The following is a 45,719-nucleotide window of genomic DNA, read 5'->3' as shown; positions in this document are numbered from 1 at the left end:
TGATGTTGACGGTCGAGATCTTCACACCGTTGGTCCTGGCATCGTCGAGCAGGTTCACTCCGTCCTGGGTCAGGCCCTCCGGCATGACCGGGAGCGTGAAGGACACGTCCAGTCCCGGGTGTCGCTGCTGCAGCTTGGCGATGGCCTGGGCGCGGCGGGTGTTCGCGGCCGCGTTCGGCAGCGCGCCGCCCTCGACGTCGAAGTCGACCTTGGTGAGTTTGTACGCGTCCACGACCTTCCCGTACGCCGCCGCCAGCGTGTCCGCCGAGGAGCAGGTCGTGGCCAGTTCCGAGCCGGATGCGCCGCCGAAGGAGACCCGGACGTCGCCGCCCTTGGCGCGCAGGGCGCCGATCTGTGCGGCCACCGCGTCGTTGCCCAGGTCGGAGACGCCGCCCCACTTGGGGGTGCAGCCGCCACCGTCGGTCACGAACGCCAGGTTGTAGTTCTTCACACCGGTCGCGTCAGCCGCGGCGGCCAGGTCGAAGGCCGGGTAGAGGGAGGTGTCGACGTACGGGGAGAAGCCGGCGCTCGTGGTGGATCCGGTGCCGGTGCCGCCCCCGGTGGTCTGCGTGGCGGTGGGCGACGGCGTGGCGGTCGAGGGCGGGGTGGGCGCCGGGGTAGGGGACTGGGTCGGGCGGCCGCTGGGCTGCGGGGTCGTGCCGTCGTCGGCGGAACACTTCGCGCCGTCGATGAGACAGCCCGTCGGATCGCCGGAGCCGCTGACCACGAAGCCGACGGTCACCGACTCGCCCGCCGCGAGACCGTCCTTGTCCCAGGACGGCGGCTTCACGGTGACGTGCTGTCCGCTCACCGCCGACGTGCCGTCCCACAGCGAGCTGAGCTTCGCACCCGGGGGAAGGTCGAACTGCAGCGTCCAGTCGGCCTTGGCCTGGCCGCTGTCGTTCGTGATCACGTACTGCGCGGTGTAGCCCGTCGACCAGGTGCTGGTCTTCGTGTACGCCGCGCCGACGTCGGCGGCGTGCGCCGTGCCGGTGACGACGAGGGCGCCACCGCCGACCACGACGGCGGCGACCGTGCCGCCGATCGCCTTGTTTCTGCCGCTGATCCCGCGCCGGTGCGCCTTGCTCATCGCGTGCCTGCCTTCGCTGTTACGAGGGGTGGATGCGGCAGCACGCTAGCGAGCCGATAGGGGACAAAACGCCTGATCCGGGCGGGCGTTGAGGATCTTAGGGTGCGCTTAAGGAAGGGATCGGGGGCGGTTAAAGGTAGAGACCAATATGCGGCGGCGTCTTCGGCGTACGCGGTGGCCGCGCCGTGTCGGGGCCCGTCCGTCCAGCTGGAACCAGAGCCGCACCTCCGTACCGCCCAGCACCGAGGAGCCGATCCGTACGTCGCCGCCGGTCGACTCGGCGAGCCTGCGCACGATGTCCAGGCCGAGGCCCGTCGAGCCGTCGCTGCCCGAGCCGCGACCGCGGGCCATCGCCACCTGCGGGTCCGGTATGCCGGGCCCGGCGTCGGACACCAGCACGATCACCGCGTCCTCGGCGTTGTGCACGTCGACCGCGAACGCCGTGCCCTCCGGGGTGTGCCGGAAGACGTTCCCGAGCAGGGCGTCCAGCGCGGCGGCGAGGTCGGACCGCGCGACGGGTATGCGGACCGGACGGTCGGCCCCGGCCACCCGCCACTTGCGGCCCTCGTCCTCGGCGAGCGCCGACCAGAACGCCATCCGCTCGCGCACCACCTCCGCCGCGTCGCACCCGGCGCCCGGTCCGGCCGCCGCCGTCTGCGGCTTGGCCTCGCGGGCCGTACGGATGATCGTGTCCACCTCGCGCTCCAACTGCGCCACCGCCTGACGGGTCTGCTCGGCGGCCGGCCCTTCGCCGAGCGAGGCCGCGTTCAGCCGCAGCACGGTCAGCGGGGTCCGCAGGCGGTGGGACAGGTCGGCCGCCAGCTCCCGTTCGTTCGCGAGGAGTTGTACGACCTGGTCGGCCATCGAGTTGAACGCGACCGCCGCCGCGCGCAGTTCGGCCGGCCCGTCCTCGGGCACACGTGCCCCGAGCTGCCCCTCCCCCAGGTCGTGCGCCCCCTCGGCCAGGCGCCGCGCGGGCCGCACCATCCGCACGCCGAGCCGGTCGGCGACCGCCACCGAGCCGATGATCAGCGCGACGCCGACCGCGGCGAGCACCGCCCAGGCCGTGCCGACGCCGTGCGTCACCTCGGACTCGGGCACGTAGACCTCGATCACGGCGATCGTCCCGGAGCTGAGCGCGGTGGGCTGGAGCAGCGTGGAACCGCCCGGGACCTCGGTGGTGGAGGCACGTCCGAGCCGGCGGGTGGCCGCGATGTCCTTGGCGGCGGCGCGCCGACGGCCGATGTCGACCGCTTTCGTGCCGCCCCCCGCGGGGATGTGCACCGCTATCCCGTCGCCGGAGCCCGCCGAGGCGACGACCCGCTCCAACTGGTCCCGGTCGGAGGTGATGGACAGCGCGGGCGCGATCGCGGCGGCCTGGCGCTCAGCGCCGGCGAAGGCCCGGTCGCGTGCCATCTCCTTGACGACCAGCCCGAGCGGGACCGCGAAGGCGACCACCACCATCGTGGTCACCGCCAGACACACCTTGACCAGTGCCCACCTCATGGCAGCGGCTCCGTCCGAGGCGGCTCCAGCTTCACGCCGACTCCGCGCAGGGTGTGCAGATAGCGCGGCCTGGCGGCCGTCTCACCCAACTTCCGCCTGAGCCAGGAGAGGTGGACGTCGATGGTCTGGTCGTCGCCGTACGACTGTCGCCAGACCTCCGCGAGCAGCTCCCGGCGCGGTACGACGACGCCGGGCCGGCCGGCGAGGAAGGCGAGCAGATCGAACTCACGGCGTGTCAGGTCCATGGGCACGCCGTCCAGTTCCGCGTGGCGGCGCAACGGGTCGATGGCGAGTCCGCCGACCCGGATGACGGTCGGGGGCCCGGCGTCGGCGGCGGGCGTGCGGACGCGGCGCAGCACCGCCGCGATCCGAGCCGAGAGGTGCTCGACCGAGAACGGCTTGGTCAGATAGTCGTCCGCGCCCGCGTTGAGCAGGCGGACGATCTCCGCCTCGTCGTCGCGTGCCGTGGCGATGATGACCGGGACGTCCGTGATGCCGCGCAGCATCTTCAGCGCCTCGGAGCCGTCCAGGTCGGGCAGCCCGAGGTCGAGGATGACGACGTCGAAGGGGACGTGCGCGACCTCGCGCAGCGCCTCCAGCGCGGTGCCGACGCTGCGCACGGTGTGTCCGGCCTCCGTCAGATGCCTGATGAGCGCCGAGCGTACGAACTGGTCGTCCTCGACCACGAGCACACTTGCCATGGGCGGCACCGTACGCCATGCGGGCAGGGCCGTTCGGGGCCTGTGGACAACTCCCCGCGCCGCAACGGGAGAAACGGAACTGTGTGCGACCCGTGAGACACCCGTGGGGCTGGTGAGGCAGTATGGCCGGGATGTCGAGAGGTCTCCTGCACGTACTGGCGTGGACGCTGGCCACCGGAGCGGCGGCCACGCTGTCGTGGTGGGGTGTCCACACCGTGCTGGCGGGCACCGCATACGACCCGCCGCGCGCCCTGCCCGTCACGGCGGGCGGCGCCACGACGCAGGAGTCGAGGCCACCGGCTCCCCCGACGCAGCGTCCGGTCCCGTCGAAGAGCCCGTCGCCGACGCCGGGCACGACGAGCCCGCGGCCGACGCCCTCCAAGTCCCGGGCCACGAAGCCCGGCCCGTCCACCACCGTCTCCGGCCAGGTCAAGAGCTACGACACCGCCGGCGGTCGCGTGGTCTTCGACCTGGGCACCACCTCGGCGACGCTCGTGTCGGCCACCCCCGGCACCGGCTGGTCCATGCAGGTCTGGAAGACGGAGACCTGGATCCGCGTGGAGTTCGCGTCCGGCGCCGACCGGGTGTCGGTGTTCTGCACCTGGCACGACGGTCCGCCCCACGTGGAGATCGGGAACTACTAGCCGCCACTCGGAGTCGGCGGGGTCGGCCTGTTCAGCGGAAGACCGAGGGCGGGGGTGCCGGGGACGCCACCGCCGCCGCGTCCGTGACGGCCGCCGCGCCGCCCGTGAAGTCGGTCAGCGCCTTGCCGTGCTCCACGCGCGCGGGATGCGGGTCCGAGGCGGCTCGGCGGGTCAGTTCGGCGATCGGAAGCGGGTGGCCGCAGGCAACCAGGATCGCGTTGCCGAAGCGCTTGCCACGCAGGACGGCCGGCTCGGCGATCAGTGCGAGCTCGGGGAAGACGGCCGCCGCCGTGGAGATCTGGCCGCGCAGATGGGCGAGCGGAGGGCCGTCGGCGAGATTGGCCGCGTACACACCGCCGTCCTTCAGCGCCCGGCGGACCTCGGTGAGGAACTCGACCGACGTCAGGTGCGCCGGAGTGCGCGCCCCGCTGAACACGTCCACGACGACCAGGTCGGCCCAGCCGTCCGGCACCTTGGCGAGCCCTTCCCGGGCATCCGTGGAGCGCACCCGGATCCGGGCGTTCGGGTCCAACGGCAGGGCTCGGCGCACGAGTTGGACGAGCGCCGCGTCACGCTCCACGATCTGCTGGGTGGAGCGGGGGCGGGTGGCGGCGGTGTAGCGGGCGAGGGTGAACGCGCCGCCGCCGAGGTGCACGGCGTGCACGGGACGGCCGGGCGGGGCGGCCAGGTCGATGACGTGGCCGAGCCGGCGCTGGTACTCGAAGGACAGGTGCCGCGGGTCGTCGAGGTCGACATGCGACTGCGGGGCGCCGTCGATGAGGAGGGTCCAGGCGCGCGCCCGGTCCCGGTCGGGTATCAGCTGGGCGAGTCCGCCGTCGACCGCCTCGACGACGGCCTCGGCTCCCTGCCCGCGCCGCGCGTTCCGTGACCTGCCCATCTCGCCATTATCCGGGGCGGCGCGGAGGGCGGCTCACCGAGGTCGGGCCCTGCTCGGCAACCCGGTCGGCTCACGCCCCCACCCGGCCGGACCGCGTTCGATCCGAGGTGTGGGCGGAGGCTCACCGACGGTTGCCGGCGCGGTCCCGGCCAGGCGGGCGGCTCATCGACAGTTGTCGGCGGCCTCGATCATGCGGGCCGCCTCCCCGAGGGCCGCGCGCAGGACCGCCGGGTCCGTGGCCGGCTCCGCCTCGCCGGGCGGCAGGAGCCAGCCCGTGCCCTCGACCGGGGGCAGCGGGGCGACCAGACTCATGCCGCGCCCGTCGGTCTTCGTGCACGTGCTGCCGGGGACGTCCCACGCGTCCGCCGTGCCGGGCGGTACCAGGAAGCCGAGGGTGTCGCAGTCGTCGTCGTGCAGCACGGCCCCGACGCAGTCGCCCGCGCCGCGGCGGAGGATGTCGACCGCCTCCAGCCCCTGCCGGGCGGGCACGGTCACGAGGTCGGGGGCCCGGAGCGGCGGTGCGGCGCACTCGGGGGCCGACACGGTCTGGGCGGCCTGCGGCCGTGTACGGAACTCGGTGCTGTGCGGGGTCTGCGTCCCGGCATCCACAACGGAACCCTCCTCGACGGTGAGTTGGGTCGGGAGTTCGGGCGGCTCCCGGTCCACAGGGTTCAACGCGCGGGAGCGTCAACGGCAACGGCGCAACACTGCCGCAAAGGATGGCAGTTCATGGCAGATCTCGCATGAGATATCCGGTTTGTAGCCAAACCTCGCATGACCACACCTGCGAGGAAGGTACGTTCTTGCACCGCCGGACGCAGGGAACCAACTGGCACCACGCGGACAAGCCACCCCAATCCGGCATGGTTCGACGGTTCGCACGAGAGGGCCCGGCCATGACCTCGTCCCAGACCCCCCGGCCACCACGGCCGAATCTCGCCTTCCGGCAGCTGCGCGGATCACGCTCGCCGGGCGAGTTCGCCGCGGCGGTACGGCGTGCCGCCCGCGAGATCGGCGAGCGGGTCAGCTGTGACGCGCGGTACATCGGACGCGTCGAGGCCGGCGAGATCCGTTGCCCCAACTACGCCTACGAACGAGTGTTCCTGCACATGTTCCCCGGGCGCACGCTCACGGACCTGGGGTTCGCGCCCCGCTCGGCGGTGCGCGGACGAGGGGCGCGCACCGCAGACGAGGCGCCCCCCGTACACACCAACCGCCGTCCGTATGCCCCCGATGAGCACCGGAAGGCATACGAGACGTATGACCCATCAGCCACCTACGAGTCGCACGAGTCGTACGGCACGCACGCGTACGACGCACAGAACCACGAGGAGAGCGACGTGCAGCGTCGCGCATTCATGACCGGCGGCACCGTGACGGTGGCCGCCGCCTCCCTGGGCCCCTTCGGGCTCACCCCCGGCGGCCCCGCAGCGGCCGCCGAACGCCCCGTCCACCGTGCGGGCTCGTCCGAGGCGAGCGCGCTCGAGGAGGCCGTACGAAAGATCCGCCTGCTCGACGACCGGCACGGCGCGGACGGCCTGTACCGGCGCGCGGCGGCCCCGCTGCGCGCCGCGTACGCGCTGCTCGACGCGGGTACGACCCGGCAGACGGTCGCCGACCGGCTGTACTCGGGCGCGGGCGAACTGGCCATCTCGGTGGGATGGCTGGCGCACGACTCCGGGCGTTACGACGACGCCCGCTCGCACTACGCGGAGGCGCTGGCGACAGCCCGGATGTCGGGGGATCCGGGCCTCGAGGCACACGCGTTCTGCAACACGGCGTTCCTGGCCCGTGACGCGGGCAGGCCGCGCGAGGCCGTACGGGCGGCACAGGCGGCCCAGCGTGTCGCGCGCCCGCTCGGCTCGCACCGGCTCATGTCGCTGCTCGCCCTCAGGGAGGCGGGCGGCTGGGCGGGACTCGCGGACCGGGCGGGCTGTGAACAGGCGCTCGCACGGGCGCAGGCGCTCTTCGAACGGGGGCCGTCGGACTCGGACCCCGAGTGGATGACCTTCTACGGCGAGGCCGAACTGGAGGGCCTTGAGGCGCAGTGCTGGTCGACGCTGGGCGACTGGGCGCGGGCGGCCCGGCACGCACGGAGCGCGGCGCAGCTCCAGGACCCGCACTTCACCCGGAACATCGCCCTGTACACGGCCGAACTGGCCGACGACCTGGCGCGCGGGGGTCGTCCGGACGAGGCGGCCCAGGCCGGTCACCGCGTGCTGGACCTTCTGGACCAGGTCCAGTCCTCCCGCGTCCTGACGATGCTTGCGGGCACGGCGAGGGTACTGCTGCCGCACCGGCGGGCGTCGGGGGTCTCGGCGTTCCTGGACCGGCACGCTTCGCTGCCGCGCAGTGCGTGAGCGGCCGTGGCTGCGGGCGCCGGGGGAGGTCGCGCGACCCGGCGCTACGGGGTGCCTCCCCCAAGCTCGTCGAGCAGGGACGACCCCCATCGCCCAGCGGCACGACTGCCCGCAGCCACGGCTGTCACCTACCCGGCCAAGTGGCCCAAGTCGTTCCAGGACTCGATCGCCGGCTCCCCGTAAGCCCACCCGAGCACCGAGAGCGACGTCGGATTCAGCCGTATCCGCGCCGCGAACTCCAGCGGCAGCCCCAGCCACCGCGCCCCGATCGACCGCAGGATGTGCCCGTGTGCGAACACCAGCACGTCCCGGTCCTCCGACCGCGCCCAGGCCACGACCTCGTCCGCGCGCGCGGAGACCTCCGCCAGGGTCTCCCCGCCGGGCACGCCGTCGCGCCAGATGAACCAGCCCGGCCGGATGTCCTGGATCTCGGCCGGCGTCCTCCCCTCGTACGCCCCGTAGTCCCACTCCATGAGCGTGTCCCAGACGCTCGCCCGCTCGCCGAAGCCGGCGAGTTCGCAGGTCTCACGCGCGCGTGCCAGCGGACTGGTGCGCACCTCCACTCCGGGAAGCCCGTCGAACGGCGCCCGGTGCAGCCGCTCACCGAGCAGCTTGGCGCCCCGCCGGCCCTCCTCCAGCAGCGGCACATCGGTCCTGCCGGTGTGCTTGCCGGACAGCGACCATTCCGTCTGTCCGTGCCGGGCCAGCAGGATGCGCGGTGCCATGAGAGACCTTTCCGGGAGTACTGAGCAACGACGTCACTCCATCATCGCCCACCCCGTCCCGGGGCAACCCGGGGGGCGCTCTCTGCGTCTTTGAGGTCCGGGGCGCCCCACGAACGCCAGCGCCCACACCGTAAGGTGGCACGACCGGACCGCCGGGAGCCGCGACCAGGAGCAGAAGGGGGAGGGCGAATCGGATGCCGCAGGCCGAGACACCAGGCATCGGGGTGGGCCCGCTGACCCGGCTGCGCTGGTGGACCGAACTGCCCCTGATCCTGGTGGTGTACGCCTCGTACTCCGCGGGCCGGCTGCTCGCGCGCGGCGATGTCAGCGGCGCCGTCGACCACGGTCTGGCGATACTGCGCCTGGAGAAGCTGCTCCACATCAACGCCGAGCATCCGCTGAACCGTCTCTTCACCCGCGAGGCGTGGCTCGGCGTGCCCGCCGACTTCTGGTACGCGTCGCTGCACTACCTGGTCACCCCGGCGATCCTGGTGTGGATCTTCAGACGCCGCGCGGAGCACTACCGGGCCGCCCGCACCTGGCTGATGACGTCCACGTTCATCGGTCTGATCGGCTTCTCCCTGATGCCCACCTGTCCGCCGCGACTGCTCTCCGCGGGCCACGGGTTCGTCGACACGATGGCGCACTACAGCTCCTACGGCTGGTGGGGCGCCGAGGCGAGCGCGCCGCGGGGCCTGGGCGGCATGACGAACCAGTACGCGGCGATGCCGAGCCTGCACGTGGGCTGGGCGTTGTGGTGCGGGGTGCTGCTGTGGCGGCACGGCCGCTCGCGCTGGGCCAGGGCGGCGGCGGTCGTGTACCCGCTGGGGACCACGTTCGTCGTGATGGGCACAGCGAACCACTACCTCCTCGACGCGGTCGCCGGGGTCGCCGTCATGGGCGTGGGCTTCCTGCTGAGCCGGCCGGTGATGCGGGCGGCGGACGCGGTCAGCGCCCGGCTGCGGGCGCGCTTCGCACCGGTCGCGGAGCCCTCGTCAGCCGCTGGTTCCCCCATTGTCAGTGCCGGATGCCAGACTTCGGCGGGTGAACGAATTCCCCGACAGCCCCTCTCCCGCCCCGGGCCGGGAGCCGGGCCGGGTGCCGCTCCCGCGGACGCGGGGGACGGCGCTGCGGCAGCGGCTCGCTGAGCTGCGCGGGCCGTCCGTACCGCCCAGGGCGCTGGACGCGCGCGCCCTCGCCGCGCTCGCCGCGAACCCCGGATGCCGGCGGCGCGCGCTGCTGGACGGCGCCGGTGTGGACAAGGCGGCGCTGGCGGGCGCGCTGGGCGCGCCGTCGGCGTTCGGCCAGTCGCAGTTCGCCTTCATGCGGGGCAACGCGTTCGAGGCCCGGGTCAAGGCGGACGGCGGTGCGGAGCTGCTGCGTCTGGTGCGCGAGAAGCTGGACCCGACCGCCGACGCCCCGGAGGGGGCCCTCGTTCCGGACCTGGCCGCGGCCGGCCCGGAGGGGCGCGCGGCGCGTACGGCACTGGCGTTGCGCGCGGCCACCGAGGCGCGCGGCTGGGCGCTGCTCGACCACCCCATGCTCGCCCTCGACGTGGCGGGATCGCCCGCGTTCCTGGAGCCGGACGCGGTGGTGGTGCACCCGGACGGCAGTTGGACGGTCGTCGAGATCAAGTCCTTCCCCCTGCTCGACGGTTCGGCGGACCCGGCGAAGGTGGGGGCGGCCGCGCGGCAGTCCGCGGTGTACGTACTGGCGCTGGAGGAGGTCGCCGAGCGCCTCACCCCGGCACCCGTCGTACGCCACAGGATCCTGCTGGTGTGCCCGAAGGACTTCTCGAACCTGCCCACCGCCTCGCCCGTCGACGTCCGCAAGCAGCGCGCGGTCACCCGGCGCCAGCTGGCCCGTCTCACCCGCATCGACGAGATCGCCGACGCCCTTCCCGAGGGCACGTGCTTCGCGCCGGACCTTCCACAGGAGGAGCTTCAGGCCGCGGTGGAGTCGGTCCCTGCGACGTACGCGCCGGAGTGCCTGGCCGCCTGCGAGCTGGCCTTCCACTGCCGTGACCGCGCCCGGGAGCAGGGCGCCGTGGCGGCCCTGGGCCGGTCGCTGCGGGCCGAGCTGGGCGGCCTGACCACGGTGGACGACATCCTGGCCGCCGCCCACGGCACGGCCGGGCACCCGGACGACCCGGCGGTGGCGGCCCTGCGCCGGGCGGCGCGGCTGCGGGCGGAGGCGCTCGCCGGACGGGAGGGCGCCGTATGTCCCTGATCACCACCCTCGCCCGCCTGGAGGCCGTGCGCACCGGCCGCGCCCAGCCCGCCGCCACCGTCCGGCACCGTCACCTGTCCGAGCGCCCCCTCGTCCTCGTCCCGCTCATCACCGCGGGCGAGGCCGGAGCGCCGCTCGGCGCGCTCGTCGGCACCGACCGGGACGGCCCCCGGCTGCTCGTCGTGCCGCAGCCCCGCGACCCCGACCTCAGGTTCGCGTTCCTCGCCGAACTCGCCGACGTCGTCCTGCCCCACATCGACGCCCACGCGGACACCGTGGAGCCCGCCGAGCGCACCGAGACCGACCCGGAGACCGGCAAGCGCGTCAAGGTGGAGGTCGAGCTGTGTGCCGACGCCCCGCAGCTGATCGTGCCGAGCCGGGCGGGCATCGACTTCGTACGGCTGCTGGGCCGCTCCATGCGGTTCCGCCGCACCGCCGAGCAGGACCCGGAGACCCCTCACCCGGCGCCCCCGCGCGTCCCGCTCCTCGGCCGCTGGTTCACGCACTTCGGCGAGCGTGCCCGCGTCCCCGGCTCCTCCCTGCTGCTCGCGCTCACCGATCTGCTCGGACGGCACTGGGCGACCGGGCAGTCGAACCTGGAGGACCAGCACCTGGGCGCGCTGCTCGCCTGGATCGACCCGCCCGAGGGCGCCTCGGGTACGGACGCCGCGCTCCGCGCCGAGCTGGCCCGGGACGCGGACGGCCAGCTGCTGTGCCCGCCGGCCGGACCGGCCACCGACCCGGCGTTCGACAACGAACTGCTCGCCCCGGCGATCGAGCGCTACGACCGCGCCCGCACCCGGCTCGCCGCCGCCGAGGACGGCGTGGAGGCCGACGACCGCTTCGGTGAACTCACCGCGGCCGAGGGGGAGATCCGCGCCCTGGTGGAGAGCCGTACGCGGCCGACCTGGGACGCGGTGTGGCAGGGGCTGGACCTGCTGCGCGCACTGCCGGAGGGCGCGCATGTCGCGGACCGGTGGACGCGCGACCGCTGGTCGTTCACCGGGCACCGGGACCGGGTGGCCGCCGGGGAGCCGCCGCAGCCGCGCCACGACGACGCGGTCACCGCGGCGAACAAGCTCGCCACGCGCGAGCGCGAACAGGCCCGCCTCGACGCCCAGGAAGCACTCGACGACCCGCTCGTCATGGCCGGGCGGCGGCTCGCCGGAGAGGCGTTCGCGGGCGAGGTCACGGAGGTCGTGATGGCGTACAGCGAGGGCAGACGCCCCAGCCCGCGCCCGCTGGTGACCGTACGGACCGAGGACCGGCCACACCTCGGGGAGCGCACGAAGGTGTACCGGTCGCTGGGCGGGAAGCCGCAGGCGGCGGAGTTCGTGGGCCACGAGGGGGACGGCCTGCTGGTCCTGCGCATCGTCGACAAGATGGGCCGCGGCAAGGAGCCGGAGGCCGGGTCGGTCCCCGAGAAGGGGGACCACGTGTGCTTCACGCTCTTCGAACACGAGCAGCGCGGCGGGGCGAAGCTGCCCGACCCGGAGGAGACGCCGTGGACGCACGGCGGGCCGCCGGGTGAGGGTGAGGCCGTACCGCAGCCGGATCCGGTGACCGAGGAGGACGTGCTGTGACCGTGTTCGCCCCGCCGGGCAGGGACTTCGACCCGGGGGCCGCGGCCGCCCGGGCCACCGAGGCGATCCTGCGCGACACTCTGCACGGCGCACACCGAGGGGTCGTGGTGGACTCGCCGCCGGGCGCCGGGAAGTCGACCCTGGTCGTCCGGGCCGCGCTCGAACTCGCCTCCGCCGGACGTCCGCTGATGGTGATCGCGCAGACGAACGCGCAGGTCGACGACCTGGTGCTGCGGCTGGCCGAGAAGGAACCGGACCTCCCCGTCGGGCGGCTGCACAGCAGCGACCCGGACCCGTACGACAAGGCGCTCGACGACCTGCCGACCGTGCGCAAGTCGGCCAAGGCGGGCGACCTGGCGGGCCTGGACGTGGTGATCTCGACCGCCGCCAAGTGGGCGCACGTCAAGGACGTCGAGCCGTGGCGGCACGCGATCGTGGACGAGGCGTACCAGATGCGCTCGGACGCGCTCCTGGCGGTGGCGGGCCTGTTCGAACGGGCGCTGTTCGTCGGCGACCCGGGGCAGCTGGATCCGTTCGCGATCGTCGGCGCGGAGCAGTGGGCGGGGCTGTCGTACGACCCGTCGGCGTCCGCGGTGACGACGCTGCTGGCCCACAATCCGGAGCTGCCGCAGCACCGGCTGCCGGTGTCGTGGCGACTGCCGGCGTCGGCGGCTCCCCTGGTGTCGCAGGCGTTCTACCCGTACACGCCGTTCCGCAGCGGTACGGACCACGGGGACCGGCGGTTGGCCTTCGCGGTCACGTCGGACGGCTCGGGTCCTGACCGGGTGATCGACGAGGCGGCCGAGACCGGCTGGGGGCTGCTGGAGCTGCCCGCCCGGCACACCCCGAGGACGGACCCGGAGGCGGTGCGGGCGGTCGCCACGGTCGTACGGCGACTCCTCGACCGGGGCGGGGCGGCGCTGTCGGAGCGGGCGGAGGATCCGGCGCCGCTGACCGCGGACCGGATCGCCGTCGGCACCGCACACCGGGACCAGGCGGCGGCGGTGCGCTCGGCACTGGCCGACCTCGGGGTGCAGGACGTCACCGTGGACACGGCCAACCGGCTGCAGGGCCGGGAGTTCGATGTGACGGTGGTGCTGCATCCGCTGTCGGGCCGCCCGGACGCGACGGCGTTCCACCTGGAGACCGGCCGCCTGTGCGTACTGGCGTCCCGGCACCGGCACGCGTGCATCGTGGTGTGCCGCGCGGGGGTGACGGAACTGCTGGACGACCATCCGTCGACGGAGCCGGTGCAGCTGGGGGTGACGGTGAAGTTCCCGGACGGGTGGGAGGCGAATCACGCGGTGCTCGCACATCTGGCGGAGCACCGGGTGCCCTGGCGGCCCTGACCTGGGAACGTCGCGGGCCGGGGGCCCGGACATCGCGGGACCGGCGGGCACCGGACTGCCGGGAACATCGCGGGCGCCGGTGGCCTTGAGACCCGAAGGGCGGGGGCGTGCGGCGGGAGAGCGCGCGGCGCCGTGCCCCGCCCACATCCCGGCGCCCTTGCGTCGGCGCGCGACAATGGACGGTGGCCCACCCGAAAAGGGCGCCACCCGACCGTACGAGGAGGACAAGACATGGCGGAGCCCACGCCGCGTCGGAACGAGCCGCGGCTACGCCCCGCGCCCTTGCTCTTCGAGCCCGCGGAGGCGGCCTCCGACCCGGAACACTTCTTCGACCTGGAGTCGATCGACGACCCGCGGGCGCTGCTGGCGCGGGCCACGGAGCTGACACAGGCGTTTCGCGCGGCCACGGACCGGGCGGTGGAGTACCAGGCGATCGCCGCGGCCCAGCTCGCCGACCCGCGCCGCTTCGACCGGCTGACGCCGGCGGCGATCGCCGAGCGGGCGGAGTGGACCGAGGACTACGCCAAGAAGATGGTGGAGTTCGGGCGGGATCTGCTCCGCGGTGTCGACTCGAACGGACCGGAAAGCCTCGGCTGACCATCCCGGCGCCTCGCAGCGCCGATGACATCGAATGATCATGCGGCATATGCCGGGCCGCACCCTACCCCCTCTCGCCCCCTTCTGTCCCCGTTTTCCGCAACCCACCGGGATCGACTGCTCACGGCGGGTAGACCTGACTGCCATGAGCAGTCGAACCCCGTCCATCGAAGCCTGTCACGACGTCTGCGGCGTCACCTCCGAGGGCGCCGCCTGGCTCGCCTCGGCGGGAACGAATCGGCGCAGCACCCTGGCCCTCTGGGCGGATCGCCCCACCGCCCCGGTGGTCCTGCCGTGCGGCACCGCGTTCGACGTCGTCAACACCCCCGCGATCTTCGGGCGGCGGATGCTCGACCAGCTCTGGGACGAGGGTCCCGGCTCCGGGCCCGTCGCCGTCCACAGGGGCCGCACCCTGCTGTTCACGGCGCCCGGCACGGCCCGGCGACTGCCGGCGCTGCTCGACTGGGAGGAGTGGGGCGGCCGTACGCCCAAGATCCCGCCGCTGTTGTGCCACGGGGTCGGCGACGCGGTGACGGTGCCCGCCGTCCACCCGGCCGACCCCGCCGCCACCAGGCTCGATTCCCGCTGGCTGGTCGCCCCCGACACCCGTCGGCCCTGGCTGCCCGGCCCGGAGATCATCCTCTGGGCAGCCGTCCGAGCCGCCCGCGCGGCGGCCTCCGACCCCGTACGCATATCGATTTTTCCTCCCGCGGACCAGGGTGCTAAGGTCTACGACGTCAGCAGGCGCCGCTAGCTCAGTTGGTTAGAGCAGCTGACTCTTAATCAGCGGGTCCGGGGTTCGAGTCCCTGGCGGCGCACGATGGCGATGGCGAGGCGTGTTCGCGGAAAGCGCGAACACGCCTCGCCATCGTCGTTTCTGCGCGGCTTCGCCGCGCGTTGTGGGGGCTTCGCCACCCACACCCCCATCCAGGTCCGCCGCAGGCGCCGTCCGGCGATACGGCACCGGGTATCCCACCCGGGGTCCGAACCCGAAACGCGGCCGCGCCCTGCTTGTGCGGCGAAGTGCAGCACATCTGCGTCTTCTGTTGCACTTCAGGAGCGACACGTCCCACCGACCGCACGCCGCCGAACCCACCCGGCGTGCAGGCGAGACGCGATCGCGCCCCGAGCCCCGGGCACCCTCGCCACCCTCACCGCCCCCCAACCCACGCACTCATCCCCACCCCTCACCCCTTCGTGATCCGAACAGTCCACTCCCCAGAAGCCGTCCTCCCCTCCACCTCCACCCGCACCCCCTCCCCCGGCACCGTGAAGGTCTCGCCCTCCCGGATCGGCGCGTCCGCCAGGGGCGGGTACACCGACGTGCCGGCACAGGCCGAGCTGTGCGGGTGGGCGTCCAGGACCTCCACCGGCCCGCCCCCGGACTCCGTCCCGCCGCGCACCCGGTAGACGAGGACCCCCTGGGTGCAGGCCGCGCTGTCGTTGCCCACCGCACCGCGCGCCTCGATGGCCAGCACACTGTCGGCCCCCGTCCGGACCACCGCCAGCTTGGTGCCGTGCCCCGACCCGAACGCCTCCACCCCTCGCGCCGGCGCCCCCGCCGCACCCGCGCTCACCGGCACCTGCGGCACCCCGGTCGGTCCCGCAGCCACCGGCTCCAGTGTCAGCCGCGTGCTGCCCGGAGCCCGTACGCACACCACCTGGCTCTCGTCCAGCCACCCCAGCTTCCACTTGTGCCAGGCGAAGAGATCCGGGGCCAGTCCGAACTGGCTCCCCATGAGGTCCCAGTCGCCCACGTAGGTGTCCCAGTCCCCCTTGCCGTCGGTCGGACGGTGGTAGAGGTCGGGCAGGTCGAACACATGGCCTGTCTCATGGGCGAGGACGAGTTGGTCCGGCGGGTGCTTCTCGAAGACCGTGACCACGCGGCGGATGTCCCTGCCGTCGGCCCGCAGCGGGGTGTCCAGGTTCACCACCTTCGTGGCGTCCGAGTCGACACCGGGCGCGTCCGGGTCGGCCACGAGGTACACGATGTCGTACCGGGAGAAGTCGACGTCCTTGTCCGCCGCGGCGAGCGCGTCGCGCAGATAGGCGGCCCGGCTCTCGACGCTCCAGTCGCGCCGTATGGCGTAGGAGGTGGACGGGTGCGGCATCCGGATCCAGTGGTCCACCGGATGGGGGCGCAGCGCGAACCGGCCGTAGGACGCGCGTTCGAAGAAGCGGCTGGTGTCCGGGAAGTAGTCGCCGGTCAGCTCGGCCGGCGTGGTCGCCGGCGTCGCGTCCGGGAAGGACAGGAAGACCAGGACCGCGTCCAGCGCGCGGGTGGGGCGCGTGTAGGCGGCGTTCCAGGTGTCGACGCCCTCGGAGTGGTGCGCCCGGCTACGCGCGATCTGGCAGGCCGCGGCCAGCGGTTCGGCGAGTGCGGGACCCGTCACGAGCGAGGTCGCGACCAGCGCGGTCATCGACGTGGCGAGGGCCGTGCCGCTGCGCAGGACGGGCGACGCGCCCCAGGCGATCCCCTTCAGGGTCTCGCGGGTGAGCCCCGTGAAGGGGAGCGGACGCGGCACGTCGACCTCCGGGTGCGGTTCTCGGAACTCCACTCCCAGCCTGGTCTTATTTGTATGACTACGTCCTGTTTGTCTGCCCCGGAAGGGTGAGAGGCCATCGGTCAGGGGATGGCCCAAGAAGGAACCGCGACGGGCACGGGAGGGGCAGTGCGGGGCGGTAGCGCACGACGGCGCACGAGCGCCAGGGGGGCGGCCGACGTGCGCCGACGCCCCCAGTACTCACGGAACGTCACAACCACGGGCGGCCTGATGGACCGGGCTCCGGCACGGGCAGAAACGATCTGTCAGAACACGTGCTCGCCGCGGGACACTGCACATCGGCTGGAAGGCCTTTGGGCCAGCCTCTATGATCGGCACACTTTCCTGCACGAACACGGCTTGTACGGCCGCCCGCCTTGCGGCCGTCGACCCCGACGAGACCCAAGAGATCCGTACGAAGAACGAGTGCACTGCGGGAGCGAGCGGTGAGCGGAACGTCCGATGGGCCGGCGCCCGCGGCAGACCTCGTCGGCCCGGCCATCACACACAGTTACGACACCACGTCATCCGGTACGTCCCAGCCATCACCCCTTTCCGACGACCCACCCCTCACCTCCGAAGACGGACTCCTGACCCCGCCCGTCGACGCGCCGTCCTTCGCCATGTCCGTCGACACGCCGCCCCTCACCCCGGCGGTCGACACGCCGTCCCTCACCCCGTCGGTCGAGGCGCCACCCCTCACCCCCGCCGTCGACACGCCACCCTTCACCCCCGCCGCAGGGCCCCAACCGGTCTCCTTCGGCGCCGCGTTCACCGCCGCGCCGCTCGCCATGGCGGTGGTCGACCGGGAGGGGCTGGTCGTCACCGCCAACGAGGCGATGGGTTCACTGCTCGGCACCGATGTGGAAGCACTGGCCGGCAAGGTCGCCGCCGACCTGCTGGACCTGTCCTCGGACGCCCGTACCTGGCACGCCTACCGCGAGGTGCTGCGCGGACGCCAGGCCAAACTCCGCTGCACGCGCCGCGTCAAACACCCCGACGGGCACTCGCTGTGGGTCCAGGTGACCGTCACGCCGCTGCCCGAGGCCGAGAAGGCGGTCCTCCTCTCCGTCGCCGACATCAGCGCCCGCCGCGAACTCCAGGCCCGGCTGCGGCACTTGCAGATGCACGACCCGGTGACCAGGCTGCCCAACCGGACGCTGTTCTTCGAACGGCTGTCGGCCGCGCTGGAGGCGGATACGTACGAGGAGAGCGGTACCGGCCGGATCGGACTGTGCTACCTCGACCTCGACGGCTTCAAGGCGGTCAACGACACCCTCGGCCACCGCGTCGGCGACCGGCTGCTCGCGGCCGTCGCGGAACGCCTGACCCACTGCGCGGACGAGGCGGGCCACGGGCGGCCCACCACTCCCCTGGTGGCCCGGCTGGGTGGCGACGAGTTCGCGCTCCTGGTCGAGGACTCCACGGGCACCGAGCAACTGGCCGAACTGGCCGAGTCGGTGCTCAAGGCGATCCAGGAGCCATTCGACCTGTCCGGGCAGCGGCTGTCGGTGTCGGCGTCCATCGGCGTCGTCGAGCGGCACGCGGCCGGCACGAGTGCGACCGGTCTGATGCAGGCGGCCGATACGACGCTGTACTGGGCGAAGGCCGACGGCAAGGCCCGCTGGACGCTGTTCGACCCGGAGCGCAACGCCCACCGGATGACCCGCCAGGCACTGTCCTCGGGGCTGCGACCGGCCATCGAGCGGGGTGAATTCGCCCTGGAGTACCAGCCGTTGGTCGGCATGGAGGACGGACGGGTGCGCGGGGTGGAGGCGCTGGTGCGCTGGCATCACCCTCAGTTCGGCACCTTGACGCCGAATCGGTTCATCGGACTGGCCGAAGAGGACGGTTCGATCGTCCAGCTCGGGCGCTGGGCACTGAAGACGGCCTGCCGGCAGGCACGCCGCTGGCAGCTGGAACGCCCGGAAGAGCCGCCGCTCTTCGTCAGCGTGAACGTGGCGGTGCGTCAGGTCTGGGACTCGGACCTGGTGGCGGACGTGGCGGAGACCTTGGCGGAGACCGGACTCGCCCCGCACCTGCTCCAGTTGGAGCTGACCGAGTCCGCGGTCATGGGTTCGGCCGGCCGTCCGCTCCAGGCGCTCCAGGCACTCAGCGAGATGGGGGTGCGCATCGCGATCGACGACTTCGGCACCGGATACTCCAACCTCGCCTACCTCAGCCGGCTGCCGGTGTCCGTGCTGAAGCTGGACGGGTCGTTCGTCCGGGGTTTCCAGTACGAGGGCACGGACGCGCATCCGAACCCGGCCGACGAGGTCATCGTGGAAGCCATGATCCAGCTCGCCCACCGGCTGGGCCTGACGGTCACCGCGGAGTGCGTGGAGACCTCGGCCCAGGCCACCCGCCTGCGCCGCATCGGCTGCGACACCGGGCAGGGCTGGCTGTACTCACGCCCGGTGCCGCCGGACCGGATCTCGGAGCTGGTCGAAGGAGAAGGGTGCCGCAAGTGAGCCTGGCCGGGGGTCCCTCCTGCTTCGGGGACGGCACCCCCGACGCCGGGTGACTCAAGCCGCCGCGGGCATCCCGTACGCGTCCGCGATGAGTTCGTACGACCTCAGGCGTACGTCGCCGCTGTGGGCGTTGGACGTGAGCATCAACTCGTCGGCGCCTGTGCGCTTGTGGAGGTCGTCCAGGCCGGAGCGGACCTCGTCCGGAGTCCCGTGGACGACGTTGGAGTTCCAGGACCCGATGAACTCCTCCTCCATGGGGCTGAACTCGTGCACCTCGGCCTCCTCCGGCGTGGGGACGAGACCGGGGCGGCCCATGCGCAGCCGGAGCATGTTCAGGGCGGCGGCCCGGACCTGGCGGCGGGCCTCCCTCTCGTCGTCGGTGGCGAGCGCGGAGACGCCGATGAGGGCGTACGGCGCGTCGAGGACCTCGGACGGGCGGAAGGAGTCGCGGTACAGGTCGAGCGCCGGGATGGTGTTCTGCGCCGAGAAGTGGTGGGCGAAGGCGAACGGCAGGCCGAGCATGCCGGCCAGGCGGGCGCTGAACCCGGAGGAGCCGAGCAGCCAGACCGGCGGCCGGTGCGGGGACTGGACGCCGCCCGGCGAGGTGGCCTGCACGGGGCCCGGGACCGCGTGGATACGGGCGTAGGGGTGGCCGTCCGGGAAGTCGTCGTCGAGGAACCGGGTCAGCTCGGCGAGCTGCTGCGGGAAGTCGTCGGCGCCCTCGTTCAACTGGTCGCTGCGGCGCAGCGCGGCGGCCGTTGCGCCGTCCGTGCCGGGGGCGCGGCCGAGGCCCAGGTCGATACGGCCGGGGGCCATGGCCTCCAGCGTGCCGAACTGCTCGGCGATGACCAGCGGGGCGTGGTTGGGCAGCATGACGCCGCCCGAACCGAGCCGGATGCGGTCGGTGTGGGCGGCGAGGTGCGCGAGGATCACCGCGGGCGAGGAGGAGGCCACGCCCGGCATGGAGTGGTGCTCGGCGACCCAGTACCGGTGGAAGCCGCGGGCCTCCGCGAGCCGGGAGAGGGCGACGCTGGTGCGCAGGGCGTCGGTGGCGGTGGTGCCCGCGCCGACGGTGACCAGGTCCAGTACGGACAGGGGGACGGGGGCGGTGCCCTGTGCCGTGCCTCGGATCTCGTCCACTGCTCTGCCTCCTGCGTGAGCGTCGCGTCTCTCGTGCCTCTAACAGGAGATGGTCCCCGGTTATTCCCGCAACGCCCCGGGAGCTCTCGGCGCCGGAGACCCCACCCCAAAGACCCCGGCAGCCGAGATCCCCTACACCTGCACCACCGGCTCCCTGGTGAACAGCGTCCCCAGGCTCGGCGCGTTCACCCGGCGGTCCACCAGGCGCAGCGCCTCCCACACCGTGACCTGGTTCGCGGTGAGGACCGGCTTGGCCAGGTCCTTCTCCAGGGCCGTCAGGTGCGCGGCCGTGTGGAGGGCGGTGTCCGGGATCAGGACCGCGTCCGCGTCGGCGTGGTCGCCCGCGCGGGCCAGCGCCAGGACCTCATCGGCGCCCCACGCGGCCACCCGCGCCGCCGCTCCGGCGTCCGCGGCGTGGACCGCGACCACCTCCGCGCCGGCCGCCCGCAGGAAGGAGGCGAACTCCTGAGCCACGTCGTCCGGGTACGTCGCCGCGACGGCAAGCCGCCGCGCCCCGATCTCCCGCACGGCGTGCACGAAGCCGAACGCCGTGGACGACGCCGGCATCCCGGCGGTACGCGCGAGAGTTCGCACCTGCTCGTGGGCGCCCTCCCAGCCGCGCAGGAAGCTGCCGCTGGTGCACGCCCACACCACCGCCTCGGCGCCCGTGAGCCGCAGCTCCTGGGCGCTCGAGGCGAGCCGCTGCGGCGAGCCCATCTCCCGGAGCCGATCGGCGCGGTGCGCGTCCTCGCCGACGTCGGTGTGCACGAGATCCACCCGGATGTCGCCGGCCAGCAACTGCTCGATGCGCGGATAGTCGTCCTCGGCGAAGTGGCCCGGGTAGAGGAATCCGAGTGCGGTCATGCCCAACCTTCCTGTTCGTCCGGCGGTACGGGTCCCCGGTGTGCCGCCGCGTGGAGCAGAGCCTGCCGGTGACCCATGGCGCGGGTACCCAGGTGAGGCGGAGCCGTCCCCCTCATCACCTGGTCGGTCGTGTAGACGGCACCGTGCCGTGGTCCGGCCGTGGTCGATCCGCGCACGTCGGACGCCCCGTCGGCCGCTGCCGGCCGCCGCCGAACGCGCGGTGGTGACGAACGCGCTCTTCGTCTTCGAGCAGCCGGCCGCCGAGTACGTGGCCGGGCTCGTCCTCGCCCTGGCCAAGGACCTGCCGCGCACCTGGGACCTGCTGGTGTCCCCGCGCATGAGCGGTGACACGGGTCGGCCGTCAGGACGAGCTCGGCGCCCAGTTCCTGGCGCTGTACGAACGCCGGTCCGCGGGTGAACCGCTGGTGAACGTGGTGGACAGGAAACGGGGATGCGTTCCCGGCCACGGAGCCGCCCTCCGGCCGCTGTCCCCGCTGGTCAACGCACGGGCCGAACGAAACGGCGGCCTCCGGTACGGTCCGCCGAGGACGATCGGGGCCGGAACTGGCCTGAATACATCGCATGGTCCCGGGTAGCCGCGCGCCCATGGCTCCCCCACGGACGAATGCACGGACGTACGACCCGGGGCAACCCGGAACCACCCGCCGGTCGCTGCTCGCCGGTGTCGCCGCGTTCGGCGCGCTGGGCGCGGCCGGCTGCAGCCGTGTCGCGGCGGCGTCGAGCACGCCGGGCGGCGACCTGCTCAGCCGGCTTCGGGCCCAGGGCGTCGTCCGCCTCGGCATCGCCGGCGAGATCCCGTTCGGCTACATCGACAAGAACGGCCGTCTCACCGGTGAGGCCCCCGAGCTGGCGAGGGTCATCTTCAAACGGCTCGGCGTCGACCGGGTGCAGCCCGTGCCGACCGAGTTCGGCTCGCTGATCCCCGGTCTGAACTCCCAGCAGTTCGACGTGGTCTCCGCCGGGATGTACGTGACCCCGGAGCGCTGCCAGCAGGTCATCTTCGCCGACCCCGACTACCAGATGCTCGACGCCTTCGTCGTACGCAAGGGCAATCCCAAGGGCCTGCACACCTACGGGGACGTCGTCGCGAAGAAGGCGAAACTGGCCACCGGCACCGGGAACGCGCAGATCCAGTACGCCGTCGAGGCCGGGTACAAGCAGAGCGACCTGCTGCTCGTCACCGACCAGGTCGCCGGGCTCAACGCCGTGGAGGCCGGACGTGTCGACGCGTTCACCGCGACCGCGCTGACCGTCCGCCAGGTCGTCAGGAACTCGAGCAGGGCGGAGGCCACCGAGCCCTTCAAGCCCCTGGTGAAGGGCAGACCGCACGTCGACGGCGGCGCCTTCGCGTTCCGGCCCACCGAGACCCGCCTGCGGGACGCCTTCAACGCCGAGCTGAGGAAGTTGAAGGCAAGCGGCGAACTCTTCCGGATCCTGCGCCCGTTCGGCTTCACCAGGGCCGAGATGACCGATCTGACCGCGAAGGAGCTGTGCCGCGGATGACCCCGGGACTGTGGGAACTCGTACTGAAAGGCATCTGGACGACGATCCAGCTCCTCGTCCTCAGCGCCCTGCTCGCGACGGCCGTCTCCTTCGCCGTCGGCATGGCACGCACCCATCACAGACGGGTCGTCCGCTTCCTCGCCGGTTTCTACACCGAGGTATTCCGCGGCACCTCCGCCCTGATCATGATCTTCTGGGTGTTCTTCGTGCTGCCGATCGCCTTCGGCTGGCAGCTGGTGCCGATGTGGGCGGGCACCCTCGCACTGGGGCTGACCTACGGCGCGTACGGGGTGGAGATCGTGCGCGGCGCCCTGAACTCGGTGGATCCCGCGCAGCGTGAGGGCGGGATCGCGCTGAGCTTCACCCCGTGGCAGCGGATGCGGAAGATCCTGCTGCCGCAGGCCGTGCCCGAGATGATCCCGCCGTTCTCGAACCTGCTGATCGAACTGCTCAAGGCCACCGCGCTGGTGTCGATCATGGGCATGGGCGATCTGGCGTTCAGCGGAAACCTGGTGCGGCTGGCACTCCAGGAGAGCGCGCAGATCTACACCTACGTCCTGCTCATCTACTTCGTGATCGCCTTCGTGATCACCCGCCTGATGCGGGGGCTGGAGCGCCGGCTCAAGGGCGGGATCGGAAAGGCGCCGCAGCCCCGCGTCTCCGTGCGCCGGCCGGTCGGAGGTGGTGTCCGATGACCTGGGACTGGGGCACCGTCCGCGCCTTCATGCCGCACTTCCTCGACGGTCTGGTCGTCACCCTGGAGGCGCTTGCCCTCGGCTCGCTGATCTCGTTCGCGCTCGGTCTGGTGTGGGCGCTGCTGATGCGCACGCCGACCCGGTGGGTGCGCTGGCCGGTGGGGATCGTCACGGAGTTCGTCCGCGACACCCCGCTGCTGGTGCAGCTCTTCTTCCTCTTCTACGTGCTGCCCGAGTGGGGCCTGACCTTCTCCGCGCTGACCACCGGTGTCGTGGCGATCGGCCTGCACTACTCCACCTACACCATGCAGGTCTACCGGGCCGGCATCGACGCCGTGCCCGCCGGTCAGTGGGAGGCGGCCACCGCGCTGAGCCTGCCGACGCGGCGCACCTGGACGGCGGTGATCCTGCCGCAGGCGATCCGCCGGGTCGTGCCGGCCCTCGGCAACTACGTGATCTCGATGCTGAAGGACACGCCGATGCTGATGGCGATCACCGTCCTCGAGATGCTCGGCCAGGCGCGGCTCTTCTCCCAGCAGCACTTCCAGTTCACCGAGCCGCTCACCGTGATCGGTGTGGCCTTCGTCCTGATCTCCTACCCCGCCTCCCTCCTCCTGCGAGCACTGGAGCGACGCCTTGTCCGCTGACACCCCCCTGATGAAGCAACCCGACGCCCATTCCCGTCCGCAGGCGGCCTCCGGCGAGCTGATCCGCCTCGAGAAGGTCACCAAACGGTTCGGCGACCACACGGTCCTCGACCGGCTCGACTTCTCCGTCGACGCAGGCCGGCACGTGACGCTGATCGGCCCGTCCGGATCCGGGAAGACCACGATCCTGCGGCTGCTGATGACCCTGACCAAGCCCGACGAGGGCACGATCACGGTCGGCGGACAGCGCCTGTACCCGGCGCCCGAGAAACAGGTCCGGGAGATCCGCAAGAACATAGGGATGGTCTTCCAGCAGTTCAACCTGTTCCCGAACATGAAGGTGCTGCAGAACATCACCGAGGCCCCGGTGACCGTGCTCGGCCTGTCGAAGGACGAGGCGGAGGAGCGGGCACGCGAGCTGCTCGACCTGGTCGGGCTGAGCGACCACCTCGACAAGTACCCGAGCCAGCTCTCCGGCGGCCAGCAGCAGCGCGTGGCGATCGCGCGCGCCCTCGCGATGCGCCCGCAGGTGCTGCTGCTGGACGAGGTCACGTCCGCGCTCGACCCGGAGCTGGTCGCCGGTGTCCTCGACGTGCTCCGTGACATCGCACACAGCACGGACATCACGATGCTCTGCGTGACCCACGAGATGAGCTTCGCGCGGGACATCTCCGACCGGGTCCTGATGTTTGATTCCGGCCACGTCATCGAGGCCGCTCCCCCGGAGAAGATCTTCAGCGAACCCGAGCACACACGCACGCGGGAATTCCTCAGCGCAGTGCTGTGACTACAGGAAGTGAAGGCGACGGCTCTCTCCGGGTCCCGACAATCGGGACATGACCTCGGCATATGCCGGAGTGGCGCGTTCCTGCTGAGCGGGCCGAAAGCCCCCGCAAAGTTGCGCAACACCCGCTCCCCGACACGCGTTTGAGCCGTATCGTGGAGGCAGCCCAGCTGTCCCGAGGATGGCCCAAAAAGCGCAGGGGGAGACCGTGGCGCTGACCCATGAGCCGACCGTCCCGTACCACTCGGCCCAGGACGCCCTGCGCGTCCTGGAGACCGTGGCGCGGCACTCCACCGGCGTCACCGACGCCGAGCTGGTCCGCCGCACCGGCCTCGGCTCCGAGCGGCTGACCTCGCTCCTGCGGATGCTGCGCCGGGAGGGGTACGTCGAGCAGACGATCGACGGCGCATACGTCACCGGGGCCGCCCTGAGCCGGCTCGGGTCCGCCCAGGGCCATGAGCAGGCGCTGCGCGAGCAGCTCCAGCGCACTCTGGACCGGCTGCGCGACTCGGTGGGAGCCGCCGTCTACATCAGCCGCTACATCGACGGCGAGGTGCGGGTCACCCAGTGCGCCGCGAGCGCGCTGGCGCCCGCGGTGCACGAGTGGGTGGACTTCCGCTCCTCGGCGCACGCCAGCGCGGTCGGCAAGAGCCTTCTCGGCCAGCTCGACGTGAACGGCCGCCGGGACCACCTCGCCCGGTACAAGATGGCCCGGCTGACCTCGCGGACGATCACCAGTGAGAAGGTCCTGCTCTCCCGCCTGGAGGCCCACCCGCCGACGGTTCCGGTGCTCGACCTGCAGGAATACGCGGTGGGCACGGTCTGCGCGGCCGTCCCGATCACCGCGGGCTCCTCGGTCGGCTGCCTGGCCCTGTCCCTGCCGGTCCAGCACGCCCACCGGCTCCGGCAGGCGGCGGAGCGGCTGAACAGGGGCGCGGCCCCGGTGGTCCTGTCCCTCACGATCTGAGCGGTCCCGGACGGCCCGCAGGGGTGGTCACGAGCACCCCTGTGGACCAGGTAGTATTTCTTTTGTCGCCGGGAGCGAAAGCCGAAAGCGACAGAGTCTGCGCCGCTAGCTCAGTTGGTTAGAGCAGCTGACTCTTAATCAGCGGGTCCGGGGTTCGAGTCCCTGGCGGCGCACGATGAGGGGCTCCTCGCGAAAGCGAGGAGCCCCTTTTGCGCTGGTCCGGGGCGGTGGAGGCCGCAGGGGCCCCGGAGGGTCCCAGGCGGCGTCCACCGCACCCGCCCGACCGTCAGCTGTGGAGGTCGACGGCGACCATGGTCATGAAGCCGACGCAGAACAGGACGATCCCGCAGAGGAAACCCAGGATGCCCGCGGTGGCCACCGCCTGCCTGCCCCGCCTCGGGGGGCGCGCGGTCGCCACGACGCCCGTGCGGCCCTCGGCGTAGTGGACGGTGACGATGTCGCCCTCGACCGTCGTCCCCGGGCCGCCCTCCTCCTCGAACCGGATGCCGGCGCCGTCCCTCGTCGTGAACTCGTAGACGTGGTGCAGCGTGGTGCGCACCGAGGTGTCGTTCCGGCCGCCGTGGACGGTCGTGTACGCCTTGAGGCAGCGCCCCTCGGCCGTCAGGCCGCTGTTCCACGCGCTCCTGATCTGCAGCCAGCGGTACACCACCCGGTACCCCAGGAAGCCGGCCACGGCCATGATCAGTACGGGTACGACGTAGAGCATCGCGTCCATGGGTTCCCCCCGAGGTCACAGGTCTGGTTCCGCACACCGGCGCGTCGCTGCCGGTGTGCGGAACCTACCCGTGGGGGGTGGTGGATTGGCTCAAGAAAGCCTCAGAGCTCGGGAGGTGAGGATCCGGGCTCAGAACGTGACGTCGGCGCAGGAGTAGAACGCGTTGCCCGTGTCCGCGATCGTCCACACGCCGAGGATCACGTGGTGGCCGCTCAGCCCGGCCGGCAGGGTGCCGGTGTGGGTGAGCGTGGACGGCGGGCGCCGGCCGTTGTACGGGACGGTCAGGAAGGGGGTGAGGTCGAGGTCCGCGCGGGTCAGGGCGTGGTTCTGGTTCCAGCCCGGTTTGGTGACGTAGTACCGGAAGTCGGTGGTGGCGTGCGAGGCGGTGAACTGCCAGCGGAAGGTGTAGCTCTGCCCGCCGGTCACCTTCGTCGTGGGCCAGGGCGCGCCCGAGGGCGTCCTCGGCTGGTCGAGCGCGCCGAAGTCGGAGTGGTTCGCCGAGCAGATCCGGCCGTCGCCGGGGCCGGCGGCAGGGAAGCCCTTGGGGCCCTCGACGCTCTGCGGTTCCCACTGGATGTCGCCGCAGCCGGTGACGATGCCGCCGTTCGCGGCGCACATCTTCTGCCTGCTGAGGGGCTGGTCGGTGTAGCCGTGGGCGCTGGCGCCGCCGGTGGAGAGCACGAAGGCTCCCGCGGTCGCGAGGCCCAGCACGGCGGCGTACAACCTGGTCCTGGTGCGCATGCTGCCGCTCCTTGTGAACGTGGGGGAGTTCAGTGAGCCGTGCAGGTCTAGACCAAGCCTCAGATTATTGCCGCCTGTTGAACATGTCCATACCAATCACACGCAGCGATTGCGGCGGTCTGTTCGCGCCGCCCGTGGCCGGCGCCCGCGTGGCCGGCAGGCGCCGCCTCCCCGGGGCGGCGCACACCTCGGCCCGTCGCCCGCCTCAGCCCCCGTCGCCCGCCCGTCCCGTGCAGAACGCCACCGTCAGGTCCCGCACCAGCGCCTTGCGTTCGTAGTCGTCGAGGTCCGCCAGGCCGCGCGCGGTCAGCCGGGTCACCGTCTCCTCCACCGAGTCCAGGACCGAGCCGATCACCGCCTCACGGTGCTCCGCGTCGAACGCGTCGATACGGCGCCGCTGCATGCGGGCGGCGACCTCGGGGGCGTACTCGATCCGGGTCGGCCGGGCCGAGAACACCTCCAGGCCGACCGCCGCCACGTCCGCCGCCACCAGCCGGGTCAGCGTGTCGCCGACCGCCTCGACATTGCGCAGGCTCACCACGTCCGCCACCGCCGGCAGGTCGGCCGGCACCTGCGGCAGTACCCGCGCGAGCGCCGACTCGACGCACTCCCGCAGATAGGTCTCGTGGTCGTCGATGCCGAACACGGCACGCGCGGTGTCCCGGACCTGCCAGGTCACCAGCACCACCACGCGCAGCGCGACCCCGTTGGCGTCGACCGCGGGGATCGGCTCGCTGCGCCAGTGGCGCAGCCGTACGTCGACCCGGCGGCACAGCACCAGCGGATTGACCCACATCAGGCCGGTGTGGCGCACCGTGCCCCGGTAGCGCCCGAACAGCGACAGGGCCCAGGCGCGCCCGGTGTCCCCGCGGCTGAGCCCGCCGAAGCCGAAGAGGAGGAGCACGCCCGCGACGGCGTACGCGGCCCACTGTGCGAGCCCGAGCCTCGCGCCCGCGACCGGCGGAAGGTCCAGCGCGCGCACCATGGCCGGCGGCAGGACGCCCGCCCACCACGAGGCGGCCACGCAACCGGCCGCGCCGGCGACCCCGGCCAGCAGGCCCACCGCCCAGGGCAGCACCCGCGCGGGCCGTTCGATCAGTTCGGGGTCCACCATCGGCACCTGCCGCCTGGGGGCGGCGGGCGCCTGGATCCGCGGTTGCTCACCGGTGCCGAGCCGCCGTCGCACGACGGTCGGGGCCAGCGGCAGCGGCTCGGTGTCGGGTCCTTTCCGGAACAGCAGATGCACCGGGATCTCGGTGGTCGACTCGCTGTGGATGACCCGGCCGGAGCGCGCGTCGGAGCCGTCCGGCTCCTCCTCCTGCTCCGGCGTGGGTGATGTCGTCGTAGTCATTCGTGCCTCCACACGCGTCAGGAGAAGAGCCGTCGCCAGGTTTCCGGCCCCGGGAAGCCGTCGGCCTCACGGCCGTTCCAGCCCTGGGCGCGCTGGAAGGCCTCCACGTTCCGCCGGTCGGCCTCGCCCCAGCGCGCGTCGGGACCGCCGGTGTAGTGCGCGCCGAACCCCTTTTCGACCAGCTTCCGGCCCAGCAGCGCGACGTGCGGGTTGTCCGCTCCCGGCCGGAACACGTCACGGCCCGGGTAGTCGGGCGCCTCCGGCGCGGGGGCGCTCCGCAGTTGCGGGGCGCCGGGGGCGACTCCGTCGAGGGACCGGCCGGGAGTCGTCACCACCGGGCGTGTGCCGCCCGTCCCCGGCACCGGGTGCGTCGAGTCGTCGGGCCCCGGCAGTCCGGGGACATCGGGGACGCCGGGAACGCCGGGGACTTCGGGAACGCCGGAGACGCCGGGCAGCCCGGGAACGGTGAGCCCGGGAACCGGCGCCTCCTTGCCCTGGGTGCTCTCCTTGGTCTCGGTGATGTTCTTGTAGCGGTAGGGCACATAGCGGCTGGAATTCGACCAGTACGCATACGGGGTGACCTTCCGGCGAGCGCCCGGCGGGGTCTCCTCGTAGGCGATGTAGGCCGTGCGCTTGTAGTCCGACCAGCCGCCGAAGATGACGACGTGCGACCCCTTCTCCGGATTGTCGGGATTGTGAAAGAGGAGAATGTCTCCCGGCTGCAGCTGCTCCTTGGTGATGCGCACGCCGAAGTTGTCGAGGCTGCCCGTCCATTCGTTGGAGCCGAGGTTCCAGGCCATGGAGACGAAGCCGGAGCAGTCCTGCCGGTAACCGTCGGACCAGTAGTCGTCCATGCTGTAGGGGACCCGGGCGTCGACCCACTTCTTGGCCCGGTTGATGATCTCGGCGCGGGTCGTCGTGGCCGCAGCCGTCAGGTTCGGAGCGCCGACCGGGCCGTGCAGCGGCGCGGTCTTGCCCTGCGGGGTGTCCGGAGGCTGGTCGCTCGCGGGCGCGGACGGGGCGGGCGGCGCGGGCGGGACGAGCGGCACGTGGGTGGCCGCTGCGGTGGGTGTCGCCTGGACCATGCCCAGCGCCGTGCCCGCGGCGGCGGCCAGCGCGAGGGCCGTGCGGGCCCTCGGGCGGCGGATGCCCCCGAGGGCGGAGGAAGGGGTGATGACGCGGCGCCGGCGCACACAGCCGGGGCAGTCGCAGTCAGTCGTGGGTTCGAATTCCTCGAATACCGGTGTCTCCATGCGACGTCCCTCACACTCCCTGTCAGCATTCGGGGGAATTTGCGCCGATAGTCGTCTTAGTCCTCTTTTCTGCACATCCGTCAGTTACCCATGCGCACAGGGAAAGCGCAGGGTGACGGGCCGAATGATGTAAGCGAAGTCATTCGCACGGGTACCGGTCCCCTCCGGACGGAGGCCCCCCTCGAACCCGGAGTGGTCAGGAGCACCATCCGACATCGGGTAGAGTTCTCCAGGTCAGCAGGCGCCGCTAGCTCAGTTGGTTAGAGCAGCTGACTCTTAATCAGCGGGTCCGGGGTTCGAGTCCCTGGCGGCGCACGATGGCGATGGCGAGGCATGTTCGCGGAAAGCGCGAACATGCCTCGCCATCGTCGTTTCTGCGCGGCTCCGCCGCGCCTTGTGGGGGCTTCGCCACCCACACCCCCTTCAGGTCGGCTGCCGTCGCCGCCTGGCGTGCACGACACCCGACCGGCAACCGCCCCGCCGCCCCGCACGTACGGCCCCGGGCTCACCTGCGGCCGCGCCCCGCGCGTACGGCGCTTGCGCCAGGTCCGCCCGCGGTCGCAGGGTCCGGCACGGACGCCCCCCGCCTCCGCGCCGGCCGCACTGACACCCTCCGGCGCACAGGGCACCACCACCGCGTTGCACCGTGCCGTGCCGTCGGCCAAGCGGAGCCAATGGTGCCGTAAGGAACCACTTCCTCAACATCCGTGCACGAGTGGTCGCAACCGCACCACAAGGCACCAAGAAACGACCCATTGAGCCGGTATGACCGGTAAACACCGCGTTTCGCATCTTGCGATCAAGCCGGACGCCATAGAACCCTGGGCTCCAAGGGACTGCCGTTGCATTGCAGTTGGGGGTATGGACCGGTTGCCGGGCGCGGGGATGGGGGCCCCGCAGAAACGGACGTCGAGGGGGACGCCGTGCAACCGGACGGTCGCTCTTCGTGTCGATATCGTGGAGATGACGCGGTGACGCCGACCTGTCACTGATTCGTCCGCCAAGGTCGAGGGGGACCAAAAGCGGGCGAAAGCCAGCAAAAACACACACGCATCTGTGCGTGCGGGGGGAATGACTCATGACGTCGACGCCGACGGGCGCCCGGCAGGACTTCGATCCGTCAGAGACGACCCGGCTCAGGGTGGTGTCGCACCGAACGGGCCACACCGGCACCATCCACCGGATCAAACGGACGCTGCCCAGATACGACTACGAGCACTACAGCCGGCTGGCGGGTCCGCTCACCGAACCGGACCCGACCAAGCCGTACAAGGTCCAGTACCGCTCACTGCTCTCCCAGGAACCGCACCGCGTCCGCGCCGCCCTCATGCTGGGCGCGGCGCCGCTGCTGTCGCTGATCCTGCTCGCCTGGCTGCTGCAGCCCGAACACTGGACCGAACGCGACTATCCCGCCTACGACTTCCTGCCGGCCCTCGACATCGTGATGCTTGTCGCGATCGGCCTGATCGAGTTCTTCCGGTGCATGAACGTACTGTCGAACGCGCATGCCACCCTGGTCGCCCGCGACCCGGTCCCGGTGGTGCCCGAGACCGGCAGCAGAGTCGCTTTCATCACCACCTACGTGCCCGGCAAGGAACCGCTGTCGATGGTGACGAAGACCCTGGAGGCCGCCGTCCGGCTGCGCCACCGGGGCGTTCTGCATGTCTGGCTCCTCGACGAGGGCGACGACCCCGAGGTGAAGCGGGTCTGCGAGCGTCTGGGCGTGCACCACTTCACCCGCAAGGGCGTCGAGAAGTGGAACCGGCCCACGGGACCGCACCGGGCGAAGACCAAGCACGGCAACTACAACGCCTGGCTGGAGGCGCACGGCGACGACTACGACTACTTCGCCTCCGTCGACACCGACCACGTGCCGCTGCCCAACTACCTCGAGCGGATGCTCGGTTACTTCCGCGACCCGGACGTGGGCTTCGTCATCGGCCCGCAGGTGTACGGCAACTACGACACCTTCGTCACCAAGGCCGCCGAGTCGCAGCAGTTCCTCTTCCACGCGCTGATCCAGCGCGCCGGCAACCGCTACGGCGCGCCCATGTTCGTCGGCACCTCCAACGCCGTGCGGATCAGCGCCCTGAAGCAGATCGGCGGTCTGTACGACTCGATCACCGAGGACATGGCGACCGGGTTCGAGATGCACCGCCACCGGAACCCGGCCACCGGAAAGAAGTGGAAGTCGGTCTACACCCCGGACGTGCTCGCGGTCGGCGAGGGCCCGGCCGCCTGGACGGACTTCTTCACCCAGCAGCTGCGCTGGTCGCGGGGCACCTACGAGACGATCCTCAAGCAGTACTGGAAGGGATTCTTCTCACTGCCGCCCGGCAAGCTCTTCAACTACACCATGATGATCATCTTCTACCCGATGTCGGCCCTCAACTGGATCCTCGCGGCGCTGAGTTGCGCCCTGTTCCTGGGCCTGGGCGCCTCGGGTGTGAACATCGACCCGACGGTGTGGCTGATGCTGTACGGCAACGCGTCGGCCCTCCAGATCGGCCTGTACATCTGGAACCGCCGGCACAACGTCTCCCCGCACGAGCCGGAGGGCTCCGGCGGTGTGGCGGGCATGGTGATGTCGGCGCTGTCCGCGCCGGTCTACGCCCGCTCGCTCATGGACGCGGTACTGCGCCGCAAGAGCAGGTTCGTGGTGACCCCCAAGGGCGATTCGGCCAGCCCGGACACGTTGTTCGGGACGTTCCGGATCCACCTGTTCTTCATCCTGGTCTTCGGCGGCTCGATCGCCGCCGGTCTCCTCCTCGGCCACTCCCACCCCGCGATGATCACCTGGGCCTCGCTCGCCCTGCTGATCACGGCCTCACCGATCGTCGCCTGGCGCTGGACCCTGCGGCAGGCGAAGAGGAAGCCGGCCGCGGCGGACGAGCCGCAGGACACCGCGGTGATCCCGCACCAGCCCACCGGGACGCACACACCGGGGCAGCGGTCCGCCTTGGCCGGACATGACGACCAGACCATGCAGATCGCTCTTGGGGGACGCAAGAAATGAATGACCAGGCCGGCCGCCGTCGCGCTCGACGGCTCGCGCTCGGCACGGCGGTGGTCCTCGCGCTGGGCGGAATGAACGGCCCGTGGCTGTACCGCTTCGGCACGGCGCAGTACCACGACTACGTCATCAACAAGCCCGAGTACAAGGCGGAGAACGGTCACTGGCAGATCGTCGAGTTCCCCAAGGAGTACCGCCAGGACACCATTCACGCGGTGCTGCTGCACACCGGCAAGGTGCTGATGATCGCCGGGTCGGGCAACAACCAGGAGAACTTCGACAGGAAGCAGTTCGACACCCGGATCTGGGACCCGGTCAAGGGCACCGTCAAGAAGGTGCCGACGCCGAACGACCTGTTCTGCACGGGCCACACCCAGCTCGCGGACGGCAAGATCCTGATCGCGGGTGGCACCAAGCGGTACGAGAAACTGAAGGGCGACGTCACCAAGGCCGGCGGCCTGATGATCGTCCACAACGAGAACCCGGACAAGCCGATCACCCTGCCGGCGGGCACCGGTTTCAAGGGCAGGGAGAACGGCAAGACGTTCGTGTCCAAGGACCCGGTGCTCGTACCGCGCGCGACGAAGGTGTTCGACAAGAAGACCGGGAGGTTCCTGCGCAACGACCCCGGTCTCGGCCGTATCTACGTGGAGGCGGTCAGGAGCGGGGCGAAGTACGAGACCGGCACCCAGGACAACTATCGCATCCAGGGCCTGACCGGCGTCGACGCCCGCAACACCTACGGCATCGCGCAGAAGCTCGCCCTCGACAAGAAGGACTTCCAGGGGATCCGGGACGCCTACGAGTTCGACCCGGTCGCGGAGAAGTACATCAAGGTCGATCCGATGAACGAGGCCCGCTGGTACCCGACGCTCACCACGCTGAGCGACGGGAAGATCCTCAGTGTCTCCGGCCTCGACGACATCGGGCAGCTGGTCCCCGGCAAGAATGAGGTCTTCGACCCGAAGACGAAGAAGTGGGCGTACACACCGAAGATCCGTCAGTTCCCCACCTATCCCGCGCTGTTCCTGATGCAGAACGGCAAGATCTTCTACTCGGGCTCGAACGCGGGCTACGGACCGGACGACGTGGGCCGCGACCCCGGCATCTGGGACGTCGGCACCAACGAGTTCACCAAGCTGCCCGGGCTCGGCGACCCGAACATGATGGAGACGTCCGGCACGGTGCTGCTGCCGCCCGCGCAGGACGAGAAGTACCTGGTGATCGGCGGCGGCGGGGTCGGCGAGTCCAAGCTGTCCAGCAGGAAGACCCGGCTGATCGACCTGAAGGACAAGAACCCGAGGTTCGTCGACGGGCCGTCGCTGGAGAAGGGAACCCGCTACCCGCAGTCCTCGGTCCTGCCCGACGACACGGTGCTCGTCTCGGGCGGCTCGGAGGACTACCGCGGCCGCAGCGACTCCGACATCCTCCAGGCGCGGATCTACCACCCGGACAGCAACACCTTCAAGCGGGTCGCCGACCCGCTGGTGGGCCGCAACTACCACTCGGGATCGATCCTGCTGCCCGACGGGCGGGTGATGTTCTTCGGTTCGGACTCGCTGTACGGCGACAAGGCGAACACCAAACCGGGCACGTTCGAGCAGCGAGTCGAGATCTACACACCGCCGTACCTGTACCGGGATGCGCGGCCGTCGCTGTCGGGCGGGCCGCAGACCATCGCACCGGGCGCCTCGGGCACCTTCACCTCGCAGCACGCGTCGGCGATCCGGAAGGTGCGGCTGATCCGGCCGAGTGCGTCGACGCACGTCACCGACGTGGACCAGCGGTCGATCGCCCTCGACTTCAAGGCGGCCGGGGACAAGCTCACGGTGACCGTCCCGAAGAACCGGAACCTTGTCCTTCCGGGCTGGTACATGCTGTTCGCCGACGACGACCAGGGGACGCCGTCGGTGGCGCAGTGGGTCAAGGTGCCGTAGCTCGTACGCAGATGGGGGCGCCCTTGGCCTTTGAGGGCGCCCCCGCTGTCACACCGGACACTCCTGGCCGGCGCACCGATCGGCGCTACGTGCCGCCCGCGGCGAGCTTCAGTGCGTAGTCGGCCCACCACTGCCCGGCCTTCGGGCCGCCCTTGCAGGTGCCGTCGGACTCTCCCGGGCGCTTCACCCACAGATAGGCGTCCACCAGCGGATCCGCCGTCTTCGTCGTGGGGCGCTCGCCCAGGGCCCGGTCCGGCGGGTTGCACCAGCGCTGCTGCGGGTCGCCGTCCGTGTAGGGGCCGTTGCCGTTGCGGCTGGTGTCGACCACGAAGTGCTTGCCGCCGACCTTCGCCGACAACTGCTTGCCGTAGGCGATCGAGTCCTCCGTCGAGTAGAAGTTGGAGACGTTCACCGCGAAGCCGTCCGCCCGGTCGACGCCCGCCTGCTTCAGCGGCTGGTAGATCTCGTCCGGGTGCTGCCAGCCCGCGTTGCCCGCGTCCAGGTAGACCTGCGTGTTCCTCAGCGCCTTCAGCTTGGTGATCGCGCCCTTGAGCAGGTCGTAGCGCTCCTCGTGGAACTGGTCCGGTGTGCAGCCGTCCACCATGTGCAGGACGGCGTCCGGCTCGAGGACCACCGTCGTGCGCCGGTCCCCGATGCCCCGGGCCACGGCGTCGATCCACCCCCGGTAGGCGTTGCCGTCGGCCGCGCCGCCCTGCGAGAACTGGCCGCAGTCGCGGTGCGGGATGTTGTAGAGGACCAGGAGCGCCGTACGGTCCGCCTTCTCGGCGGCCTCGGTGAAGCCCCGCGCCTCCGCCTCAGGGTTCTCCGGGCTGATCCACTCCCCCGTGGGCTGCTCGGCGATCTTCCTTATCTGCTCCGCCTCGGCCGACCTCCCGGCCTTCTCGTACGCGGCGACCTGCCGTGCCGCGTTCCCGTCCGGGTTGACCCAGAAGGGGTCAGACGCCTTCGGCTGCTGGGTGATCCCGCCACCCGAGCCGCCCTTCCTGTCCTCGCTCCCGCCCCCGGAAGAGGAACACCCGGCCATCAGTAGCAGTAACGCGGCTCCCACCGCGGCCGCCGTGGCCACGCGTGCCCCCGCACCCCTCGTCCCGTACATCCAACTCCCCCTTGGCTGTACCGCGTTCCGCACCAATCGTGACATACCCGCCGCGTCACGGTGAGCCACTCGTGAGGTACGCCGACACGATCACGTTGGCCGAGTACGTGTCGCTCGCCTTGTCGTAGCTGCCGCCGCAGGTGATCAGCCGCAGCTCGGCCCGGCCGGGTTCGCGCTGCCCGTACGCCTGCCGGGCGTCGAAGTGGTCACGGGAGAGCACCTCGACGCTCTCGACGGTGAACTCGGCGACTCTGCCGTCGTCGCGGACCACCCGCACCGCGGCGCCCGGTCGGAGGGTGCCGATCCGGTAGAAGACGGCGGGCTTGCTCCGGGTGTCGACGTGCCCGACGAACAGCGCCGTTCCGGCGGCCCCCGGGGTCACCCCGCCCTGGTACCACGCGACCACCCCCGGCTCGTCGAACGGCGGCGGGTCGACGGCACCCCGCGCGTCCAGGCCGCGCGCCACCACCGGTGCCTGCACGCCCAGGTCGGGGATGTCGACGCGCAGCGGCAGGGCCTGCTTCAACGGCGTCGCGGCAGGCGGGAGCTGTGCCGTCGGGGGGCGTCCGACGGCCGCCATGTCGCCGGTGGTCGGCGCGGAGATCCCCGAGCGTACGTCGGTGACCTCACGGCCCCACATCCACAGCCCGAGCAGCAGGATCACCCAGGCGACGCCCATCAGCAGGCGCCCGGTACCACAGGAACGTTCATGCCCGGACATGGCTCACTCCGTGCCACGGCCCCGGCGGGCACCGCGCGCGACGACCACGACGCCGGCGACGCCCGCGAGGACCAGCCCGATCACCGCGTGCCGCAGACCGGGCACGGCGACCCGGGGGTCGTCGGAGGTGGCGCCCGCCGTGCCGCCGCCGCCCGCGTGCACCGGCGCGACCGGGGATGAGGGGAAGGACGGGGACGAGGGGGAGGAGGGAGAGGAGGGGCGGGAGAGCGGGAAGGGGGCGGACGGCGAGGTCGTGGGGGCGGGGGAGGTCGTACCGGCGGTGGACGGCGTCGCGCCGGCCGGTGCGGGCGCCGTCGGGCCGGCCACGGTGAGCGCGTCCCTGATCTCCCGGCCGTCACAGCCGACCGTCACCTGGTACCGGCCCGGCGACAGGGCCGAGCGGACCCGGGTGTCGCCGGACAGTGTGCCGTCGCCCCCGACCAGCCGTGCCGGAGCCACGAACGCGTCCGACTCCGCGGTGCCGGTCGTGCTCGTGCCGGGGCAGCCCCGTACCGTCAGCCGGACATCGCTGCCCGGCGCGGGGAACGCGGGGGTCAGGACGACACCCTGCGCGTCCGTCGCGTACGCCGCGGGCATGACGGTGCCCGCGACGACGGCACCCGCACAGAGGGTGAGTCGTAGTGAACCCATCGTGAACCTCCCGATATCAGGAGACTCCCCCGACGGGCACTCCGGCGCATCCGCACGGGACCCTCGACTACTCCGTACGAGGGGCGGGTCCTGAGCCGCACGGGCTGACGGGCACCGGCCGCCCGGCGCGTCAGACCCGGTCGACGAGGTCCGCGATCGAGTTCACGACATGGGACGGGCGGAACGGGTAGCGGTCGATGTCCTCGGGCGTGGTCAGCCCGGTGAGCACCAGGAACGTCTGCATGCCGGCCTCGATGCCGGCCAGTACGTCGGTGTCCATCCGGTCGCCGATCATCGCGCTGGTCTCGGAGTGCGCCCCGATCGTGTTCAGGCCCGTCCGCATCATCAGCGGGTTCGGCTTGCCCGCGAAGTACGGCTTCTTGCCGCTCGCCTTGGTGATCAGCGCGGCGACCGCTCCGGTGGCGGGCAGCGGGCCCTCGGTGGAGGGGCCGGTCTCGTCGGGGTTGGTGCAGATGAACCGGGCGCCGTCCTTGATCAGCCGGACGGCCCTGGTCATCGCCTCGAACGAGTAGGTGCGGGTCTCGCCGAGGACCACGTAGTCGGGCTCGTGGTCGGTCAGGATGTAGCCGATGTCGTGCAGCGCCGTGGTCAGGCCGGCCTCGCCGATGACGTACGCGGTCCCGCCGGGCCGCTGGTCGTCCAGGAACTTGGCGGTGGCCAGGGCCGAGGTCCAGATGTTGTCCACCGGCACGTCCAGACCCATGCGGCGCAGCCGGGCGTGCAGGTCGCGCGGGGTGTAGATCGAGTTGTTGGTGAGCACGAGGAAGGGCTTGCCGGACTCGCGCAGCTTCTTCAGAAAGGCGTCGGCACCGGGGATCGGAACACCTTCGTGGATGAGCACGCCGTCCATGTCGGTGAGCCATGACTCGATGGGCTTGCGCTCTGCCATGTGCGATCTCCTGCCGTACGCAAGGGGAACCGGGGACTCCGGGGACGCCGGAAGACGGTGCGCCCGGGGCCCCAGCGTAATCAGGGCCGGTCGGCCTCCTTCCCGCCGGGCACGGCGTAGCGCGCGCGGGCCCGGCGGTGCCACCGGTACAGCAGCAGAGGCAGGCCCGCGGCGAGGAGGCCGCCCGCCGTCAGGAGCAGTCCGCCGGCCATCGTGCCGAGTCCGCGCGGCGCCCGGGGGCCGGTGTCGGCGAGCGCCTCGGCGGCCGCACTGCGGCGGGGGGCGGGCGAGGAGGACGTGGGTTCCGGTTCCGTCCGGGCGCCGGCCTCGATCGTGAACCGGTAGTCGTCCGACTGACCGACCCAGTCGCCGTTGTCGCCCTGCCGCCGCACGATCGCGGCGGTCGCGACGACCTCGTCCTTCGAGGCTCCGGAGGCGAACGCGAGCCGCACCTTCACGCTGAGGGTCCGGCCCGGGGCCACGGTGAAGCCGGGGAAGCCGTCGTCGAAGGGGCCGACCAGTTCCTGCTCGTCGGTGCGTTGGAAGGCGACGGGGTGTGGGTGGTCGCCCTCGAAGAACTCCAGTTCGGCCTGGGCGGCCGTCAGTGCGCGGCGGGTGTCGACGAGGACGAGCACGGGGTGGATGTTGCCGCAGGTCTGCGCGGAGGTGTTCTTCAGGTCGATGTACCAGGTGTGCGCGGCGCCACCGGCCGCGTAGGTCCTGGGCCCGCCGCGGATGCGGGCGGTGAGGGGGAAGGTGTGCTGGTCCCGCCCGGAGCATGTGGGAGCCGGGCCGGCGGGGAACGCGGCGGCGGGTGCCTGGAGGAGGAGCATGACGGCGGCGAGGGCGCAGGGCAGGAGCAGGGCCAGGGGGACACGGAAGGCCAGTCGCGCCAGTCCGGCCCGCCAGGGCGAGCGGGGCCCGTGGGGCGAGCGGGAGAGCGGGCGGGAGTGCTCTCCGGAGCGCCGAAGCGGTCGAGAGTGTCGCATGAAGATATGACCGGACAGGCGAGGTGACCCCAGGGCGCGCCACGCCCTTCGAGCCGGAGCAGACGGCCCAAGTCCCCCCGATCAGCGCAGTGGCCGCACCTGCGGGTGGGATCCCGGGGTCATCCTTCCGTCCGCCCGAACACGCGGGCCCATCCCTCCGCCGTCCCGAGCACCCCGGCTCACCCGTCCGCCCGAGCATCCCGGCCCGTCCGTCCGCCCGAGCACCCTGGCTCACCCGTCCGCCCGAACACTGCGGCTCACCCGTCCGCCCGAGCATCCCGGCTCACCCGTCCGTCCGCCCGAGCACCCCGGCCCGTCCGTCCACCCGAGCATCTCGGCCCGTCCGTCCACCCGAGCACCCTGGCTCACCCGTCCGCCCGAGCATCCCGGCTCACCCGTCCGTCCGCCCGAACAAGGGTGCGAGCAGCAACTGGGCCGCGCCCTCCGCCACGCCGCGCGCCCCTCCGGGAGCGATGGCCACCGGTACGCCCGCGGTCGCGCCCTCGCGCAGGGCACGGGCGTCGAGGACGGCGCCCACGCCCCGGACGAAGGACTCCGGGTGCGCGGCGACGGTACGACCGCCGAGCAGGACCAGGTCGATGTCGAGCAGTCCGGCCAGGTTCGCAGCGCCCACACCGAGGACGCGTGCCGCCTCGGGCACGTCGCCGCGCGCGACGGCGGCGAGGCAGAGCGCCTCCAGGCAGCCCCGGTTCCCGCACCCGCAGGGCGGCCCGTCGAGCTGGATGACCTGGTGGCCGAACTCCCCGGCCCCGGTCCGCGCGCCCCGGTGCACGGCGCCGCCGATCACCAGCCCGGCGCCGAGCCCGGTCCCGAGGTGCAGATAGGCGAACGACGCGTCCGTCGTCTCGGCCGCCCCGCCGAGGGCGAGCCCGAGCGCGGCGGCGTTGGTGTCCTTGTCGACGACCACGGGCATCGCCAGCCGCCGGGCCAGCGCCTCCCGCAACGGGAACCCGTCCCACTCGGGGAAACCGGTGACCCGGTGCAGCACCCCGTGCCGGTGGTCGAGCGGACCGGGGAGAGCGGCCCCGAGGCCGAGCACGGCCACCTCGCCCACCAGCGCCTCGACCTCGCGGGCCGCCTCCTCCACCACGGCCTCCGCCCCGGCGCCCAGGTCCAACGGAACCCGCCGCTCCGCGACCACCGCTCCGGTGAGGTCGCACAGCACCGCCCGCAACTCGTCCCGGTCCAGATGCAGCCCCACGGCGTGGACGGCGCCCGGCACCAGCCGCAGCACCGTACGCGGCTTACCGCCCGTCGAGGCACGGCGGCCCGCCTCCGCCACGAGCCCGTCCGCCCGCAGCCTGGCGATGATCTTGCTGACGGCCTGCGGGGTCAGCCCGGTCCGTTCCGCGAGCTCCAGCCGGCTGATCCCGGACTCCCCGGCCGCCCGCAGCAGATCCAGTACCAAGGCCGTGTTGTGGCTGCGCAGGGCGAGCAGGTTCACCCCGCTCGCCACCGTCCCTCCGCCGCGCCTGCCGTCTCCGCCCGGTCCCGCGTACGTCCTGTTCACGCCCCCATTCTCCCCGGCGCTTGCACTTTGGCAACAGTGTTGCGAAAGTGGGGCGCATGACTGGCACAGCCCCTGGTACTCACACTCCCCTCCACGTGGGCCTGGTCGGCTACGGCCTGGCGGGCTCCGTCTTCCACGCCCCGCTGATCGCCGCCACCGAGGGCCTGGTCCTCGACACGGTCGTCACCTCCAGCCCGGAGCGGCAGCAGCAGGCCCGCGCCGAGTTCCCGGACGTGCGCGTCGCCGCCACCCCCGACGAGCTGTGGCCGCGCGCCGGCGAACTGGACCTGATCGTCGTCGCCTCGCCGAACAAGACGCACGTCCCGATCGCCACCGCCGCCCTCGATGCGGGCCTGCCGGTCGTGGTCGACAAGCCGGTCGCGGGCACGGCGGCCGAGGCGCGCGGGCTCGCGGCGCTGGCCGAGGAGCGGGGCCTGCTGCTCTCGGTCTTCCAGAACCGCCGCTGGGACAACGACTTCCTGACGCTGCGCAAGCTGCTGGCCGAGGGAGAGCTGGGCGATGTCTGGCGCTTCGAGTCCCGTTTCGAGCGCTGGCGCCCGAAGCCCAAGGGCGGCTGGCGGGAGTCCGGCGACCCCGCAGAGATCGGAGGTCTGCTGTACGACCTGGGCAGCCATGTCGTCGACCAGGCGCTGGTCCTCTTCGGTCCCGCCGCCGCGGTGTACGCCGAGTCGGACGTCCGCCGACCGGGCGCGGAGGCGGACGACGACACGTTCATCGCGCTCACGCACACGAGCGGCGTCCGCTCCCACCTGTACGTCTCCGCGACGGCGGCCCAGCTCGGCCCCCGCTTCCGGGTCCTGGGGTCGCGGGCCGGATACGTCAAGTACGGCCTGGACCCGCAGGAGGCGGCCCTGCGCGAGGGTCTGCGCCCCGGCCCGGAGTGGGGACAGGAGCCGGAATCCCTCTGGGGCCGCGTCGGCGCCGGAGAGTCCCCGCTGACCGGCGGCGGCAGCCCCGAGCCGACCCTGCCCGGCGACTACCCGGCGTACTACGCGGCGATCGCGAAGGCCCTGCGCGAGGGCGGCCCGAACCCGGTGACGGCCCTGGAGGCGGCCGAGGCCCTGGACGTCCTCGAGGCCGCGCGACGCTCGGCCCGCGAAGGCGTGGAGGTGACGCTGTGACCAGCGCGACTCCCCCGATCCCGGAACTCGAGGAACAGGAGCGCCGCCTGACGCTCACCCGGTTCACGTACGACGACGCCTGGCGGCTGGGCACGCTGCTGGTGGAGCTGGCACGGGACCGCCGGGCCCCGGTGGCCGTCGACATCCGCCGCGGCGGCCAGCAGCTCTTCCACGCGGCACTGCCCGGCTCGACCCCGGACAACGACGCCTGGATCGACCGCAAGCGCCGCGTGGTCGAACGCTACGGCTGCTCGTCGCTGCTGGTCGGCTCCCGCTTCCGCGCCAAGGGCACGACGTTCGAGGACTCCTCCCGCCTCGACCCGGACGTGTACGCGGCCCACGGCGGCTCCTTCCCGATCAGGGTGGAGGGCGCCGGAGTGATCGGCACGGTGACGGTGTCGGGCTTGCCACAGGTGGAGGACCACCGGTTGGTGGTCGAGGCGTTGGAGAGGCTCAAAGCCTAGGGGTCGGACAACCGAGCCAGGGGCGCGGGGCCGTGTCGATGTGCGGCCCCGCCGCGTGGGCGCGACCAGCCCCACGACGGTCCGCAGTCGACGAACCGCCGCAGTTCCCCGGCCCCCCCCAGAGGAGCGTCTAGGCGTCCTTGAACTCCTGCCGCTGCCGCCCGAGCCCCTCGATCTCCAGCTCGACCACATCCCCGGCCCGAAGGAACGGCTTCGGCTCGGGCCGCCCCAGCGCCACCCCCGCCGGCGTACCGGTGTTGATGACGTCACCGGGATACAGGGTCATGAACTGGCTGACGTACCGCACGACTTCGGCGACCGGGAAGATCTGCTCGGCCGTGGTTCCGTCCTGCTTCAGCTGCCCGTTGACCCAGAGCTTCAGGGAAAGCGTCTGCGGATCCGGCACCTCGTCCGCCGTCACGAGCCAGGGACCGAGGGGATTGAACGTCTCGCAGTTCTTCCCCTTGTCCCACGTCCCGCCGCGCTCGATCTGGAACTCGCGCTCGGAGACGTCGTGCGCGACGGCGTACCCGGCGACATGCGCCAGCGCCTCCTCCTGGGACTCCAGATAGCGGGCGGTCCGCCCGATGACGACCGCCAGCTCGACCTCCCAGTCGGTCTTGGTGGACCCGCGCGGCACGAGCACGGTGTCGTGGGGCCCGACCACCGTGTCCGCCGCCTTGAAGAAGAGCACCGGCTCGGCGGGCGGCTCGGCACCGGTCTCGCGGGCGTGGTCGTGGTAGTTCAGCCCGATGCAGACGATCTTGCCGATCCGGGCGAGCGGTGGTCCGATACGCAGCCCGGTGGGGTCCAGCGCGGGCAGCTCACCGCTGCCGGCCGCGGCGCGGATCCGACCGAGCGCCTCGTCGTCGGCGAGCAGCGGCCCGTCGATGTCCGGGACGAGACCGGACAGGTCCCGCAGGATTCCCTCGGCATCGAGCAGCGCGGGCCGCTCCGCCCCCGCCGTACCGACTCGCAGCAGCTTCATGGTCACAGTCTCCCTAGATCGCGGGCAGCCGCCGAAGGGTGCGGCCGGTGCGGCCTGGGCACAGCCATCGGAGGACTGGTCGATCCTCCAAGGTCGGCGGTCAGTCCGCAATACCCCGTTCACGGACTGGACCGCCGACAGCCGTCCGGCGCGCTCAGCGGTAGAGCACCGCCCGCTCCACCGCGCTCCACGCCGTACTGGTGACCACGTACAGCGCGGCGGCCAGCGGCACCACCGCCACGGTGACGAGGGTGAAGAAGGACAGGAACGGCATGGCCTTGGTGATCGTGCCGAGCCCGGGCACCTGCTCCTCGCCGCTCGCCTGGGCCCCGCTCTCGGCCATCGTCCGCTTCGTACGCCGGTAGTTGAAGGTGGCGACGGCCGCGACGAGTGCGAACAGCCCGAGGTAGACGAGCCCGGCCGGCCCGAGCAGCCCACCGTGGGCGAGGGCGTCGGCCCACCGGTCGCCGAGCGGGGCGGCGAACAGCGCGTGGGCCAGCAGGCCGCCCGCCTCGCCGCCGTTCGTCGTGGTCGAGAACAGGTGGTAGAGCAGGAAGAAGGCGGGCAGTTGGAGGAGGCTCGGCAGCAGACCCGACAGCGGGGAGACCTTCTCCTCCGCGTGCAGGGCGAGCACCGCCGTCCGGAACTTCTGGGGGTCCTTCGCGTGCTTCTTCTTCAACTCGGCGATCCTCGGCTGCAGCCGGGCGCGCGCCTGCTGTCCGCGCGCGGCGGCGCGGGAGAGGGGGTGCACGAGGAGTCGTACGAGCGCGGTGAACAGGACGATCGCGGCGGCCATGGCGGAGGCGTGGAACAGCGGCTGGAGCAGGTCGGCGAGATGCTCGACCAGGCGGGCGGAAACGGACATGAACGCGGACAAGGGTGAGCCCTCCGGGGTCTCGTCGTGCCGGGGTCGGGTGGGGATGGTGTCGGCATGACGACCCGCGCGGGGGCACGGACGTACGGGAGAGACGTACGGGAAGGCCGTACGGGAGAACGTACGGAAGGGCCGTACGGGAGACGTACGAGGAGGACGTGCCCTACGCGGCGGTCGCCGGGAGGGCGCGCCCCGGTGCCCGCGGTCGCGTACGGCCCGGGGCGTCCGGGTCCCGTTGCGGCAGGAACGCCGTACGGTGCTCCCGGTCCCGTATCGCCGTACGCACCCGGGTCGGCGGCACGGCGGGCACGCTGCGGGCGGCGATGAGCGCGCAGACGGCGAGGGCGGATCCGGCGGCGGCGGTCGCGGCGCAGGCGACGGCGGCGTAGAGGCTGCCGGAGTCGAGGAGCGCGACGTCGAGCAGCAGGAGCAGCAGCACGGCGGCGGGGCGCAGCTGCGCCCAGCTCCGGATCATGCGCACCCCTCCCCCAACTCGCCCGCCCTCACCGGCTTTTATACAGGCTCGGTCTGGAGCGGCTGCAACATCCTCTTCGGCTTCAGCAGCGCCCGGCTGACCGGGTCGGCCGGGTCGGGATCGAGCCCCGGTCCCGGCAGCATCTCAACGTCCTCGGCGGGCACGACGGTTCCGCAGTCGGGGCATTCACCGTACGACCCGAGTTCCTTGTCCGTGCCGCAGGTCGCGTGCCGGAAGACGCGCAGTTGCGTTTCGGAGCAGTGCTCGCGCCCCCACCGGCCCAGCGCCCGCAGGGCGGGCCACAGGGCGATGCCGCGGTCGGTGGGGACGTACTCGTCGCGCGGCGGGGAGTCCTGGTAGCGGCGCTTCTCGAGGATGCCCTCGGCGGTCAGGGTCTGGAGGCGGGCCGCGAGGACGGCGCGCGGGATCCCGAGGTGGACGAGGAAGTCGTTGTAGCGCCGTACGCCGTAGAGCGCGTCGCGCACGACGAGCAGCGTCCAGCGCTCGCCGATGATCTCCAGCGCGCGGGCGATGGAGCACTCCTGCGTCGCGTAGTCCTTGCCGAGGGCCATGAGCTCACTGTAGCGAGTTTCCGACGCATGAGTTCAGTCACCGAACCGACTTTCCGAAATATTGGTTCAATGAATGAACCGACGCTGCTAGCGTCGCCTTCCTACCAAAGGTTCAGTGACCGAACCTAGCGATCCGACCCCGCCCCGGAAGGGCAGGCCATGCCACAGCTGCAACGAACCGAACCGACCGCGGCACCCCGCACCTCCCCCGCCGTGCACGAGACCCCGCGAGCGACCGCCACCCTCGCCCTGACCAGCGCGGCCACGGCCGTGGCGCTGATGACGTACACCGCGCCGGCGGTCACGCTCCCCGCCACCGTCGCCGCCCTGCACACCCCGCTGTCCGCGCAGGCCTGGTTGCTCAACGGCACCCCGCTCGGCCTCGCCGCGCTGCTCCTGGTGGCCGGCAGCCTCGCCGACGACTACGGCCGCCGGCGGATCTTCGTGGCCGGCACGGTCGCCCTCGGCATCACCACCGTGCTCGGCGCCTTCGCGACCTCCACGTGGCTGTTCACACTGGCCCGTATCGCCCAGGGCGCGGCGAGCGCAGCGCTCCTCGCCAGCAGCCTCGGCCTGATCGTCCAGGCCTTCCCGACCGCGCGCGGCCGGCTGCACGCGACCGGGGTGTGGGGCGCGTTCGTCAGCGGTGGCATCGCGGTGGGGCCGCTGGTCGCTGGGGCGTTGCCCGGCTGGCGGCTCGCATACGGGGTGCTGGGCGCCGCGGCACTGATCGTCGCGGCCCTGTCCGCCCGGGTGCTGACCGAGTCCCGCGCACCCCGGGGCGGCCGGCCGGACCTGGCGGGCGCCCTGGTCTTCAGCCTGGCCCTCGTCTCCCTGGTGGCGGCGCTGACGCTGGGCCGGACGGCTGGCTGCGCGCACCGGTGGCACTGCTGCTGGCGGCGGCCGTGGTCCTCATCGCGGCCTTCGCCCTGATAGA

The 45,719-nt window shown here is 72.1% G+C and carries 41 protein-coding genes, 3 tRNA genes and 2 pseudogenes; 23 read left to right on the top strand and 23 right to left on the bottom strand.

The annotated features are described in order from the left end of the window. The 3 genes from C3488_RS25915 to C3488_RS25905 all read right to left on the bottom strand — a co-directional run. Positions 1–1,090: cellulose binding domain-containing protein (locus C3488_RS25915; protein ID WP_103843316.1), on the bottom strand; the 1,090-nt coding region annotated here is incomplete at its 3' end. A gap of 108 nt (positions 1,091–1,198) precedes the next feature. Then, positions 1,199–2,596: a HAMP domain-containing sensor histidine kinase gene (locus tag C3488_RS25910; protein ID WP_103843315.1), complete on the bottom strand. Its 1,398-nt coding sequence runs from the start codon at positions 2,594–2,596 to the stop codon at positions 1,199–1,201. Then, complete coding sequence (locus C3488_RS25905) at positions 2,593–3,297, bottom strand: response regulator transcription factor (protein WP_181139198.1); 705 nt, start codon at positions 3,295–3,297, stop codon at positions 2,593–2,595. The genes C3488_RS25910 and C3488_RS25905 overlap by 4 nt, the downstream gene beginning before the upstream one ends. 131 nt (positions 3,298–3,428) lie before the next feature. Between C3488_RS25905 and C3488_RS25900 the strand changes: the two genes are divergently transcribed. Beyond that, the gene (locus C3488_RS25900; RefSeq protein ID WP_103843322.1) at positions 3,429–3,941 is read left to right on the top strand and encodes a hypothetical protein; all 513 of its coding nucleotides are present in this window, start codon (positions 3,429–3,431) and stop codon (positions 3,939–3,941) included. 31 nt (positions 3,942–3,972) lie between these two features. Here the strand turns inward: C3488_RS25900 and C3488_RS25895 are convergent, their stop codons facing one another. Both C3488_RS25895 and C3488_RS25890 read right to left on the bottom strand, forming a co-directional pair. After that, the gene (locus C3488_RS25895) at positions 3,973–4,839 is read right to left on the bottom strand and encodes a spermidine synthase (protein WP_103843313.1); all 867 of its coding nucleotides are present in this window, start codon (positions 4,837–4,839) and stop codon (positions 3,973–3,975) included. A 162-nt stretch (positions 4,840–5,001) separates the two neighbouring features. Then, positions 5,002–5,382, bottom strand: a complete 381-nt coding sequence (locus C3488_RS25890) for a hypothetical protein (RefSeq protein ID WP_103843321.1) — start codon at positions 5,380–5,382, stop codon at positions 5,002–5,004. A gap of 353 nt (positions 5,383–5,735) precedes the next feature. On the opposite strand from C3488_RS25890, the gene C3488_RS25885 reads away from it, so the two are divergent. Then, entirely contained in the window at positions 5,736–7,199 is a 1,464-nt protein-coding gene (locus tag C3488_RS25885) for a hypothetical protein (protein ID WP_181139197.1), read from the top strand. Positions 7,200–7,327: 128 nt separating this feature from the next. On the opposite strand, the gene C3488_RS25880 is transcribed toward C3488_RS25885, so the two are convergent. Next, entirely contained in the window at positions 7,328–7,924 is a 597-nt protein-coding gene (locus C3488_RS25880) for a histidine phosphatase family protein (RefSeq protein WP_103843312.1), read from the bottom strand. Between the two features lie 194 nt (positions 7,925–8,118). Between C3488_RS25880 and C3488_RS25875 the strand changes: the two genes are divergently transcribed. From C3488_RS25875 to C3488_RS25845, 7 genes are all read left to right on the top strand, one after another. Next, positions 8,119–9,072 carry a phosphatase PAP2 family protein gene (locus C3488_RS25875; RefSeq protein WP_103843311.1) on the top strand — a complete coding sequence of 318 codons (954 nt, stop codon included), beginning with the start codon at positions 8,119–8,121 and terminating at the stop codon, positions 9,070–9,072. After that, entirely contained in the window at positions 9,023–10,153 is a 1,131-nt protein-coding gene (locus tag C3488_RS25870) for a hypothetical protein (protein WP_103843310.1), read from the top strand. The genes C3488_RS25875 and C3488_RS25870 overlap by 50 nt, the downstream gene beginning before the upstream one ends. Then, complete coding sequence (locus C3488_RS25865; protein WP_103843309.1) at positions 10,144–11,736, top strand: hypothetical protein; 1,593 nt, start codon at positions 10,144–10,146, stop codon at positions 11,734–11,736. Before C3488_RS25870 ends, C3488_RS25865 begins: the two co-directional genes overlap by 10 nt. Then, positions 11,733–13,085: an AAA domain-containing protein gene (locus C3488_RS25860; RefSeq protein WP_258053641.1), complete on the top strand. Its 1,353-nt coding sequence runs from the start codon at positions 11,733–11,735 to the stop codon at positions 13,083–13,085. Before C3488_RS25865 ends, C3488_RS25860 begins: the two co-directional genes overlap by 4 nt. A gap of 231 nt (positions 13,086–13,316) precedes the next feature. Continuing rightward, positions 13,317–13,682: a hypothetical protein gene (locus C3488_RS25855; RefSeq protein ID WP_103843308.1), complete on the top strand. Its 366-nt coding sequence runs from the start codon at positions 13,317–13,319 to the stop codon at positions 13,680–13,682. Between the two features lie 145 nt (positions 13,683–13,827). Further along, the gene (locus C3488_RS25850; RefSeq protein ID WP_103843307.1) at positions 13,828–14,436 is read left to right on the top strand and encodes a bifunctional DNA primase/polymerase; all 609 of its coding nucleotides are present in this window, start codon (positions 13,828–13,830) and stop codon (positions 14,434–14,436) included. After that, positions 14,427–14,500: transfer RNA gene (locus C3488_RS25845), tRNA-Lys, on the top strand. The genes C3488_RS25850 and C3488_RS25845 overlap by 10 nt, the downstream gene beginning before the upstream one ends. Positions 14,501–14,869: 369 nt before the next feature. Here the strand turns inward: C3488_RS25845 and C3488_RS25840 are convergent. Beyond that, complete coding sequence (locus C3488_RS25840) at positions 14,870–16,207, bottom strand: M6 family metalloprotease domain-containing protein (protein ID WP_103843318.1); 1,338 nt, start codon at positions 16,205–16,207, stop codon at positions 14,870–14,872. A 464-nt stretch (positions 16,208–16,671) separates the two neighbouring features. Here C3488_RS25840 and C3488_RS25835 point away from each other — a divergent pair, with 464 nt between their 5' ends. Continuing rightward, a complete protein-coding gene (locus C3488_RS25835) occupies positions 16,672–18,696 on the top strand; it encodes a bifunctional diguanylate cyclase/phosphodiesterase (RefSeq protein ID WP_103843306.1) in 2,025 nt (674 codons plus the stop codon). Between the two features lie 54 nt (positions 18,697–18,750). Here C3488_RS25835 and C3488_RS25830 read toward each other — a convergent pair whose 3' ends face one another. Together C3488_RS25830 and C3488_RS25825 are read right to left on the bottom strand one after the other, a co-directional pair. After that, positions 18,751–19,836 (bottom strand): LLM class flavin-dependent oxidoreductase, encoded by a 1,086-nt coding sequence (locus tag C3488_RS25830; RefSeq protein WP_103843305.1) that lies wholly within the window; start codon positions 19,834–19,836, stop codon positions 18,751–18,753. Positions 19,837–19,968: 132 nt separating this feature from the next. Then, complete coding sequence (locus C3488_RS25825) at positions 19,969–20,700, bottom strand: decarboxylase (RefSeq protein ID WP_103843303.1); 732 nt, start codon at positions 20,698–20,700, stop codon at positions 19,969–19,971. A gap of 319 nt (positions 20,701–21,019) precedes the next feature. On the opposite strand from C3488_RS25825, the pseudogene C3488_RS42715 reads away from it, so the two are divergent. The 7 genes and pseudogenes from C3488_RS42715 to C3488_RS25790 form a co-directional block, all read left to right on the top strand. Beyond that, positions 21,020–21,167 (top strand): annotated as a pseudogene (locus C3488_RS42715) (D-2-hydroxyacid dehydrogenase); the annotation flags it as partial. A 139-nt stretch (positions 21,168–21,306) separates the two neighbouring features. Beyond that, positions 21,307–22,224, top strand: a complete 918-nt coding sequence (gene ehuB, locus C3488_RS25815) for an ectoine/hydroxyectoine ABC transporter substrate-binding protein EhuB (RefSeq protein WP_103843301.1) — start codon at positions 21,307–21,309, stop codon at positions 22,222–22,224. Next, a complete protein-coding gene (ehuC, locus tag C3488_RS25810) occupies positions 22,221–22,919 on the top strand; it encodes an ectoine/hydroxyectoine ABC transporter permease subunit EhuC (protein WP_103843299.1) in 699 nt (232 codons plus the stop codon). Before ehuB ends, ehuC begins: the two co-directional genes overlap by 4 nt. Then, positions 22,916–23,566: an ectoine/hydroxyectoine ABC transporter permease subunit EhuD gene (gene ehuD, locus C3488_RS25805; RefSeq protein ID WP_103843297.1), complete on the top strand. Its 651-nt coding sequence runs from the start codon at positions 22,916–22,918 to the stop codon at positions 23,564–23,566. The genes ehuC and ehuD overlap by 4 nt, the downstream gene beginning before the upstream one ends. 10 nt (positions 23,567–23,576) lie before the next feature. Next, positions 23,577–24,353: an ectoine/hydroxyectoine ABC transporter ATP-binding protein EhuA gene (gene ehuA, locus C3488_RS25800; RefSeq protein WP_103843295.1), complete on the top strand. Its 777-nt coding sequence runs from the start codon at positions 23,577–23,579 to the stop codon at positions 24,351–24,353. Positions 24,354–24,558: 205 nt separating this feature from the next. Further along, positions 24,559–25,317 carry an IclR family transcriptional regulator gene (locus C3488_RS25795; RefSeq protein ID WP_103843293.1) on the top strand — a complete coding sequence of 253 codons (759 nt, stop codon included), beginning with the start codon at positions 24,559–24,561 and terminating at the stop codon, positions 25,315–25,317. A gap of 99 nt (positions 25,318–25,416) precedes the next feature. Further along, positions 25,417–25,490, top strand: a tRNA-Lys gene (locus tag C3488_RS25790). A gap of 113 nt (positions 25,491–25,603) precedes the next feature. Here C3488_RS25790 and C3488_RS25785 read toward each other — a convergent pair. The 4 genes from C3488_RS25785 to C3488_RS40210 all read right to left on the bottom strand — a co-directional run bounded on the left by C3488_RS25785 (position 25,604) and on the right by C3488_RS40210 (position 29,398). Further along, on the bottom strand, positions 25,604–26,053 hold the full coding sequence (locus C3488_RS25785; protein WP_103843291.1) for a DUF3592 domain-containing protein: 450 nt from the start codon (positions 26,051–26,053) through the stop codon (positions 25,604–25,606). 129 nt (positions 26,054–26,182) lie between these two features. Further along, the gene (locus tag C3488_RS25780; protein WP_103843289.1) at positions 26,183–26,794 is read right to left on the bottom strand and encodes a lytic polysaccharide monooxygenase; all 612 of its coding nucleotides are present in this window, start codon (positions 26,792–26,794) and stop codon (positions 26,183–26,185) included. A gap of 205 nt (positions 26,795–26,999) precedes the next feature. Continuing rightward, positions 27,000–28,145 carry an SPFH domain-containing protein gene (locus C3488_RS25775; RefSeq protein WP_103843287.1) on the bottom strand — a complete coding sequence of 382 codons (1,146 nt, stop codon included), beginning with the start codon at positions 28,143–28,145 and terminating at the stop codon, positions 27,000–27,002. A 17-nt stretch (positions 28,146–28,162) separates the two neighbouring features. Then, entirely contained in the window at positions 28,163–29,398 is a 1,236-nt protein-coding gene (locus tag C3488_RS40210; protein WP_146067921.1) for a peptidoglycan-binding protein, read from the bottom strand. 241 nt (positions 29,399–29,639) lie between these two features. Here C3488_RS40210 and C3488_RS25760 point away from each other — a divergent pair. The 3 genes from C3488_RS25760 to C3488_RS25750 all read left to right on the top strand — a co-directional run bounded on the left by C3488_RS25760 (position 29,640) and on the right by C3488_RS25750 (position 34,348). Beyond that, positions 29,640–29,713 (top strand) — tRNA-Lys (locus C3488_RS25760). 763 nt (positions 29,714–30,476) lie between these two features. After that, positions 30,477–32,414: a glycosyltransferase family 2 protein gene (locus C3488_RS25755; protein ID WP_103843282.1), complete on the top strand. Its 1,938-nt coding sequence runs from the start codon at positions 30,477–30,479 to the stop codon at positions 32,412–32,414. Further along, entirely contained in the window at positions 32,411–34,348 is a 1,938-nt protein-coding gene (locus tag C3488_RS25750; RefSeq protein WP_103843280.1) for a kelch motif-containing protein, read from the top strand. The genes C3488_RS25755 and C3488_RS25750 overlap by 4 nt, the downstream gene beginning before the upstream one ends. A gap of 85 nt (positions 34,349–34,433) precedes the next feature. On the opposite strand, the gene C3488_RS25745 is transcribed toward C3488_RS25750, so the two are convergent. The 6 genes from C3488_RS25745 to C3488_RS25720 form a co-directional block, all read right to left on the bottom strand. Further along, the gene (locus C3488_RS25745) at positions 34,434–35,465 is read right to left on the bottom strand and encodes a glycoside hydrolase family 6 protein (protein ID WP_103843279.1); all 1,032 of its coding nucleotides are present in this window, start codon (positions 35,463–35,465) and stop codon (positions 34,434–34,436) included. Between the two features lie 55 nt (positions 35,466–35,520). Further along, a complete protein-coding gene (locus C3488_RS25740) occupies positions 35,521–36,186 on the bottom strand; it encodes a class F sortase (RefSeq protein ID WP_103843277.1) in 666 nt (221 codons plus the stop codon). 3 nt (positions 36,187–36,189) lie between these two features. Next, positions 36,190–36,837, bottom strand: a complete 648-nt coding sequence (locus tag C3488_RS40730; RefSeq protein WP_181139195.1) for a hypothetical protein — start codon at positions 36,835–36,837, stop codon at positions 36,190–36,192. Positions 36,838–36,967: 130 nt separating this feature from the next. Next, a complete protein-coding gene (locus C3488_RS25730; protein ID WP_103843275.1) occupies positions 36,968–37,747 on the bottom strand; it encodes an HAD-IIA family hydrolase in 780 nt (259 codons plus the stop codon). Between the two features lie 80 nt (positions 37,748–37,827). Further along, positions 37,828–38,736 (bottom strand): hypothetical protein, encoded by a 909-nt coding sequence (locus C3488_RS25725; protein WP_103843273.1) that lies wholly within the window; start codon positions 38,734–38,736, stop codon positions 37,828–37,830. A 391-nt stretch (positions 38,737–39,127) separates the two neighbouring features. Continuing rightward, on the bottom strand, positions 39,128–40,267 hold the full coding sequence (locus C3488_RS25720) for an ROK family transcriptional regulator (RefSeq protein ID WP_181139194.1): 1,140 nt from the start codon (positions 40,265–40,267) through the stop codon (positions 39,128–39,130). 56 nt (positions 40,268–40,323) lie between these two features. On the opposite strand from C3488_RS25720, the gene C3488_RS25715 reads away from it, so the two are divergent. Beyond that, the gene (locus tag C3488_RS25715; RefSeq protein ID WP_103843269.1) at positions 40,324–41,409 is read left to right on the top strand and encodes a Gfo/Idh/MocA family oxidoreductase; all 1,086 of its coding nucleotides are present in this window, start codon (positions 40,324–40,326) and stop codon (positions 41,407–41,409) included. After that, positions 41,406–41,873 carry a heme-degrading domain-containing protein gene (locus C3488_RS25710; RefSeq protein ID WP_103843267.1) on the top strand — a complete coding sequence of 156 codons (468 nt, stop codon included), beginning with the start codon at positions 41,406–41,408 and terminating at the stop codon, positions 41,871–41,873. The genes C3488_RS25715 and C3488_RS25710 overlap by 4 nt, the downstream gene beginning before the upstream one ends. 130 nt (positions 41,874–42,003) lie before the next feature. Here C3488_RS25710 and C3488_RS25705 read toward each other — a convergent pair whose 3' ends face one another. From C3488_RS25705 to C3488_RS25690, 4 genes are all read right to left on the bottom strand, one after another. Next, positions 42,004–42,861, bottom strand: coding sequence for a fumarylacetoacetate hydrolase family protein (locus C3488_RS25705; RefSeq protein ID WP_103843265.1), 858 nt, complete (start codon positions 42,859–42,861; stop codon positions 42,004–42,006). A gap of 154 nt (positions 42,862–43,015) precedes the next feature. Continuing rightward, positions 43,016–43,726, bottom strand: a complete 711-nt coding sequence (yidC, locus tag C3488_RS25700) for a membrane protein insertase YidC (protein WP_103843317.1) — start codon at positions 43,724–43,726, stop codon at positions 43,016–43,018. 172 nt (positions 43,727–43,898) lie between these two features. Beyond that, complete coding sequence (locus C3488_RS25695) at positions 43,899–44,210, bottom strand: DUF6412 domain-containing protein (RefSeq protein WP_103843263.1); 312 nt, start codon at positions 44,208–44,210, stop codon at positions 43,899–43,901. Positions 44,211–44,248: 38 nt separating this feature from the next. After that, positions 44,249–44,782: a helix-turn-helix domain-containing protein gene (locus C3488_RS25690; RefSeq protein WP_103843261.1), complete on the bottom strand. Its 534-nt coding sequence runs from the start codon at positions 44,780–44,782 to the stop codon at positions 44,249–44,251. A gap of 159 nt (positions 44,783–44,941) precedes the next feature. Here C3488_RS25690 and C3488_RS25685 point away from each other — a divergent pair. After that, positions 44,942–45,719 (top strand): annotated as a pseudogene (locus C3488_RS25685) (MFS transporter); the annotation flags it as partial.

The sequence above is a fragment of the Streptomyces sp. Ru72 genome, from assembly GCF_002920635.1.
Classification (GTDB): domain Bacteria; phylum Actinomycetota; class Actinomycetes; order Streptomycetales; family Streptomycetaceae; genus Streptomyces.
The sequence above is the reverse complement of the archived record's forward strand: the minus strand, read 5'-3'. Positions and strand labels throughout refer to the sequence as shown.

What these genes read in the sequence shown, in the direction of transcription:
- C3488_RS25740 (WP_103843277.1), bottom strand. Translation starts at nt 36,186, where the DNA reads ATGTCCGGGCATGAACGTTCCTGTGGTACCGGGCGCCTGCTGATGGGC.
- C3488_RS25745 (WP_103843279.1), bottom strand. Translation starts at nt 35,465, where the DNA reads ATGTACGGGACGAGGGGTGCGGGGGCACGCGTGGCCACGGCGGCCGCG.
- C3488_RS40210 (WP_146067921.1), bottom strand. Translation starts at nt 29,398, where the DNA reads ATGGAGACACCGGTATTCGAGGAATTCGAACCCACGACTGACTGCGAC.
- C3488_RS25695 (WP_103843263.1), bottom strand. Translation starts at nt 44,210, where the DNA reads ATGATCCGGAGCTGGGCGCAGCTGCGCCCCGCCGCCGTGCTGCTGCTC.
- C3488_RS25780 (WP_103843289.1), bottom strand. Translation starts at nt 26,794, where the DNA reads ATGCGCACCAGGACCAGGTTGTACGCCGCCGTGCTGGGCCTCGCGACC.
- ehuD (WP_103843297.1), top strand. Translation starts at nt 22,916, where the DNA reads ATGACCTGGGACTGGGGCACCGTCCGCGCCTTCATGCCGCACTTCCTC.
- C3488_RS25730 (WP_103843275.1), bottom strand. Translation starts at nt 37,747, where the DNA reads ATGGCAGAGCGCAAGCCCATCGAGTCATGGCTCACCGACATGGACGGC.
- ehuA (WP_103843295.1), top strand. Translation starts at nt 23,577, where the DNA reads ATGAAGCAACCCGACGCCCATTCCCGTCCGCAGGCGGCCTCCGGCGAG.
- C3488_RS25905 (WP_181139198.1), bottom strand. Translation starts at nt 3,297, where the DNA reads ATGGCAAGTGTGCTCGTGGTCGAGGACGACCAGTTCGTACGCTCGGCG.
- C3488_RS25715 (WP_103843269.1), top strand. Translation starts at nt 40,324, where the DNA reads ATGACTGGCACAGCCCCTGGTACTCACACTCCCCTCCACGTGGGCCTG.
- C3488_RS25865 (WP_103843309.1), top strand. Translation starts at nt 10,144, where the DNA reads ATGTCCCTGATCACCACCCTCGCCCGCCTGGAGGCCGTGCGCACCGGC.
- C3488_RS40730 (WP_181139195.1), bottom strand. Translation starts at nt 36,837, where the DNA reads ATGGGTTCACTACGACTCACCCTCTGTGCGGGTGCCGTCGTCGCGGGC.
- ehuB (WP_103843301.1), top strand. Translation starts at nt 21,307, where the DNA reads ATGGCTCCCCCACGGACGAATGCACGGACGTACGACCCGGGGCAACCC.
- C3488_RS25825 (WP_103843303.1), bottom strand. Translation starts at nt 20,700, where the DNA reads ATGACCGCACTCGGATTCCTCTACCCGGGCCACTTCGCCGAGGACGAC.
- C3488_RS25775 (WP_103843287.1), bottom strand. Translation starts at nt 28,145, where the DNA reads ATGACTACGACGACATCACCCACGCCGGAGCAGGAGGAGGAGCCGGAC.
- C3488_RS25880 (WP_103843312.1), bottom strand. Translation starts at nt 7,924, where the DNA reads ATGGCACCGCGCATCCTGCTGGCCCGGCACGGACAGACGGAATGGTCG.
- ehuC (WP_103843299.1), top strand. Translation starts at nt 22,221, where the DNA reads ATGACCCCGGGACTGTGGGAACTCGTACTGAAAGGCATCTGGACGACG.
- C3488_RS25895 (WP_103843313.1), bottom strand. Translation starts at nt 4,839, where the DNA reads ATGGGCAGGTCACGGAACGCGCGGCGCGGGCAGGGAGCCGAGGCCGTC.
- C3488_RS25705 (WP_103843265.1), bottom strand. Translation starts at nt 42,861, where the DNA reads ATGAAGCTGCTGCGAGTCGGTACGGCGGGGGCGGAGCGGCCCGCGCTG.
- C3488_RS25850 (WP_103843307.1), top strand. Translation starts at nt 13,828, where the DNA reads ATGAGCAGTCGAACCCCGTCCATCGAAGCCTGTCACGACGTCTGCGGC.
- C3488_RS25755 (WP_103843282.1), top strand. Translation starts at nt 30,477, where the DNA reads ATGACGTCGACGCCGACGGGCGCCCGGCAGGACTTCGATCCGTCAGAG.
- C3488_RS25875 (WP_103843311.1), top strand. Translation starts at nt 8,119, where the DNA reads ATGCCGCAGGCCGAGACACCAGGCATCGGGGTGGGCCCGCTGACCCGG.
- C3488_RS25750 (WP_103843280.1), top strand. Translation starts at nt 32,411, where the DNA reads ATGAATGACCAGGCCGGCCGCCGTCGCGCTCGACGGCTCGCGCTCGGC.
- C3488_RS25785 (WP_103843291.1), bottom strand. Translation starts at nt 26,053, where the DNA reads ATGGACGCGATGCTCTACGTCGTACCCGTACTGATCATGGCCGTGGCC.
- C3488_RS25725 (WP_103843273.1), bottom strand. Translation starts at nt 38,736, where the DNA reads ATGCGACACTCTCGACCGCTTCGGCGCTCCGGAGAGCACTCCCGCCCG.
- C3488_RS25855 (WP_103843308.1), top strand. Translation starts at nt 13,317, where the DNA reads ATGGCGGAGCCCACGCCGCGTCGGAACGAGCCGCGGCTACGCCCCGCG.
- C3488_RS25900 (WP_103843322.1), top strand. Translation starts at nt 3,429, where the DNA reads ATGTCGAGAGGTCTCCTGCACGTACTGGCGTGGACGCTGGCCACCGGA.
- yidC (WP_103843317.1), bottom strand. Translation starts at nt 43,726, where the DNA reads ATGTCCGTTTCCGCCCGCCTGGTCGAGCATCTCGCCGACCTGCTCCAG.
- C3488_RS25910 (WP_103843315.1), bottom strand. Translation starts at nt 2,596, where the DNA reads ATGAGGTGGGCACTGGTCAAGGTGTGTCTGGCGGTGACCACGATGGTG.
- C3488_RS25885 (WP_181139197.1), top strand. Translation starts at nt 5,736, where the DNA reads ATGACCTCGTCCCAGACCCCCCGGCCACCACGGCCGAATCTCGCCTTC.
- C3488_RS25690 (WP_103843261.1), bottom strand. Translation starts at nt 44,782, where the DNA reads ATGGCCCTCGGCAAGGACTACGCGACGCAGGAGTGCTCCATCGCCCGC.